The sequence below is a fragment of the Actinomycetospora sp. NBRC 106378 genome, from assembly GCF_030269685.1.
Lineage (GTDB): Bacteria > Actinomycetota > Actinomycetes > Mycobacteriales > Pseudonocardiaceae > Actinomycetospora.
Genome location: NZ_BSTT01000019.1, coordinates 1 through 57671, shown reverse-complemented (window position 1 = coordinate 57671; position 57671 = coordinate 1). Strand labels below are relative to the sequence as shown.

General features: G+C 73.8%; 50 protein-coding genes (1 of these 50 running past the window's edge). 29 read left to right on the top strand and 21 right to left on the bottom strand.

Translation table 11 applies throughout. The annotated features are described in order from the left end of the window. Window positions 1-830 carry the 5' portion of an FAD-dependent oxidoreductase gene (locus QSK00_RS27605; RefSeq protein ID WP_285596213.1) on the bottom strand. 469 nt of this gene lie to the left of the window's left edge, so only the first 830 of its 1299 coding nucleotides appear in the window; the start codon lies at window positions 828-830; its stop codon lies off the left edge, out of view. A 47-nt stretch (window positions 831-877) separates the two neighbouring features. Between QSK00_RS27605 and QSK00_RS27600 the strand changes: the two genes are divergently transcribed. After that, a complete protein-coding gene (locus tag QSK00_RS27600) occupies window positions 878-1303 on the top strand; it encodes a MarR family winged helix-turn-helix transcriptional regulator (RefSeq protein WP_285596211.1) in 426 nt (141 codons plus the stop codon). Window positions 1304-1308: 5 nt separating this feature from the next. Here the strand turns inward: QSK00_RS27600 and QSK00_RS27595 are convergent, their stop codons facing one another. Further along, on the bottom strand, window positions 1309-2022 hold the full coding sequence (locus QSK00_RS27595; RefSeq protein ID WP_285596209.1) for an acyltransferase: 714 nt from the start codon (window positions 2020-2022) through the stop codon (window positions 1309-1311). A gap of 29 nt (window positions 2023-2051) precedes the next feature. Between QSK00_RS27595 and QSK00_RS27590 the strand changes: the two genes are divergently transcribed. Then, the gene (locus tag QSK00_RS27590) at window positions 2052-2930 is read left to right on the top strand and encodes a ribokinase (protein WP_285596207.1); all 879 of its coding nucleotides are present in this window, start codon (window positions 2052-2054) and stop codon (window positions 2928-2930) included. Then, window positions 2927-3874, top strand: a complete 948-nt coding sequence (locus QSK00_RS27585; protein ID WP_285596205.1) for a nucleoside hydrolase — start codon at window positions 2927-2929, stop codon at window positions 3872-3874. Before QSK00_RS27590 ends, QSK00_RS27585 begins: the two co-directional genes overlap by 4 nt. A gap of 13 nt (window positions 3875-3887) precedes the next feature. Here the strand turns inward: QSK00_RS27585 and QSK00_RS27580 are convergent, their stop codons facing one another. The 5 genes from QSK00_RS27580 to QSK00_RS27560 form a co-directional block, all read right to left on the bottom strand. Beyond that, window positions 3888-5531: an MFS transporter gene (locus tag QSK00_RS27580; RefSeq protein ID WP_285596203.1), complete on the bottom strand. Its 1644-nt coding sequence runs from the start codon at window positions 5529-5531 to the stop codon at window positions 3888-3890. 105 nt (window positions 5532-5636) lie between these two features. Beyond that, window positions 5637-6821 carry a THUMP-like domain-containing protein gene (locus QSK00_RS27575; RefSeq protein ID WP_285596202.1) on the bottom strand — a complete coding sequence of 395 codons (1185 nt, stop codon included), beginning with the start codon at window positions 6819-6821 and terminating at the stop codon, window positions 5637-5639. Beyond that, on the bottom strand, window positions 6822-7775 hold the full coding sequence (locus QSK00_RS27570) for a class I SAM-dependent methyltransferase (protein ID WP_502872088.1): 954 nt from the start codon (window positions 7773-7775) through the stop codon (window positions 6822-6824). A gap of 29 nt (window positions 7776-7804) precedes the next feature. Continuing rightward, the gene (locus tag QSK00_RS27565; protein WP_285596198.1) at window positions 7805-8584 is read right to left on the bottom strand and encodes an enoyl-CoA hydratase/isomerase family protein; all 780 of its coding nucleotides are present in this window, start codon (window positions 8582-8584) and stop codon (window positions 7805-7807) included. A 32-nt stretch (window positions 8585-8616) separates the two neighbouring features. After that, complete coding sequence (locus QSK00_RS27560) at window positions 8617-9450, bottom strand: ABC transporter ATP-binding protein (RefSeq protein WP_285596196.1); 834 nt, start codon at window positions 9448-9450, stop codon at window positions 8617-8619. Between the two features lie 64 nt (window positions 9451-9514). Here QSK00_RS27560 and glgX point away from each other — a divergent pair, with 64 nt between their 5' ends. Together glgX and QSK00_RS27550 are read left to right on the top strand one after the other, a co-directional pair. Then, entirely contained in the window at window positions 9515-11572 is a 2058-nt protein-coding gene (gene glgX, locus QSK00_RS27555) for a glycogen debranching protein GlgX (RefSeq protein ID WP_285596194.1), read from the top strand. A 169-nt stretch (window positions 11573-11741) separates the two neighbouring features. Further along, window positions 11742-12662 (top strand): type IV toxin-antitoxin system AbiEi family antitoxin domain-containing protein, encoded by a 921-nt coding sequence (locus QSK00_RS27550; RefSeq protein ID WP_285596192.1) that lies wholly within the window; start codon window positions 11742-11744, stop codon window positions 12660-12662. Between the two features lie 106 nt (window positions 12663-12768). Here the strand turns inward: QSK00_RS27550 and glgP are convergent, their stop codons facing one another. Further along, entirely contained in the window at window positions 12769-15300 is a 2532-nt protein-coding gene (gene glgP / locus QSK00_RS27545; RefSeq protein ID WP_285596190.1) for an alpha-glucan family phosphorylase, read from the bottom strand. Window positions 15301-16913: 1613 nt separating this feature from the next. On the opposite strand from glgP, the gene QSK00_RS27540 reads away from it, so the two are divergent. The 10 genes from QSK00_RS27540 (at window position 16914) to QSK00_RS27495 (ending at window position 30082) form a co-directional block, all read left to right on the top strand. Continuing rightward, the gene (locus QSK00_RS27540) at window positions 16914-18989 is read left to right on the top strand and encodes an alpha-1,4-glucan--maltose-1-phosphate maltosyltransferase (RefSeq protein ID WP_285596294.1); all 2076 of its coding nucleotides are present in this window, start codon (window positions 16914-16916) and stop codon (window positions 18987-18989) included. A gap of 126 nt (window positions 18990-19115) precedes the next feature. Further along, the gene (locus QSK00_RS27535) at window positions 19116-19619 is read left to right on the top strand and encodes an FxsA family protein (protein ID WP_285596188.1); all 504 of its coding nucleotides are present in this window, start codon (window positions 19116-19118) and stop codon (window positions 19617-19619) included. 78 nt (window positions 19620-19697) lie between these two features. Beyond that, the gene (treS, locus tag QSK00_RS27530) at window positions 19698-21470 is read left to right on the top strand and encodes a maltose alpha-D-glucosyltransferase (protein ID WP_285596187.1); all 1773 of its coding nucleotides are present in this window, start codon (window positions 19698-19700) and stop codon (window positions 21468-21470) included. Then, complete coding sequence (locus tag QSK00_RS27525; RefSeq protein ID WP_285596185.1) at window positions 21470-22897, top strand: maltokinase N-terminal cap-like domain-containing protein; 1428 nt, start codon at window positions 21470-21472, stop codon at window positions 22895-22897. The genes treS and QSK00_RS27525 overlap by 1 nt, the downstream gene beginning before the upstream one ends. A 69-nt stretch (window positions 22898-22966) precedes the next feature. Continuing rightward, a complete protein-coding gene (glgB, locus tag QSK00_RS27520) occupies window positions 22967-25231 on the top strand; it encodes a 1,4-alpha-glucan branching protein GlgB (RefSeq protein WP_285596183.1) in 2265 nt (754 codons plus the stop codon). A gap of 133 nt (window positions 25232-25364) precedes the next feature. Continuing rightward, entirely contained in the window at window positions 25365-26717 is a 1353-nt protein-coding gene (locus QSK00_RS27515) for a neutral zinc metallopeptidase (RefSeq protein WP_285596181.1), read from the top strand. Between the two features lie 7 nt (window positions 26718-26724). Next, window positions 26725-27405 carry a YoaK family protein gene (locus tag QSK00_RS27510; protein WP_285596180.1) on the top strand — a complete coding sequence of 227 codons (681 nt, stop codon included), beginning with the start codon at window positions 26725-26727 and terminating at the stop codon, window positions 27403-27405. A gap of 58 nt (window positions 27406-27463) precedes the next feature. Further along, window positions 27464-27955 carry a hypothetical protein gene (locus tag QSK00_RS27505; RefSeq protein WP_285596179.1) on the top strand — a complete coding sequence of 164 codons (492 nt, stop codon included), beginning with the start codon at window positions 27464-27466 and terminating at the stop codon, window positions 27953-27955. 61 nt (window positions 27956-28016) lie between these two features. After that, window positions 28017-28880 carry a DUF4097 family beta strand repeat-containing protein gene (locus QSK00_RS27500; RefSeq protein WP_285596178.1) on the top strand — a complete coding sequence of 288 codons (864 nt, stop codon included), beginning with the start codon at window positions 28017-28019 and terminating at the stop codon, window positions 28878-28880. Continuing rightward, window positions 28877-30082 (top strand): cytochrome P450, encoded by a 1206-nt coding sequence (locus QSK00_RS27495; RefSeq protein ID WP_285596176.1) that lies wholly within the window; start codon window positions 28877-28879, stop codon window positions 30080-30082. The genes QSK00_RS27500 and QSK00_RS27495 overlap by 4 nt, the downstream gene beginning before the upstream one ends. 27 nt (window positions 30083-30109) lie before the next feature. Here the strand turns inward: QSK00_RS27495 and QSK00_RS27490 are convergent, their stop codons facing one another. Both QSK00_RS27490 and QSK00_RS27485 read right to left on the bottom strand, forming a co-directional pair. Then, window positions 30110-31066 carry a tetratricopeptide repeat protein gene (locus QSK00_RS27490; RefSeq protein WP_285596291.1) on the bottom strand — a complete coding sequence of 319 codons (957 nt, stop codon included), beginning with the start codon at window positions 31064-31066 and terminating at the stop codon, window positions 30110-30112. A gap of 58 nt (window positions 31067-31124) precedes the next feature. Continuing rightward, window positions 31125-31430, bottom strand: a complete 306-nt coding sequence (locus tag QSK00_RS27485; protein WP_285596174.1) for an MTH1187 family thiamine-binding protein — start codon at window positions 31428-31430, stop codon at window positions 31125-31127. 29 nt (window positions 31431-31459) lie between these two features. Here QSK00_RS27485 and QSK00_RS27480 point away from each other — a divergent pair, with 29 nt between their 5' ends. Continuing rightward, on the top strand, window positions 31460-31963 hold the full coding sequence (locus QSK00_RS27480; protein ID WP_285596172.1) for a MarR family winged helix-turn-helix transcriptional regulator: 504 nt from the start codon (window positions 31460-31462) through the stop codon (window positions 31961-31963). 252 nt (window positions 31964-32215) lie between these two features. On the opposite strand, the gene cydC is transcribed toward QSK00_RS27480, so the two are convergent. Genes cydC through QSK00_RS27465 form a run of 3 tightly spaced genes read right to left on the bottom strand, consistent with a single transcriptional unit; the run spans window position 32216 to window position 37901 of the window. After that, on the bottom strand, window positions 32216-35506 hold the full coding sequence (gene cydC / locus QSK00_RS27475; protein WP_285596170.1) for a thiol reductant ABC exporter subunit CydC: 3291 nt from the start codon (window positions 35504-35506) through the stop codon (window positions 32216-32218). Continuing rightward, complete coding sequence (gene cydB / locus QSK00_RS27470) at window positions 35503-36492, bottom strand: cytochrome d ubiquinol oxidase subunit II (protein WP_285596168.1); 990 nt, start codon at window positions 36490-36492, stop codon at window positions 35503-35505. Before cydB ends, cydC begins: the two co-directional genes overlap by 4 nt. After that, window positions 36492-37901 (bottom strand): cytochrome ubiquinol oxidase subunit I, encoded by a 1410-nt coding sequence (locus QSK00_RS27465; RefSeq protein WP_285596167.1) that lies wholly within the window; start codon window positions 37899-37901, stop codon window positions 36492-36494. The genes cydB and QSK00_RS27465 overlap by 1 nt, the downstream gene beginning before the upstream one ends. Window positions 37902-38002: 101 nt before the next feature. On the opposite strand from QSK00_RS27465, the gene QSK00_RS27460 reads away from it, so the two are divergent. Next, the gene (locus QSK00_RS27460; protein ID WP_285596165.1) at window positions 38003-38389 is read left to right on the top strand and encodes a BlaI/MecI/CopY family transcriptional regulator; all 387 of its coding nucleotides are present in this window, start codon (window positions 38003-38005) and stop codon (window positions 38387-38389) included. 32 nt (window positions 38390-38421) lie between these two features. Then, complete coding sequence (locus QSK00_RS27455) at window positions 38422-39345, top strand: M56 family metallopeptidase (protein WP_285596163.1); 924 nt, start codon at window positions 38422-38424, stop codon at window positions 39343-39345. Window positions 39346-39580: 235 nt separating this feature from the next. On the opposite strand, the gene meaB is transcribed toward QSK00_RS27455, so the two are convergent. Next, window positions 39581-40543 (bottom strand): methylmalonyl Co-A mutase-associated GTPase MeaB, encoded by a 963-nt coding sequence (gene meaB, locus QSK00_RS27450; RefSeq protein WP_502872086.1) that lies wholly within the window; start codon window positions 40541-40543, stop codon window positions 39581-39583. A gap of 110 nt (window positions 40544-40653) precedes the next feature. On the opposite strand from meaB, the gene mce reads away from it, so the two are divergent. The 9 genes from mce to QSK00_RS27405 all read left to right on the top strand — a co-directional run bounded on the left by mce (window position 40654) and on the right by QSK00_RS27405 (window position 50091). Then, a complete protein-coding gene (gene mce / locus QSK00_RS27445; protein ID WP_285596162.1) occupies window positions 40654-41103 on the top strand; it encodes a methylmalonyl-CoA epimerase in 450 nt (149 codons plus the stop codon). Window positions 41104-41231: 128 nt separating this feature from the next. Beyond that, a complete protein-coding gene (ccrA, locus tag QSK00_RS27440) occupies window positions 41232-42509 on the top strand; it encodes a crotonyl-CoA carboxylase/reductase (RefSeq protein WP_285596288.1) in 1278 nt (425 codons plus the stop codon). 208 nt (window positions 42510-42717) lie between these two features. Then, window positions 42718-43749 carry a DivIVA domain-containing protein gene (locus tag QSK00_RS27435; RefSeq protein ID WP_285596160.1) on the top strand — a complete coding sequence of 344 codons (1032 nt, stop codon included), beginning with the start codon at window positions 42718-42720 and terminating at the stop codon, window positions 43747-43749. Between the two features lie 273 nt (window positions 43750-44022). After that, window positions 44023-45363 (top strand): type III glutamate--ammonia ligase, encoded by a 1341-nt coding sequence (gene glnT / locus QSK00_RS27430; protein WP_285596158.1) that lies wholly within the window; start codon window positions 44023-44025, stop codon window positions 45361-45363. A gap of 8 nt (window positions 45364-45371) precedes the next feature. Then, on the top strand, window positions 45372-46241 hold the full coding sequence (locus QSK00_RS27425; protein ID WP_285596157.1) for a class II glutamine amidotransferase domain-containing protein: 870 nt from the start codon (window positions 45372-45374) through the stop codon (window positions 46239-46241). Next, a complete protein-coding gene (locus QSK00_RS27420; RefSeq protein WP_285596156.1) occupies window positions 46229-46903 on the top strand; it encodes a glutamate synthase in 675 nt (224 codons plus the stop codon). Before QSK00_RS27425 ends, QSK00_RS27420 begins: the two co-directional genes overlap by 13 nt. Further along, window positions 46903-48249, top strand: coding sequence for an FMN-binding glutamate synthase family protein (locus tag QSK00_RS27415; RefSeq protein WP_285596154.1), 1347 nt, complete (start codon window positions 46903-46905; stop codon window positions 48247-48249). The genes QSK00_RS27420 and QSK00_RS27415 overlap by 1 nt, the downstream gene beginning before the upstream one ends. Next, entirely contained in the window at window positions 48242-49426 is a 1185-nt protein-coding gene (locus QSK00_RS27410) for an NAD(P)/FAD-dependent oxidoreductase (protein WP_285596152.1), read from the top strand. Before QSK00_RS27415 ends, QSK00_RS27410 begins: the two co-directional genes overlap by 8 nt. Further along, complete coding sequence (locus QSK00_RS27405; RefSeq protein ID WP_285596150.1) at window positions 49423-50091, top strand: helix-turn-helix domain-containing protein; 669 nt, start codon at window positions 49423-49425, stop codon at window positions 50089-50091. The genes QSK00_RS27410 and QSK00_RS27405 overlap by 4 nt, the downstream gene beginning before the upstream one ends. On the opposite strand, the gene QSK00_RS27400 is transcribed toward QSK00_RS27405, so the two are convergent. From QSK00_RS27400 to nucS, 6 genes are all read right to left on the bottom strand, one after another. Continuing rightward, entirely contained in the window at window positions 50067-50492 is a 426-nt protein-coding gene (locus QSK00_RS27400; RefSeq protein ID WP_285596148.1) for a DoxX family protein, read from the bottom strand. The two genes, QSK00_RS27405 and QSK00_RS27400, sit on opposite strands and share 25 nt — an antisense overlap. After that, a complete protein-coding gene (locus QSK00_RS27395; RefSeq protein WP_285596146.1) occupies window positions 50485-50745 on the bottom strand; it encodes an Rv1322 family protein in 261 nt (86 codons plus the stop codon). Before QSK00_RS27395 ends, QSK00_RS27400 begins: the two co-directional genes overlap by 8 nt. Before the next feature lie 59 nt (window positions 50746-50804). Then, window positions 50805-52583: a 3-hydroxyacyl-CoA dehydrogenase family protein gene (locus QSK00_RS27390; protein ID WP_285596144.1), complete on the bottom strand. Its 1779-nt coding sequence runs from the start codon at window positions 52581-52583 to the stop codon at window positions 50805-50807. A 105-nt stretch (window positions 52584-52688) separates the two neighbouring features. Next, window positions 52689-54215 (bottom strand): aldehyde dehydrogenase family protein, encoded by a 1527-nt coding sequence (locus QSK00_RS27385; RefSeq protein WP_285596142.1) that lies wholly within the window; start codon window positions 54213-54215, stop codon window positions 52689-52691. A gap of 209 nt (window positions 54216-54424) precedes the next feature. Beyond that, window positions 54425-54907, bottom strand: coding sequence for an HIT family protein (locus QSK00_RS27380; protein WP_285596140.1), 483 nt, complete (start codon window positions 54905-54907; stop codon window positions 54425-54427). Window positions 54908-54911: 4 nt separating this feature from the next. Next, window positions 54912-55571 carry an endonuclease NucS gene (gene nucS, locus QSK00_RS27375; RefSeq protein WP_285596138.1) on the bottom strand — a complete coding sequence of 220 codons (660 nt, stop codon included), beginning with the start codon at window positions 55569-55571 and terminating at the stop codon, window positions 54912-54914. Between the two features lie 43 nt (window positions 55572-55614). On the opposite strand from nucS, the gene QSK00_RS27370 reads away from it, so the two are divergent. Together QSK00_RS27370 and QSK00_RS27365 are read left to right on the top strand one after the other, a co-directional pair. Beyond that, window positions 55615-56142: an NUDIX domain-containing protein gene (locus QSK00_RS27370; protein WP_285596137.1), complete on the top strand. Its 528-nt coding sequence runs from the start codon at window positions 55615-55617 to the stop codon at window positions 56140-56142. Between the two features lie 115 nt (window positions 56143-56257). Beyond that, a complete protein-coding gene (locus QSK00_RS27365; RefSeq protein ID WP_285596135.1) occupies window positions 56258-57325 on the top strand; it encodes a methyl-accepting chemotaxis protein in 1068 nt (355 codons plus the stop codon). Between the two features lie 160 nt (window positions 57326-57485). Here QSK00_RS27365 and QSK00_RS27360 read toward each other — a convergent pair. After that, window positions 57486-57671 (bottom strand): hypothetical protein (locus tag QSK00_RS27360; RefSeq protein WP_285596134.1); only part of this gene is annotated, 186 nt, incomplete at its 5' end.

Genomic DNA, 57671 nt, shown 5'->3' with positions numbered 1-57671 from the left:
GACCAGCCCCGCAGGACGTGCCGCGCGTGCGCGACCAGCGCGCCCGCCGCGAGTGCCGTCCCGCCCGGTCGCAGTACCGCCTCCGGCCCGATGAGCCCCCAGACGAGCGCGGGCGCCTCGGTGATCGCGGCGACCTCCCGACAGGTGGCGGGGTCGACGGTGGCCCCGGCCGCGGGATCGTGCGCGGTGAGGAACAGGCCGAGGCCACCGGGCCCCTGCGCGAGGCCGGGGCCGTCCGCGAGCATCGCGGGCAGCCGTCGGCGGACCTCCGCCGTCAGCGGGATGCGCGCGGCGATGCACCCGTAGTCGCACGGGGTGGAGGTGGGACGGCCCGCCAGGGTCGCGGCGACCCGCGACCGGACCCCGTCGGCGCCGACGAGCACGTCGGAGACCTCCGTGGTCCCGTCGTCGAAGTGCGTCACGACCCGGCCGTCGGAGCGCACCTCGTGGTCGCGGTAGGTGCTCGCGAAGCGCACCCGGTCCCCGAGGCCCTCGGCGAGGAGGGTACGGAGCGGGACCCGGCCGATGAACAACGCCTCGTCGGCGGGGTCGAAGGTCTGCTCGGCCAGGGGGCGGAGCCGGTGGTCGGCGAGGGTGAGGGTCCGCGAGGCCGACGGCGGCGCCGAACTGCCCAGCAGTGCCTGGTAGTGCGCGGGCCCGAGGTGGCGCCGCAACATCTCGCACGCCGGCCGGTCGAGGGCCAGCCGGTAACCGCCGGTCGCGCCCACGTGGGCGTCCCGGTCGTGCACCACGACGTCGATGTCGGCCCGGTGCAGGGCCTGCGCGAGGGCGAGGCCCCCGATCCCGGCGCCGATGACAGTGACACGCATCGTCGTCCTCCCTGCCGTCGATATCAGTCAACTGATACCGTACACACGTGTCGGACGATGCGCTGCCGGTCTGGAACCTCATGCGGACCGCTCACGTGGTCGGTCTGCGCTTCGCCCAGGTGTTCGCCACGACGGACCTGACACCGACCCAGTTCGGGGTCCTGCACGCCCTCGCCGAGCGCGAGCTCACCCAGGCCAAGCTCGCCCGGGTGGTCCTGGTGCGGCCGCAGAGCATCGGCGTGCTGGTCGCCGACATGGTCGACCGTGGTCTCGTCGAGCGTCACGGTCCGGGCGGCCGGGGTCGGCGGGCCACCCTCGGGCTCACGACGGACGGCCGGGAGACCCTCGACCGCGCCTGGCCGGCGGTCCGCGAGTTCAATGCGCCGTCAGCCCTCGGCCTCACTGCGGCCCAGGCCGCCATGCTCGAGGAGATCCTCGACCGCGTTCGCGAGACGTTGACGTCAGGTGACTGATGTGATCAGTCCCGAGCGGCCTCCGCGGCGGCCTTCGCCGTCTTGCGGGCGATGTCGGCGAGCGCGGCACGCTCGGCGGCGGCCGCCTCGTAGTCGGCGACCCGGTCCCGGACGATCCGCGCGGGTGCCCCGACCGCCACCGAGTAGTCGGGCACGATCCCCTTCACCACGGCGTGCGCGCCGAGCACGCACCCACGGCCGACCGTGGTGCCGCGCAGGATCGTCACCTTCGTGCCGACCCAGGTCTCCGGGCCGACGCGGACCGGGGTCTTGACGATGCCCTGGTCCTTGATCGGGCGATGGATGTCCTCGTAGCGGTGGTCGAAGTCGCAGACGTAGATCCAGTCGGCGAGCAGCGTGGCGTCGCCGAACTCGACGTCGAGGTAGGCGTTGATCGTGTTGTCCGCCCCGAACACGGCCTTGTCGCCGATGCGCAGCGAGCCCTCGTGGCACCGGACCTTGGTGCGGTCGCCGATGTGCGTGAACCGCCCGATCTCCAGGCGACCGAGCCCCGGCCGGCACTCCAGCGACACGTCCTTGCCGAGGAACACCATGCCCTTGAGCACGATGTGCGGCTGCTTCCGGCGGACCTTCAGGATCCGCCAGTAGCGCACGAGGTACCACGGCGTCCACGCCCGGTGTCGCACGATCCAGCGCAGCGACGCCAGTGACACGAGCCGCGCCTGGTCCGGATCCTTCCGGGTCGCCCAACTGCTCACCCGCGAGAGGGTACGGCGAGGATGGGCCGGTGACCTCGGGGACCGGGAGACGAAGCGCAGCGGAGCTCGACGTGGTGGTCGTCGGCAGCGTGAACCTCGACCTGGTCGCGCGACTGGAACGCCTGCCCTCCCCCGGCGAGACCCTGACCAGCCGCGGCGTCACCCGTCACCCCGGCGGCAAGGGCGCCAACCAGGCGCTCGCGTGCGCGCGGCTCGGCGCGACGGTGCGGCTGGTCGGCGCCGTGGGCTCCGACCCGCTCGCCGACGAGGCCCTGGCGCTGCTGCGCTCCGAAGGCGTGGACCTCGCAGCGGTGACGAGCGTGGAGGACGCCCCGACCGGCACCGCGATGATCCAGGTCGACGACCACGGCGACACCACGATCGTCATCGACACCGGCGCGAACGGGTTCGTGACGACGGACGACCTCGCTGCCGACCTCGTCCTCACCGTCCTCGAGGTCCCCGACGAGGCCGTCGCCGCGGCGATGGCCGCGCCTGGCTTCACCGTCCTCAACGCCGCCCCCGCTCGCGCCGTCGACGAGGCCGTGCTGCGCACCGTGGACCTGCTGAGTGTCAACGACGACGAGCACGCGATCCTCGGCCGCACCGCGGACCTCGACGCGCTCGCCGCCGTCGTCGTGACCCACGGGGCATCGGGGGCCACGCTGTACCGGCGCGGCCGGGAGGTGGCCTCCGCCGAACCCCCGGTCGTCGACGCGGTCGACGGCACCGCTGCCGGCGACGCCTTCACCGCGGCCCTCGCGTTGTCCCTCGTCGAGGGGCTTCCCGACGACGAGGCGCTGACGCGGGCCTGCGCGGTCGGCGCCCTGACCGCCACCCGTGCGGGCGCCCAGCCCGCGCTCCCCACGCTCGACGAGCTCCACGCCTTCCTGGAGGCCCACGCATGACCCCGCTGATCATCGACACCGACCCCGGCGTCGACGACGCGTTCGCTCTCGCCGTCGCCTGCCTCGCCCCCGAGGTCGACCTGCTCGCCGTGACCACCGTGCACGGCAACGTGCCCGTCGAGCAGACCACCGAGAACGCCCGCCGCCTGCTCGGCACGTTCGGGCGCCCGGACGTGCCCGTGGGCCGCGGCGCGGACCGGCCGCTGGTGCACCTGCTCGACCGCCGCTCCGACGACGTCCACGGCGACGACGGGCTCGGCGGCCGGTCCGGGGACTTCGGCCCGCCGGTCGACGAGTCCCCGCTGCGGGCGGTGGCGCTCATGGCGTCGGTGCTCGAGCAGGCGACCGAGCCCGTGACGATCGCCGCGATCGGGCCGTACACGAACGTCGCGACGCTGCTCTCCGCCCGCCCGGACCTGGAGGAGCGGATCGGCCGGTTCGTGCTCATGGGCGGATCGATCGCGTTCGGCGGCAACGTCACGGCGGCCGCGGAGTTCAACGTGTGGGGCGACCCGGAGGCGGCGCGGCGGGTGCTGGCCGGCTCGGTGGTCCCGACGACGCTCGTCCCGCTCGACCTCACGATGCGGATCACACTCTCCGACGCCTGGCTCGACGACCTCGCGCAGGCCTCCCCCATCGGCGCCGCCCTGTCCTCGACCCGCGAGGCGTACCTGGCCGCCTACTCCGCCCGCTTCGGCACGCCCGCGATCCCGGTGCACGACGCCGTGGCGGTGCTCGAGGCGATCGCGCCCGGGTCGGTGCGGACGATGTCGATGCCGGTCGACGTCGACACCTCGTCCGGTCCCGGACGGGGCGCGACGATCGGGGACATGCGCGGTGCCGAGGCGGTCGTCCTCGGGCGCCCCGTCGACGTGGCCCTGGACGCGGACGCGACGTTCGTGCGGGCGGAGCTGCGGCGCCGGTTGGGCGCTCCGCGCGGGTGAGCAGAAAGGGTCGCTAGAGCGACCTCTTCTGCTCACCGGCCGGAGGCACCTCCTCGTCGGTGATGTTGGGGCGCTGCGACGTCCCGCCGAGCGCCACCGCGGCGAGGACGGCGGCGACCAGCGCTGCGACCCCGCACACCACGTACCCGATCGCGTAGGCCTCGCCGAGGGCGTCGAAGGCGAGGGTGTGCAGGGGCCCCGGCACGCTGACCTGGCCGAGCGGACCCGACTCGATCGCCCCGGCGATCGCGGGCGGTGCCTGCGCGGTGTACCGCTCGACCTCGGCCTCCAGGGCCGGGTCCGCCTGCCGGCCGGCCGCGATCACCGAGGCCGCCCGGGAGAGCGCGATCGCCCCGATGATGGCGGGGCCGAGGGTGAACCCGAAGTCGCGCAGCTGGCTCGTCGTGCCGGAGGCCATCCCGCCGAGGTGGGTCGGCACCGTGTTGACCGCCACCGCCGTCACCCCGGAGAGCGCGAACGCGAACCCGATCCCGCACAGGGCGAGCGGGGCGACGACCGGGAGCAGGGACAGGTCGGAGACCGGCAGGAGCGACATCCAGACGTCCCCGACCCCGATCAGCGCGAACCCGCCGCCGAGCGCCAGCCGCGGGTCGAACCGGTCGATCATCCGCGCCGTCAGGGGCATGAGGACGAGCGCGAAGCCCTGCAGCAGGACGAACGCCACGGCGGTCTGGAGCGGGCTGAGGTCCTGCACCGCGGACAGCCGGATGCTCGTCGCGTAGGCGGTGCCGAGGAAGGCGAACATCCCGAGCACGGTCACCACGGAGTTCACCGAGAACGCCCGGGTGGTGAACAGGTCGAGGCGCAGCAGCGGAGCGGGCGACCGGCGTTCGGCGAGCACGAACAGCACGAGGAACACCGCGGCGACCACGAAGCCGCCGACGATCGTGGGGTCGGAGAAACCCGTGGTCGACCCCTGGATGACGGCGAAGAGCAGCGCGAACAGGGCGATCGCGATCGTCGCCTGGCCGCCCCAGTCCAGTGAACGACCCGCGGGCGAGGAGGAGTTCTGCGCGGCCGTGCCGATCACCGCGCTGGCCACGGCGAGGACCCCGACGGCGACGAAGGCCCACCGCCAGGACGCCTCGGGGGACGCCCCCCACGGGAGCCTGGTCACCAGCCCGCCGAGCAGCGGGGAGACGAACCCGCCCGAGGACAGGCCCGCCGCCCAGATCGCGATGCCCTTCGCGCGGCTGCGGACGTCGTGGGTGCCCGCGGCGACCATCGCGAGCGTCGTCGGGAACAGCACCGCGGCCCCGATGCCGGCGAGGGCCTGACCGGTCCACAGGGTGGCGATGGCCGCGGTGCCGCCCTCGGGCGTCAGCACGCTCAGGAACTCGCCGAGCGCCAGCAGCACGCTGCCGCCGACGAGCAGCCGCTTGCGACCGAACAGGTCGCCGAGCACCCCGAAGGTCAGCTCGAGCAGGGTCACCGGCACGAGGAAGGCGTCGGAGATCCAGGTCAGTTGCGACGAGGTGGTGTGCAGGTCCTGCTGGAAGAGCCCGTTGAGCACGGCCGGGATCGCGAGCCCGACCTGCGCGACGAGCACCGCGACGGTGGTCGCCACGCGGGTGCCGGTGGTGAGGTGCGGCGTGTGGACGGCGGCCCGGGTCGGCGCGTCGGCGGAGACGGTCATCGGCGGTCCCTGCGCTCGGGATGGATGGTGACGTGAGTCTCACCAGCGCCGCCCGGAGCTCGACCAGCCCCTTCCCATCCAATGGAAGGAAACCTGACGGTCGCCTCACGCCGGATCGGGCACCGCGGGGCGGACCGGACGCGGAGCCCCGGTGACCGCCTCGCACACGTACGCCCGCGCCCCACGCCCGACGCGCGCGAGCACCACCGTCGCCGCCTCCGGTCCGGCGAGCTTCAGCCGGGGTCGGAGGCGGTCCGGCTCGACGTCGAGGCCGCGCACGAGGATCTCCACCCGGCCCACCGCGCGGCGGCGCAGCGTCTGCCGCAGCGCCTTCTCGCTGAACGGCCCCTCCTCCAGCACGCGAAAGGCCCGCCCCGACGGAGGGTGGGGGCCGGTCAGGTAGGCCAGGTGCGGGTCGAGCTGGGCGAGGCCGTGCCGGGCGGCGTACTGGCGGACCAGGCCCGCCCGCACCACGGCGCCGTCGGGGTCGACGAGCCACTCGTCCACCGGCGTCACCGGGCAGGTGTCGTCGTCGAGGTCGGTCACCTCGAAGCCGGAGCCGGAGGAGCGCAGCACCGTGGCCCGGCGACGCGGCCCGTCGTCGGGAACGAGGCCCGCGGACCACAGCGCCGCCTCCCGGACGCGGCCGTCCAACGACACGAGCTCCACCTCGCGTGCCCACGGGACGAGCCCGAAGTCCAGGCCGGGCGCGGTGGACACGACGAGGTCGGGGCCGGGGAGCGACCCCAACGGCGGAGACATCTCGTCGGGCCGGCGCACGCGGCGGCCGCTCGCCGTGCGGCGTGCCGGGTCCGCGACCACGACCGACCCCCGGGTCACGGGCACGGTGGCGTCGGCGCGCACGAGCCACGCGTCCGGCACGTTCGCGCGGGCCATCGCCAGGCGCACCGGGTCGAGGTCCGACCCGACGACGCGGTCCAGCACGGCCGACAGGGTGGCGACCTCGACGCCCACCGAGCAGGTCACGTCGTGCACGACCCGGTCCGCCGCCACGGCCGCCAGACGGCGCGCCCGGTGCTCCGCGACCGGGACGGCGGTGGCCTGCTCGAGCGCGTCGGCCGTCCACAACCAGGCGTCGGGGAACCGGCCCACGGCCCGCGCGCGCAGCAACGCCGTCTCCAGCAGCGCCGCCGCGTGCTCCTCCCCCACGAGCCGCCGGGCCGCGGCGACGTCGCGCAGCGGGTCCCCGCCCGGGACGAACGCGGCGAGGGCCGCGCGCCCGGCACCCGACGTCAGGAACCCGACGTCGGGAACCGAGAAGGCGAACACCTACAGCTCGACCGGACCCGCCGGCTTCACCCCGGTGACCAGCGCGTTGTAGAACAGCCCGCGCGGGACGACCCGCGAGAGGACGTGCTCGTCGAGCCACGAGAGCCGCTGCCAGGACCGGTAGGCGAACATCGCCCACGGGAACCCGAGCTTCTCCGGCGGCACGGCGGCCTCGAAGGTCCGCACCGGCCAGCCGAACAGCGCGGCCGCGAACTCCTCGGTCACGCACCGCACGTCGACCGCCCCGGCGCCGAGCGCGAACCGCTCCAGCCGCTCCGGGTCGAACACGTGCTGGTCGACGACGGCCTCCAGCGCCGCCGCGCGCGACGACTCGTCGAGCTCCGCCTGCGGCCGCCGCCAGCCCCGCAGCGGGCCGAGCTTCGTCAGGTTCGTCGTCGCCCACCACGTGGCCTGGCCGAGCTTGCGGGCGTAGAGGTCGCCGATCCGCGTCGGCTCCCCCGCGAACACGAACCGCCCGCCCGGCTTGAGGACGCGGAGGATCTCGCGGATCGCCCGGTCGAGGTCGGGGATGTGGTGCAGCACCGCGTGCCCGACGACGAGGTCGACCGACGCGTCCGGCATCGGGATCGTCTCGGCGTCGGCGACCTTGCCGTCCACGTCGAGCCCGAGACCCTCGGCGTTGCGCACGGCCACCTCGACCATGCCCGGGGACAGGTCGGTGACCGTCCCCTTCTTCGCGACGCCGCCCTGCATGAGGTTGAGCAGGAAGAACCCGGTGCCCGACCCGATCTCGAGGGCGTGCTCGAAGGGCCCGACGTCCCCGGCGACGGCCCGGAAGCGCCCGAGGGCGAACGAGATGCAGCGCTCGTCGTACGAGATCGACCACTTCTCGTCGTACGTCCCCGCCTCCCAGTCGTGGTAGAGGACGTTGGCGAGCTTGGGGTCGTCGAAGGCCGCGTCGACCTCCGCCTGGGTGGGGGACACGGAGCGCAGCGGAGCTGGACCGTTCGAGGCAGCCACGCTCACCGGCCCAGGAACTGGGCCTTGCCGGGCCCGTTCTCGACGAAGCTGCGCATGCCGATGACCTGGTCCTCGGTGCCGAACAGCGCGGCGAACACCTCGGACTCGAAGTCCAGGCCGTCGCGCAGGTCCATGCCGAGGCCGCGGTCGATCGCGTTCTTGGCGGCGGCGAGCGCGCGGGTCGGGCCGTTGGCGAACTGCTCGGCCCAGGCGCGGGCCCGGGTGTAGACCTCGTCCGGCGCGACGACCTCGTCGACGATCCCCAGCTCCAGCGCCTCGGGCATCTTGACGAAGCGGCCGGAGAAGATCAGGTCCTTGGCCTTGGCCGGCCCGATCAGGCGGGCGAGGCGCTGCGTGCCACCGCCGCCCGGGATGATGCCGAGCAGGATCTCGGGGAGGCCGACCGTCGCGTTGTCGCCGGCGATCCGGCGGTCGCAGGACAGGGCGATCTCGAACCCGCCGCCGAGCGCGTAGCCGGTCAGCGCGCACACCGTCGGCTTCGGGATCTCCGAGACCGCACCGAAGCCGTGCGAGAGCTCGCGGGACCGCGCAGCCATCTGGGCGTAGGTGAGGTCGGCCATCTCCTTGACGTCGGCCCCGGCCGCGAGGGTCTTCTCCCCGCCGTAGACGACGACCGCGCGTACGTCGTCGCGGTCGGCCGCCTCCTTGGCCGTGGTGGCCAGCTCGATGTTGACCTGACGGTTCACCGCGTTCATCGGCGGACGGTCCAGGCGGATGGTGCCGATGCCGCCCTCGACCTCGAGGCGCACGAACTCCGTCACAGCTGCTCCTTTGAGGGTTGGTCGCGGCGACCCTAGCGCCGGTACGCGGTGAAGCGGCCGCGACGGCTCAGCAGCTCGAGCGGCTGGTCGAAGGCGGCCGACAGGTTCTCCGAGGTCATCACGTCGTCGAGCAGGCCCTGCGCGACGATCCCACCCTCGCGCAGCAGCATCCCGTGCGTGAAGCCCGGCGGGATCTCCTCCACGTGGTGGGTGACCATCACCATCGTCGGGCCGTCCGGGTCGGCGGCGAGCGCGGTGAGGCCCGCGACCAGGTCCTCCCGGCCGCCGAGGTCGAGCCCGGAGGCGGGCTCGTCGAGCAGCAGCAGCTCCGGGTCGGTCATGAGTGCCCGCGCGAGCAGGGTCCGCTGGCGCTCCCCCGAGGACAGGGTGCCGAACGCGCGGTCGGACAGCGGCAGCGCGCCGAGCACCTCGAGCATCGCCTCCGCGCGCCCGTCGTCGACCGCGTCGTAGGACTCCCGCCACGTGCCGAGCACGCCGTAGCCGGCCGAGCGCACCACGTCGAGCACCCGCTCGTCGCCGGGCACCCGACCGCCGAGGGCCGCGGACGCGAGCCCGATCCGCTCCCGCAGCTCGAAGACATTGACCCGGCCCATGCGCTCCCCGAGCAGGTCGACCCGACCCGTCGTCGGGTGCAGCTCGGCCGCGGCCAGGCGCAGCAGCGTGGTCTTCCCGGCGCCGTTCGGGCCGATCACGACCCACCGCTCGTCGAGCTCCACGGTCCAGTCGATGCCGCCGACCAGCGTGTTGCCGCCTCGGCGCACCGTGACCTCGCGCATGCGCACGATCTCGTCGGCGTGCGGACGGTCGTCGACCGACAGACTGGGGTCAGCGCTCACAGTGGCCATCCTCTCCGATCCGATCGCGACGATCGTGGGAGGGGACGGGTCGGATCCGGCACGATGACCCGTCATGCGCACCACCAGCCACACCGGCACCGCACTCCGGGGCGTCCGGCTCGGCGAGGACGGCGCCCTGTCGGTCGCCGTGCCCGCCACCACGACGGCGGAGGCGGTCGAGGTGTGCCTGTTGGAGGGCAGCTGGTCCTCCGGACGGCGGGTGGAGCTCGTTCCCGACGGCGAGGGCTGGTGGCGCGGGCAGGTCCCCGACGTCGCGCCCGGCACCGGGTACGGCCTGCGGGTGCACGGCCCCTGGTCGCCGGGCACCGGGGTGCGGACCAACCCCGCGAAGCTGCTGGTGGACCCGTGGGCCCGCCGGGTGGACGGGTCCTTCACCTCGCTGGCGGCCGCGCTCGCGCACGTCGACGACGACCCCTTCGACGGCGTCTCCGCCGTCGACTCGGCCGGCCACGTGCCCTACGCGCTGGTCCCGGAGGCCGCGTCCGTCGTCGGGAAGGAGCGGCCGCGGATCCCGTGGCGGGACACGGTGATCTACGAGACCCACGTCCGCGACCTCACGATGCGGCACCCGGAGGTGCCCGAGGAGCTGCGCGGGACGTTCGCCGGGGTGGCGCACCCCGCGGTGATCGAGCACCTGACGCGGCTCGGAGTGACGACGGTGGAGCTGCTGCCGGTGTTCGCGAACGCCCCGGAGCCGTCGCTGATGGTCCGCGGCGCCCGCAACCACTGGGGCTACTCGACGCTGGCCTACCTCGCCCCGGAGCCGCGCTACGCCGCCGTGCGGGGCCAGGAGGTCGCCGAGTTCCGGGCGATGGTCGACGCGCTGCACGCGGCCGGCCTCGAACTCGTCCTCGACGTGGTGTTCAACCACTCCTGCGAGGGCGGAGTGGGCGGCCCGTCGCTGTCGTGGCGCGGGCTGGACGCGCCGTCGTGGTACCAGATCGGGCCGGACGGGCGGGACATCGACTTCACCGGCTGCGGCAACACGTTCGACGCCGGGTCCCCGCTGGTCGAGGCGCTGGTGCTGGACTGCCTGCGGTACTGGGTGACCGAGATGGGCGTGGACGGATTCCGGTTCGACCTGGCGTCGACGCTCGGCCGACCGGGGGGCTCGGGCTTCTCGCGAGACGCGCCGCTGTTGGAGGCGCTGGCCGCCGACCCCGTGTTGTCGCAGGTGAAGCTGATCGCCGAGCCCTGGGACGCGACGGGCGAGGGCTACCAGGTCGGCGGGTTCGGCGCGGTCTGGGCGGAGTGGAACGGCCGCTACCGCGACGGCGTGCGCGACTTCTGGCGCCGCCACGGTGCGGTGTCGGAGATCGTCACGCGCCTCGCCGGCTCGTCGGACATCTACTGGCCGCGGCGGGGCCCGTGGGCCTCGGTCAACTTCGTGACCGCCCACGACGGGTTCACCCTGCGCGACCTCGTCTCCTACGACCACAAGCACAACGAGGCCAACGGCGAGGACAACCGCGACGGCACCGACGACAACCGCTCCTGGAACGGCGGGGTGGAGGGTCCGTCCGACGACCCCGCGGTGGTGGCGCTGCGGGACCGGCAGACCCGGAACCTGCTGGCCACCCTCGGCCTCTCGGCCGGCACCCCGATGCTGCTCGGCGGTGACGAGCTCGGCCACACCCAGCACGGCAACAACAACGCCTACTGCCTGGACGACGAGACGTCGTGGCGGTCGTGGTCGGACGCCGACCCCGCGCTGGCGGCCTTCGTCGGCCGGGTGCTCGCGCTGCGCCGGTCGGTGCCGGAGCTGCGCCGCGACGACTTCTTCTACGGCCACTCCGACCTGCCGTCCGGGGAGGTGCCGGACATCGTCTGGCTCTCCGAGACCGCCCGCGAGCTCGGCGCCGAGGACTGGGGCCACCACAAGGAGACGCTCGTCGTCCGCGTCCGCTCGTCGTCCTCGGTGCTGCTCGTGCTGCACTCCGGGGCCGGCGACGTCGACGTGGAGCTGCCGGCATGGCTGGGCGACACGTCGTTCGTGCCCGCGCTGACCTCCGGCACGCCGGACGGGGTGCCGACCTCGGTGGAACCGGTCCCTGCCGGTTCGTCCGTGACCGTCCCGCCGCACTCGTTCCTGGTGTTCCGGTCGGTCTGAGCCGGCGCCCCGCGTCCACCAGGCCTTCTCATTCGGTCCCCTCTCTTCGGAAGCGGGGTCGACTCGATTTCAGTGGCGAAGCGGCGCGTCTGCCTCACCGCGTGCCACTGAAGTTCGAGCCCGCGCGGAAAGTGGGAGCCGATGCGCTTCCCGGTGCGTCCGAGCGGGTGTGAAGGCGAAGCAGATCGACGCCGCCGGGCTCCACGCGCAGATGCGGAAGCAGGACGGCGTGGCCACGGTGGTGCAGGCGAAGGAGGCCGGCTACTCGAAGGCGGTGATCGCCGCGAAGGTCCGATCCGGGGAGTGGGAGCGACCGGCGCACGGCGTGCTCCGGTCGACCGACCAACCGGTGACGGCCCGCTCCCGCATCCGGGTCGCCATGCTCTCGATCGGCGCCGACGCGACGCTCGTCGGCGGATCGGCCGCCTTCTGGTGGCAGATGACCGACCTCGCTCCCGCCGAGGTGGAGATCGCGGTGCCGCAGCGGAGCCAGCCACGTCCGCGGCCGGGAGTGACAGTGACGCGGCGGACGGTGCCCGCGCGCGACCGCGTCGTCGTCGACGGGCTCCCCGTCACCAAGAAGGCCGCGACCGTGCTCGCCGCGGTCGCCGCGCTCGGCCTGATCGCGGGGGCGAAGCTCATGGACCGGGTGTTGCAGAAGGGGACGGTCGCCCTGGACGCGCTGACCGAGACCCACCGCCGGTCCCGCGGGCGGTACGGCGCCGTGCTCGGCGCGACGCTCCTCGCCCTCGCTGCCGGTGGAGCACGCTCGGAGGCCGAACGGATCGCGCACCGGGTCCTGCGTGGCGCCGGGATCGTGGGGTGGGAGGCCGACGTCAGGGTGGTCCTCCCCCGCCACGGCCCCGCGCTGCTCGATCTCGCCTTCGTGCAGCAGCGGGTCCTCGTCGAGATCGACGGCTGGGCCTATCACCGGGATCTCCGCGCGTTCCTGCACGACAGCGCCCGACAGAACGCCCTCGTGCTGGCCGGCTGGGTGGTGATCCGCACGAACTGGCACGAGCTCAAGGAGCACCCCGACGAGTTCGCCCGCACGGTGCGCGAGGCACTCGCGGAGCGGGCACACCGATGAACTTCAGTGGCATCGGGTCGACCTGACGCACCCGCGTGCCACTGAAGTCGACGTCCTGTCCCGACGACGGGCCCCGGCGGGCCGGGACCCGTCGTCGGGAAGGGCCCTACACCGGGAGGACGACCTTGCCCAGCTCCACGGGCGAGGCGAGCAGCTCGTTGGCCGGGAGGACGCGGACCGTGTAGCCGAGGACGCCCGCGTGCGGGAGGGGCACGGTCGCCTCGAAGGTCTGCGTGCCGTCACCCGCGCCGACCGGGACCATCGGCTCGACGACCGACGCCGACAGCTCGTCGTGGTCGTCGGCGCGCCCGACGACGGCCTGCACGAGCACGTCGGAGGTCGACAGCCCGCCGAGCTCCACGGAGGCGCGCACCGTCATGGGCGCGCCGAGCACCGGGGTGTCGGCCGCGCCCGAGGCGTCGACCTCGGCGACCCGCACCGACGGCCAGGCGGCGTCGAGACGGGCCCGGAAGTCGGCGAGCTCCTTGGCGCCCGCGTACCCGGAGGCGTTGACGCGACGGGCCGCGCGCGCGGCCGGCGCGTACCAGTCGGTCACGTAGTCGGTGACCATCCGGGTGGCCTGCACCTTCGGCGAGAGGGTGGCGAGCGTGTGGCGCACCAGCGCGGTCCAGCGGTCGGGCACCCCGTCGGCGCCGCGGTCGTAGAACAGCGGCGCGACCTGGGTGGACATGAGGTCGTAGAGGGCGGTGGCCTCGATGTCGTCGCGGCGGTCGGGGTCGTCGACGCCGTCGGCGGTGGGGATCGACCAGCCGTTGCGGCCGTCGTAGAGCTCGTCCCACCAGCCGTCGCGGACCGACAGGTTGAGCCCGCCGTTGAGGGCCGACTTCATGCCGGACGTGCCGCACGCCTCGAGCGGGCGCAGCGGGTTGTTCAGCCAGACGTCGCAGCCCCAGTAGAGGTAGCGGGCCATCGACATGTCGTAGTCCGGGAGGAACACGATGCGGTGGCGGACGGCCGGGTCGTCGGCGAACCGGACCATCTGCTGGATGAGCGCCTTGCCGGACTCGTCGGCGGGGTGCGACTTGCCGGCGATGACCAGCTGCACCGGCCGCTCGGGGTCGAGCAGCATCGAGCGCAGCCGCTCGGCGTCGCGGAGCATGAGGGTGAGCCGCTTGTAGGTCGGCACGCGGCGGGCGAAGCCGATGGTGAGCACGTTCGGGTCGAAGACCCGCTCGGTCCAGCCCAGCTCCGGCTCGGAGGCGCCGCGGTCGAGCCAGGACGCCTTCACCCGGCGGCGGACCTCCTGCACCAGGCGCGCCCGCAGCTGCCCGCGGACCTCCCAGAGCAGGGAGTCGGACACGCCGAACAGCTCGGGGCCGGCCCCGGCCGCCGCGGCGCCCGCCGTCAGGCCGACCATCTCGCGGGCGGTCCAGGTGGGGCCGTGCACGCCGTTGGTCACGGAGCCGATCGGCACCTCCGGGGCGTCGAACCCGCCCCACAGCGACGAGAACATCCCGCGCGAGACCTCGCCGTGCAGCTGCGAGACGCCGTTGGAGCGCTGGGCCAGACGCAGGCCCATGTGCGCCATGTTGAACATGTCGGAGTCGGGCTCACGGCCCAGCGCGAGCACCCGGTCGACCCCGATGCCCGGCAGCAGGTCGGCGGAGAAGTAGTGCTCCACCAGCCCGATCGGGAAGCGGTCGATGCCGGCGGGCACGGGGGTGTGCGTGGTGAACACGGTGCCCGCCCGGACCGCGGCGAGGGCCTGGTCGATGTCGAGACCCGCCGTCGTGACCAGTTCGCGCATGCGCTCGAGCCCGAGGAAGCCGGCGTGGCCCTCGTTGGTGTGGAACACCTCGGGGGCCGGGTGGCCGGTCACGCCGCAGTAGGCGCGGACCGCCCGGACGCCGCCGACCCCGACGAGGATCTCCTGGCGGATGCGGTGCTCGGCGTCGCCGCCGTAGAGCCGGTCGGTGATCTGGCGCAGGTCGGCGTCGTTGTCCTCGATGTCGGCGTCGAGCAGCAGCAGCGGCACGCGGCCGACGGAGGCGACCCAGACGCGGGCGCGCAGCACCCGGCCCTCGGGCATCGCGACGTGCACCAGCAGCGGCGCCCCGTCCGCTCCGGCGAGCAGGTGCAGCGGCAGGCCCTGCGGGTCGAGCGCCGGGTACTGCTCCTGCTGCCAGCCGTCCAGCGAGAGCGACTGCCGGAAGTACCCCGAGCGGTAGAGCAGGCCCACCGCGATCAGCGGCACGCCGAGGTCCGAGGCCGCCTTCAGGTGGTCGCCCGCGAGGATGCCGAGGCCGCCCGAGTAGTTCGGCAGCACCTCGGAGACGCCGAACTCCATCGAGAAGTAGCCGATCCCGGCCGGGAGGTCCTGGCGCCCCTGGTACCAGCGCGGCTCGGAGAGGTAGGAGCGCAGGTCGTCGGCGATCTCCCGGACCCGGGCGACGAACGCGTCGTCCTCGGCGAGCGCGGCGAGCCGACCGGGGCTGACCTCGCCGAGCAGCCGGACGGGGTCACCCCCGCCGCGGCGCCAGGCCGTCTCGTCGACCGCGGCGAACAGGTCCTGCGTCGGACCGTGCCAGGTCCAGCGCAGGTTCGTCGCGAGGTCCTGCAGCGGCGCGAGCGCCGCCGGCAGCTGGGCGCGGACGGAGAAACGACGCAGTGCTCTCACGGGGTCGAAGCCTAGGCAAACCCTTCCGACGCGCCGTCATCGCCCGTCGCGGCTGGATCGATTCGCTGGCTACCCTGCGTGGCGTGAGCGTGCTGGGGAGATGGTGGCCGTCCGGACGACGGTCCGAGGGCGAGTACGACGACAGCGGGACCGGAGGGTTCGAGCAGGTCGGGCTGTCCGCCGAGGAGGACGCGCCACCGCGGCGCAGCGAGCCGTGGAGCGGTCGCTTCAGGGCGATCGTCACCGGTCGACGGCCCGACCCCGAGGGTCCCGACGACGGGTCGGCGCCGGGTGGGTCGGAGGCTCCCGACGCCGGCTCGGGTCACTACGGCTCGGACGGCGCGGCCGCCGCGGAGGACCTACCGCCGCGGTACGACCCGCGCGAGCGGCCCTCACCGACCCGTCGCCCGTGGGGTTCCTCCGGCGACGTCGAGCTCGGCCCGCCCCCACCCCCGGACGCGCCCGTGAACCCCGGTCTGCCGTCCGGGCCGATCCCGATCCCGGGGCGGCACGCGTCCGCGCCCGTCGAGCGGGGTCGCGGTCACGACGGCGGGTCCCTCGACGACGCGCTCGCCACCGGCGCGACGGTGCCCTCGGCGCCGATCCCGCAGGTCGACCGGTCGCGGCCCCTGCCCGCCGGTCCCCCGGCGGCGCCCGCCTGGTCTCGCTCGACGAACACCGGCGGCTTCCGGGCCGTCGTGCCGCCGTGGCGCCGCCCCGTCGTGCCGCAGGCCACCGACCCCGCCGAGGCGCCCACCGCGCTCACCCCCCGCCCGGACGCACCGAGCGCATCGAAACCGGCCGGTTCGGGTAGGGCGACCGACATGAGTTCGTCGTCCGCCGATCGGCCGACCACCGAGCACGGTGCGTCCGCGCCCACCGCCGCGACCCCGCCCACCCGGCCTGCTCCGGGCGGGCGGTCGGACGACCCGATCGCCACGCCCGGCCGCCACGCCCGCCACGACGGCGCCTTGAACGGCTCCGACGACCCGGCCGCCTCCCCGGCCTCCTCCCTGGCCTCCGACGGGTCCGGGCGCCCCGCCCGCGACGTCACGAGCCCGGCCGACGACCTCGACCTGCAGCGCCGCGGCCCCGCCGACGAACCGCTCGACGAGCCCGTCACCTCCCTCGTCACCGACGGGTCGGGCCTCGCGTCCGGCGCCGTCGGCACCGATCGTGACGAGCCGGTCACCGACGCCGAGTGGACGCCGGCGGAACCCGAGGCGCACACCACGCAGGTACCGAGCACCTCCGGCCTGCCCGACGTGACCCTCGCCGACGCCGCCGCGCCCGAGCCCACCGCGCCCCACGCCGAGGCGCACACCACGCAGGTTCCGAGCGCCTCCGACCTGCCTGACGCCACCGTCGCGAACGGCGCCGCACCCGCCGTCGGGAACGCCGCCGACGACCGGGAGGACACCCCCGCAGCCGAGGATCCCGAGGTCGCCGCGCCGACCGCGGCCGAGACCTCCGCCGCGGGACCGGTCGAGGCGCCGGAGCGCACCGTCGCCGAGGCCGTCGCGCAGGTCGAGCCCGACCCGGCGCCCACCCCCGCCCGCACCACCGGCACCGCCGACCTCGCCGCCGAGCGCGCCCGCCTCGCGCAGGGCCGGCTGGGGATCGACGAGGTCACCCCCGAGGTGTCGGGCGGACGGTTCCCGTCGAAGGCGGTCGTCGGGGAGGTCGTCCCCGTGACCGCGACGGTCTGGCGCGAGGGGCACGACGCCATCGCCGCCACCCTGGTCTGGCAGCGCTGCGCGGACGTCGACCACGCCGACGCGGAGGCGGTCGCGACCGCGCCCGTCGTCGGGCACGAGCGCAGCGTGCGGATGGTCAGCCTGGGCAAGGACACCGACCGGGCGGCGGCGAGCCTCGTCGCCGACGCGGAGGGGCTCTGGCGCTTCCGGGTCGACGCGTGGAGCGACCCGTGGGCCACGTGGCGGCACGCCGTCGAGGTGAAGGTCGCCGCCGGTCAGGGGCCGGGCGAGCTCGCCAACGACCTCGAGAGCGGGGCCCGGCTGCTCGAGCGCGGCGCCGCGCAGATCGAGGACCGCTCCTCGGCCGACGAGGTCGCCCACCAGCCCGCGGGCGAGGCGACGACGCCGCTGGAGATGCCGCCGTCGTTCACGTTCGCGACCCGGCTGCGGGAGGCCGCGGCGTCCCTGCGCGACACCGACAAGCCGCTCGTGGAGCGGCTGGCACGGGCGCTCTCCGAGCCCGTCGCGCAGACGATGACCGAGCGCCCCGTGCGGGAGCTGATCACGCGCGGCGCCGACCACCACGTGCTCGTCGAGCGCCCGCGGGCCCTCGACGGCACCTGGTACGAGTTCTTCCCGCGCTCCACCGGCGGCTGGGACGCCGACGGCAGGCCGGTGCACGGCACGTTCCACACCGCGCAGCGCGAGCTCGAGCGGGCCGCCGCGATGGGCTTCGACGTGGTCTACCTGCCGCCGATCCACCCGATCGGCACGGTGAACCGCAAGGGCCCGAACAACACGCTGACCCCGGGTCCGGAGGACGTCGGGTCGCCGTGGGCGATCGGGTCGGCCGACGGCGGGCACGACGCCGTGCACCCGCAGCTCGGGACGATCGACGACTTCGACGCGTTCGTGGCGCGGGCGAAGGAGCTCGACCTGGAGGTCGCGCTCGACTTCGCGCTGCAGTGCGCGCCCGACCACCCCTGGGCCGCGACGCACCCGGAGTGGTTCACGGTGCGCCCCGACGGGACCATCGCCTACGCCGAGAACCCGCCGAAGAAGTACCAGGACATCTACCCGGTCAACTTCGACACCGACCCGGCCGGCATCTACGCCGAGTCGCTGCGGGTGGTCCTGTACTGGCTCTCCCACGGCGTGCGCGTGTTCCGCGTGGACAACCCGCACACGAAGCCGGCTGACTTCTGGTCCTGGCTGATCGCCAAGGTCCACGAGGTCGACCCGGGCGTGGTGTTCCTCGCCGAGGCGTTCACGCGCCCCGCGCGCCTGTTCGGGCTCGCGAAGGCCGGGTTCAGCCAGTCCTACACGTACTTCACGTGGCGGACCGGCCGCGACGAGCTGCGCGAGTTCTTCGAGATGCACCGCGACCGCATCGACGAGGCCCGCCCGAACTGCTTCGTCAACACCCCGGACATCCTCCACGAGTCGCTGCAGACCGGCGGGCCCGGCATGTTCGCGATCCGGGCGACGCTGGCCGCGATGCTGGCGCCGTCGTGGGGCGTGTACGCGGGCTTCGAGCTGTTCGAGTGGCAGCCGGTGCGCTCCGGCAGCGAGGAGTACCTGGACTCGGAGAAGTACCAGCTCCGGCCCCGGGACTTCGACCGCGCGCTCGCCGAGGGCCGCAGCCTGCAGCCCTGGATCACCCGCCTCAACGAGATCCGCCGCGCCCACCCGGCCGTGCGCCAGCTCCGGACGCTGCGGTTCCACGACACCGACAACGAGGCGCTGCTCGCCTGGTCGAAGACCGACCCGATCACCGGCGACACCGTGCTCGGCGTGGTGAACCTCAACCCCTTCGGCGCCGAGGAGGGCACGGTGCACCTCGACATGGCGGCGCTGGGCCTGGACCCGTTCGCCCGCTTCGGGGCGTTCGACGAGGTCAGCGGGCAGGTGTTCGACTGGGGCCAGGCGAACTTCGTCCGCCTCGAGCCGTGGCGCGACGTGGCGCACCTCGTGTCGGTGCAGAAGCGGTAGCCGGTCCGAGCTGAACGAACGGCACTCTCGCGCACATCGATGCTGCGAGAGTGCCGTTCGTGCGTTCGGGGGGCCTTCCCGACGCCGGGTCCGGGCACTTTCCGGGCGCCCCGCGCGTTGGACCGGGTGAGTTCGACCCTGGAGGTTGCCGTGCCGCTCCTGCTCGCGTTCCTGGCCTACGTGGCCCTGGAGATCTGGGTCCTGGTCCTGGTGGGCCAGGCGATCGGGTTCCTCGGGCTCCTGGGACTGCTGATCCTGTCGGCCGTGGTCGGCGCCTGGGCCCTGAAGCGCGAGGGCCGGCGCTCGGTCACCGCGCTCGGACGCGCGGTGCAGAACCGTCGTCCGGCCGAGGCCGAGGTGGCCGACGGGATGTACGTCGCGCTCGCGGGTGTCCTGCTGGTGATCCCGGGCATGCTGTCGACCGTTGCGGCGCTGGTGCTGCTGGTCCCGCCGGTGCGCCGCGCCCTCGCCCGCCGGGCCGCGGCCCGCGCGGTCCGGGCCGGGAGCGCCCGGATGGCCCCGTCCGTCGTCGTGATCGGGGGCGGTGCACCCACCGGTCGACCGAACCCGGAGCAGGGCGCGCCGATGATCATCGAGGGCGCGCCGGCCGACACGGACCGTGACCGCTGAGCGGCGAACCCGACACCGCGGACACGAACGGCCTCCGGTGCGGCGGGCGGGCGGGTCCGACCACTACCGTGGCGCGCGATGAACGACGGGACCCCCACCGCGCCCACCAGCACCCACGTCGCCGAACCGGGACACGAGGTCGTCGAACCGAGTGCGGAGGACTTCCGTCGCGCCCGCCAGCTCCCGGTCGAGGACGACTGGTACAAGCGGGCCGTCTTCTACGAGGTCCTGGTCCGGGCGTTCGCCGACTCGAACCGTGACGGCTTCGGCGACCTGCGGGGGCTGACCGACAAGCTGGACTACCTCGCGTGGCTCGGCGTCGACTGCCTGTGGCTGCCGCCGTTCTACGACTCCCCGCTGCGCGACGGCGGGTACGACATCCGGGACTACCGGAAGGTGCTGCCGGAGTTCGGCACCGTCGAGGACTTCGTCGAGTTCGTCGACCAGGCCCACGCCCGCGGCATCCGGGTCATCACCGACCTGGTCATGAACCACACCTCCGACCAGCACGTGTGGTTCCAGGAGTCGCGCCGCGACCCCGAGGGCCCGTTCGGCGACTTCTACGTCTGGTCCGACGACGACACCCGCTACCCCGACGCGCGGATCATCTTCGTCGACACCGAGGCCTCGAACTGGACCTACGACTACGTGCGCGGCCAGTTCTTCTGGCACCGCTTCTTCTCCCACCAGCCGGACCTGAACTTCGACAACCCGGCCGTGTGCGAGGCGATGATCGACGCGCTGCGGTTCTGGCTCGACCTCGGCATCGACGGGTTCCGGCTCGACGCCGTGCCGTACCTCTTCGAGCGCGACGGCACGAACGGCGAGAACCTCCCGGAGACCCACCAGTTCCTCAAGCGGTGCCGCAAGGTCATCGACGACGAGTACCCGGGCCGCATCCTGCTCGCCGAGGCCAACCAGTGGCCCGCCGACGTCGTGGAGTACTTCGGCGACCCGGAGGCCGGCGGCGACGAGTGCCACATGGCGTTCCACTTCCCGCTGATGCCGCGCATCTTCATGGCGGTCCGGCGCGAGTCGCGGTTCCCGATCTCGGAGATCCTCGCCCAGACCCCGGAGATTCCGCACAACGCGCAGTGGGGCATCTTCCTGCGCAACCACGACGAGCTGACCCTCGAGATGGTCACCGACGACGAGCGCGACTACATGTACGCGGAGTACGCCAAGGACCCGCGGATGAAGGCCAACATCGGTATCCGCCGCCGGCTGGCCCCGCTGCTCGACAACGACCGCAACCAGCTCGAGCTGTTCACCGCGTTGCTGCTCTCCCTCCCGGGTAGCCCCGTCATCTACTACGGCGACGAGATCGGGATGGGCGACAACATCTGGCTGGGTGACCGCGACGGCGTGCGCAGCCCCATGCAGTGGACGCCGGACCGCAACGCGGGCTTCTCGGCGTGCGATCCGGGCCGGCTCAACCTGCCGATCGTCATGGACCCCGTCTACGGCTACCAGGCCGTCAACGTCGAGGCCCAGTCGAACTCCAGCGCGAGCCTGCTGCACTGGAACCGGCGCATGATCGAGATCCGCCGCCAGCACCCGGCGTTCGGGCTCGGGGACTTCCACGAGCTCGGCGGCTCGAACTCCTCGGTCCTGAGCTACGTCCGGCAGACCGTCGACGCCGACGGACACCGCGACGTCGTGCTCTGCGTCAACAACATGTCCCGATTCCCGCAACCCGTGGAGCTCGACTTGATCGCCTGGAAGGACTGGACGCTCACCGAGCTGACCGGAGGCGTCCCCTTCCCGGCGATCGGCGAGTTGCCCTATCTGCTGACGTTGCCGGGCCACGGCTTCTACTGGTTCTCGATCCAGCCCGGGCAGGAGCGGTGATGAGTGCTCCGACCCTCGACGCCCTGCTCCCCGCCCTCATCGAGTGGCTGCCCGGCCAGCGCTGGTTCGCCGCCAAGGACCGCACGGTGTCCGAGGTGCGCCTGATCGGCCAGCAGGAGATCACGCCCGCCGACGCCGTCCCGGCCGTCGCGCACGCGGTCATCGCCGTGTCGTTCACCGACGACGGCCCCGACGACCGTTTCCAGCTGCTGCTCGGCTCGCGTCCCGAGGTGTCCGGCGACCTCGAGCACGCCGTGATCGGCCGGGTCGCCGACCGGGTGGTCTACGACGGCCTCGCCGACGGCGAGATCAGCCGCCTGCTGCTCTCGCTCATCGTGTCCGACACGACGGTCGGATCGCTGCGCTTCGTGCCCGAGCCCGCCACCGAGGCCCCCATCGTCGGCCCTGGCCGACCGCTGCTCGGCGAGCAGTCGAACTCGTCGGTGATCTACGGCGAGCGCGCCATCATGAAGCTCTTCCGGCGCGCGACGCCGGGCCTCAACCCCGACCTGGAGCTGCACCGGGCGCTGCGCCGGGAGAACTCCGGCGAGGTCGCGCCGCTGCTCGGGGCGATCGAGGGGGAGATTCCCGGTGACGATCCGGACGGCGGCGTCCGACCCATGACCGTCGCCATGCTCCAGGACTACGCGGCGAACTCCGCGGACGGCTGGTCGATGGCGCTGACCAGCGTGCGGGACCTGCTCGCCGAGGGCGACCTGCGCCCCGACGAGGTCGGCGGCGACTTCGCGGGTGAGGCGCACCGGCTCGGCAGGACCATCGCGAGCGTGCACATCGAGCTCGCGCGGGCGCTGGGCAGCGAGCGGCTCGGCGCCGACGGCGTGGCCGCGATCGCCGACTGGATGCTCGAGCGCCTCGACCTGGCCGCGGGCGCCGTCGACGCGGTGGCGGCCCGGCGCGAGGACATCGCCCGCGTGCTGACCGGGGTGCGGGCCGCCGACGACGGCCTCCTGGTCCAGCGGGTCCACGGGGACCTGCACCTGGGGCAGACGCTGCGCACGCCGCGCGGCTGGCTCGCGATCGACTTCGAGGGCGAGCCGTCGCGTCCCCTGGACGACCGCGTCCGCCCCGACTCCCCGCTGCGCGACGTCGCCGCGATGCTCCGCTCGTTCGACTACGCGGCGTTCCACCAGCTCGCCGAGTGGGAGACCGGCAACGAGGCGCCCGCCTACCTGCAGCGCCGCGCCCAGGAGTGGGCCGACCGCAACCGGTCCGCGTTCTGCGACGGCTACGCCGCGATCGCCGGCACCGACCCGCGCGACCAGATGGCCGTGCTGCGGGCCTACGAGCTCGACAAGGCCGTCTACGAGGTGCTCTACGAGACCCGGAACCGGCCGAACTGGCTGACGATCCCGCTGCGCTCGATGGTCCGGCTGATCGACGACCCGGACGATGCACGGGACGCCTGACCCGGTTCCCGCGTCCGCCGTCCGGGTAGGAGACCCGGACCCGACCCGATCCCGGAGTGCGCACCACCGATGACCCGCCCCACCCCGACGTCCGGGCCGATGCCCGTCGCCCCCGGTGAGCTCGACCTGCACCTGCTCGTCGAGGGCTCCCACCGCGACCCGCACAGCGTGCTCGGCCCGCACCGTCGTCCGCAGAACCCCGGCACCGTCGTCGTGCGCACGCTGGCGCCGGGCGCCGACGAGGTCGACGTCGTCGTCGAGCAGGGCCCGACCGCGGGCCGCTACCGGCTGGCGCCCGTCGACTCGTCCGGGCTGTTCGCGGGCGCCGTCCCCGGGCCGCTGCCGCAGTACCGGCTCGCGGTGCGGACCACGGACGAGTCCGGCGGCGACGCGCACGGTGACGCCGTCGAGCGCATCGTCGACGACCCGTACCGCTTCTCCCCCGTGCTCGGCCCGGTCGACCTGCACCTGATCGGCGAGGGCCGCCACGAGCGGCTCTGGGAGGCCCTCGGGGCGCACTTCCGCCGCTGGCCGACGCCCGCCGGGCCGGTCGAGGGCACGTCGTTCACGGTGTGGGCGCCCAACGCCCGCGGGGTGCGCGTCGTCGGCGACTGGGACCCCGAGCACGGCAGCTGGGACGGCGTGGCCACCCCGATGCGCGCGCTCGGCTCCGGCGTGTGGGAGCTCTTCCTGCCCGGCGTCGGCCTCGGCACCCGCTACGGCTTCCGCATCCTCACCCAGCAGAACGTCTGGCTGGACAAGGCCGACCCGATGGCGTTCGCGGCCGACCTGCCGCCGACGCCGGCGTCGGTGGTCACCGCCTCGACCCACCGATGGGACGACGAGGCCTGGATGACCCGTCGTCGGGAAGCGTCCCCGCACGCCGAGCCGATGAGCGTCTACGAGCTCCACGCCGGCTCGTGGAAGCAGGGCCTGACCTACGCCGAGCTGGCCGACGAGCTGGTCGACTACCTCACCGGGCGGGGCTTCACCCACGTCGAGCTGCTGCCCGTGGCCGAGCACCCGTTCGGCGGGTCGTGGGGCTACCAGGTCTCGTCGTACTACGCGCCGTCGAGCCGCTTCGGCACGCCCGACGACTTCCGGGCCTTCGTCGACACGATGCACCGCGCCGGCATCGGCGTGATCGTCGACTGGGTGCCCGCGCACTTCCCGCGCGACGAGTGGGCGCTGGCCCGCTTCGACGGCACGCCCTGCTACGAGCACGGCGACCCGCGCCGCGGCGAGCAGCTCGACTGGGGCACGCTGGTCTTCGACTTCGGGCGCTCCCAGGTCCGCAACTTCCTCGTCGCGAACGCCCTCTACTGGCTCGAGGAGTTCCACGTCGACGGCCTGCGCGTGGACGCGGTCGCCTCGATGCTCTACCTGGACTACTCGCGCTCCGAGTGGGTGCCCAACAAGTACGGCGGCCGCGAGAACCTCGAGGCGGTGTCGTTCCTCCAGGAGTTCAACGCGACCGTCTACAAGCACCACCCCGGCGTCGTGACGATCGCCGAGGAGTCCACCGCCTGGCCCGGCGTCACCCGCCCGACCCACCTCGGCGGCCTCGGGTTCGGCATGAAGTGGAACATGGGCTGGATGCACGACACGCTCGACTACGTCATGCGTGACCCGGTGCACCGCGGCTACCACCACAACCAGATGACGTTCTCGCTGACCTACGCCTGGTCGGAGAACTACGTGCTGCCGTTCAGCCACGACGAGGTGGTGCACGGCAAGGGCTCGCTGTGGACCCGCATGCCCGACATGGGCCGCGGCGACCACGGCAAGGCCGCCGGACTGCGCGCCCTGCTGGCGTACATGTGGGCCCACCCCGGCAAGCAGCTGCTGTTCATGGGCCAGGAGTTCGGGCAGGTCCGGGAGTGGTCCGAGGAACGCTCGCTGGACTGGGAGCTGTTCGACGACCCGCTGCACGCCGGGGTCGCGCGTCTGGTCTCCGACCTCAACGCCGCCTACCGGGCCCACTCTGCACTGTTCGTGGCCGACACCGACCCGCGCGGCTTCTCGTGGATCGACGCCAACGACGCGGGCGGCAACGTCTTCTCCTTCGTCCGTCACGACCCGACGGGCGGCCCGGACGTGGTGTGCGTGGCGAACTTCTCGGGGATCGTGCACGACCGCTACCGGATCGGGATGCCGCAGGCGGGCCGCTGGCGCGAGGTGATCAACACCGACGCGGACCTCTACGGCGGCGACGGGGCCGGGAACTTCGGCACGGTGTTCGCGGCCTCGGTGCCGCAGCACGGCCGCCCCGCGTCGGCCGAGATGACGCTGCCCGCCTCCGGGATGTTGTGGTTGGTGCACGAGGGTTCGTAGGCCCCCGTCGTGGCAGGAACGCGTCGTTGCTGTCGTCCGGTGGCAGCAACGACGCTTTCCTGCCCCCGGCCCGGGGACGCGAATCGCCCGGATCCGCCCCCACGCACGGCCCGGCTGCCGCACACTGATCGTCGTGCGGATCCGGGTCGTGCTCGCGGTGGCGGCGCTGGTCGCGGTGCTGGTCACGGCCGGGTGCGCCTCGGCGGTCGACGGTCGGCCGTTCGCCGGCCCGCAGGTCACCGCGGGGCTCGACCCGCAGTTCGTCCGGGACAACGACGGCTCGGACGACGACCGGCTGGCCGCCGCCACCCTGCGCGACCTCGAGGGCTGGTGGGGCTCTCAGTTCCCCCGCCTGGCGGACGGGCAGCCGTTCGTGCCGCCGAAGGGCTACTTCTCGGTCGACTCGTCCCGTCCCGGCCCCGCGCCGCCGTGCACCGAGTCCACCGACGAGGTCGAGGGCAACGCCTTCTACTGCCCGCGCGCCGACGTGATCGCCTACGACCGGGCGGCCCTGATCCCGGTGCTGCGCGAGGAGTTCGGCGACTCGGCGGTCGTCGTCGTCCTCGCCCACGAGTTCGGCCATGCGATCCAGGAACGGCTCGCCGACGTGGTTCCGAGCAGCGCCAGCCTCGGCTCCGGCGCGCCGACGATCCTGTCCGAGGGGCAGGCCGACTGCTACGCGGGCTCCTTCCTGCGCGCGGTCCACGACGGCGAGACCCCCGACCTGCGGACCGGCGACGCCGGCATCGACGCCGCGATGAGCGCGCTGATCACCTTCCGCGACCCGGTCGGGACCGACGCCCGGGACGACCGGGCGCACGGCAACGCGTTCGACCGCGTGTCGTCGTTCCAGGACGGCTACGCCGGCGGCGTGGGGTCCTGTGCGCAGATGACCCTGCAGAACCGCGCGTTCACCCAGCAGGCCTTCGCCACGCTCTCCGACGCGCAGAGCGGCGGGAACCTGCCGCTGCCCGACCTGCTGCGCGCGATGGGCACCGACCTCGACCGCTTCTTCGGCGGGCTGGTGCGAGCACAGGGCGGACAGTGGACGACCCCGACGATCCGCGAGGGCCGCGACGGGTGCGGGCAGGGCGCGGTCGGGCTGTGTGACCGTGGGGTCATCCAGACCGACGCCGACCTCGAGGGCATCCACGACGATCTCGGCGACTACGCCAGCGGCACCCTGCTCGCCTCGCGCTACGCCCTCGCCGCGCTCGCCGCCCTGGACCGCCCGACGGCGGGCCCTGCCGCCGGGCGGGCCGCGCTCTGCCTGGCCGGGGCGTACACCGCCGACGTGGGCGCGCCGGGCTCGGACTTCAGCCTCTCCCCCGGCGACCTCGACGAGGCCGTCACCGTGCTGCGCCGCAGCGACGACGCCGCGACCGCCACCGACGGCGCGGTCGCCGACGCCACCGCCTACGCGCGCATCGCCGACTTCCGGGCGGGGGTCGACGGCGGCGCGGACCGCTGCCTCGCCCTACGCTGACCCGCCGATGGCCACGATCCGCCACCACCCCGAGGCGGTCGGGGTGGGCTTCCTGCTCAGCGCGGTCGGCGGCTACCTCGACGCGTACACCTACGTCGGGTACGGCGGGGTGTTCGCGAACGCGCAGACCGGCAACGTCGTGCTGCTCGCGATCGGGCTGGTCCGGGGCGAGTTCGCCGAGGCGCTGCGCCACGTGCCGCCGCTGCTGTCGTTCCTGGTCGGGCTCGCCGTCGCCGAGTCGCTGGCCCGCCCGTGGGCGCGCCGGACCCTGCGGCGGCCGGCCCGGGTGGTGCTCGGCGCCGAGGCGCTCGTGCTGACGGTCGTCGCGGCGATCGCGCTGCCCGGCACCGTCGTCACGGTGGCGGTCGCCTTCGTCGCGGCCCTGCAGGTGTCCACCTTCAAGAAGGTCGGCGACGTCCCCTACAACGCCACCGTGACCACCGGCAACCTGCGCAGCCTCGTCGCCGAGCTCGCCAACTGGTGGGCCGACCGCGCCCCCGGGGCCCGCCGCCGCTTCGGCGTCCTCGGCGGCATCGTGGGCTCGTTCGCCGCCGGGGCCGCGGTCGGCGCCGCGTTCACCCTGACGACGGGTCGCCTGGCCGGGTTCCTCCCGGCGGTCGCGGCGCTGGTGGCGCTGGCCGCGATCGCCGTGGAGACCCGTCGTCGGGAAGCGTCCACCGACACCTGAGCGCCAGAATGGCGCCACAGCCCTTGTCAGTGGCGCCATCGCGCGCCATAGTTGGCACATGGAGTTGGACGGGTACGTCGAGCGGCTTCGCGCCGAGTTCGCGGCCATCAGCGAGGTGGCCGGGCCCGAGGTGCGCGAGGTCGCGGAGCGGTTGATCGCGCCGCTCGACGCGGCGGTCCGCCTCGTGCTGCTGGAGGCCCTGGCGGCCGCCGCCGAGGAGATCACCCTCGACCTCGCCCCGGGCTCGGTGCACCTGCGGCTGCGCGAGCCCTCGCCTGACTTCGTGGTCACCCCGGCACCCGCCGCGGAACCCGCGACGGGGCCGGCGGCCGCGTCGCCCCACCCCGCACCGCCCGCCGACGTCGAGGGCGGACCCGTCGCGCGGATCAACTTTCGCCCGCCCGAAGCCCTCAAGAACCGCATCGAGGAGGCCGCCGACCGCCAGGGCCTCAGCGTCAACACCTGGCTGACCCGGACGGCGACCGCCGCCCTCGACGCACCCGGCACCACCCGCAACCCGACCTCGGGCCGCGTCGGCTGGTTCGGCTGACCGGACTCCTCACCCGTCCCACCCCCACTCACGGCACCCCGTGCCGAGGAGGCGATGTCCCATGCCCACGTTCGACACCCCCGGACCCGTCGCGGCCACCGTGACCCTGCCGATCGGCGAGCTGCGCGTCGTGGCGAGCGACCGCACCGACACCACGGTCGAGGTCCGCAGTACCGAGGCCGACCGCGCGCAGGCCGACGCGGTCCGCGTCGACCTCGTCGACCGGGACCTGCGCGTCACCGGCCGCCCGCTGGGGCTCCTGGCGAAACTGACGCCGGGGACCCCGGGCCGCTCGATCGAGGTGGTGATCGGCCTGCCGTCCGGATCGGCCCTCACCGCGACGACGCACTACGGCGCCGTCACCGCCTCCGGACGGCTCGGCACCTGTGCGGTCACGGCCCGGTATGGCGACGTGCTGCTCGAGGACACCGCGGACACCACGGTCACGGTCGGGTACGGCCAGGCCCGCGTGGCCGCCGTCGACGGCGACGCGGCGATGACCACCGACTACGGCGCGGTGCAGGTCGGGCGGATCGCCGGCACGGCCAGTCTGCGCAGTCGGCACGGCAGCATCCGGGTCGACGAGATCGTCGGGGACGCGGATCTGACCGGCACCTACGAGCCGATCGACGTCGACACCGCGCAGGGCGACGTCCGGGTGCGCACCACCCACGGGGCCGTCCGACTCGGCAGCGTGGCCCGGGGCGAGGTGACGCTGTCGAGCACCCACGGGCGCCTCGAGGTCGGCATCGCCGCGGACAGCGCGGCATGGCTCGACGTCGACACAGCCGGACGCATCAGCAACGATCTCACGCCGCGTGACGACCCCGACGGCTTCGCCGAGACCGTCTCCGTCCACGCCCGGTCCCAGGACGGCGCCATCGTCCTGCGTCGGGTCGGACCTTCCCAGGGGAGCACCTCATGACCTCGACCGTCCTCCACGGCCTGCCCACGGCCCGCGACGCCGGGCCGTTCGACCCGCCGCAAGCGATCACCCGAGCGCGCGAGACCGCTCCGGTGGCCCCGGTCCGCTGTCCCGACGGCCACACGAGCTGGCTCGTCACCGGCTACGACGAGGTCCGCCGGGTCCTCGCCGACGTCCGCTTCAGCTCCCGGCTGGACCTGGGCGTGCTCCACGTCCCGTACGAGACGCCGGGCATGCCCGCTCCCACCGAACCGTCCCCGACCGTCCCGGGCCTGTTCATCGCCATGGACCCACCGGAGCAGTCCCGCCTGCGCCGGAAGCTCGCGGGCGCCTTCACCGTGCGTCGGATGGCTCAGCTCGAGGACGCCGTCGCCGCCGTGGTGGAGCACCAGCTCGACGAGATGGAGCGCCGCACGCCACCGGTGGACCTGGTGGAGACGTTCGCCGTGCCCGTGCCCACCCTGGTGATCTGCGACCTGCTCGGCGTGCCCGCCGCCGACCGGGACGACTTCCGGGCACACGCCGCCCGGTTCCTGCTCCGCGACATCACGCTCGAGGACAAGGCCGCCGCGTTCGGCGCCATGACCACCTACCTCGGGCAGCTGGTCACGAGCAAGCGCGCGGATCCGGGCGACGACGTCCTGTCCGACCTCGCACGACACGACGACCTCACGCTCGAGGAACTGACCGGGTGCGCCTTCCTGCTCCTGCTCGCGGGCCACGAGACCAGCGCCAACCTGCTGGCCCTCGGCACCTTCGCCCTCCTCGAGCACCCCGACCAGGCCGACGCGCTCCGCGCCGACCCGGGCCTCGTCCCGAACGCGGTGGACGACCTGCTGCGCCACCTCTCCGTGGTCGACATCCTCTACCGCTACGCCACCGAGGACCTCGAGCTCGGCGGGGAGACCATCCCGGCCGGATCGACCGTGGTGCTCTCCCTCCTCGCGGCCAACCGCGACCCGCGGCACGTCGACGACCCCGACGTGCTCGACCTGCACCGCACCACCCGCGGATCGCTGTCCTTCGGCCACGGGGTGCACCAGTGCCTGGGGCACCAGCTGGCCCGCATCGAGCTCCAGGCCGGGTTCGCAGGGCTGCTCCGACGGTTTCCGACGCTCCGGCTCGCGGTCGACGCCGCCGAGGTACCCCTGCGCACCGACATGCAGATCTACGGCGTTCACGAGCTGCCGGTCGCCTGGTAGGCGACCGACCCGTCGTCGGGAAGCGAGCTAGTAGAGCGCGCGGGCGAGGGCGCGGCGGGCGGTGGTGACCCGCGGGTCGTCCGGCGCGAACAGCTCGAACAGCGACACGAGGTGCTCGCGGGCCGCGTCGCGGTCCTCGGCGGCCGTGCGCTGCACGGTCTTCACGAGCCGGTCGAACGCGGCCTCGACCTGACCGCCCGCGAGCTCGGCGTCGGCGGCGGCCTTCTGCGCGGCGACGTCGTCGGGGCTGGCGTCGGCGGCCGCGATCGCGGACGGGTCGGCGGACTCGGCGCGCGCCATGAACCGCACCTGCGACAGCGCGGCCTGCGCCTCGGCGTTCGCGGGCTCGACGGCGAGGATCTGCTCGTAGGCGGCGATGGCCGCGTCGTAGTCGCCCTGCTCCAGGGCGTCCTCGGCGGCCGTGAAGCGCGGGTCCTCCGGCTCGGGCACGGGCTCGGCGGAGCCCTGCGCCGGGCCCCGGGCCTCGGCCTCCGCGATCGCGGGCATGCGGTCGCGCAGCGCGTCGAGGATCTGGGCGATCCACCCGCGCAGCTGGTCCTCCGGCTGCACCCCGGAGAACGACGTGACCGGCTGCTGGGCGACCACGACGTACACCGTCGGGATCGACTGCACCTGGAACATCTGCGCGATGCGCGGGTTCGCGTCGACGTCGACCTTGGCGAGGATCCAGGAGCCGTTGCCCTCGGCGGCGAGCTTCTCCAGCGTCGGGGAGAGCTGCTTGCAGGGCTGGCACCACTCGGCCCAGAGGTCCACGACGACGGGGATCGTCAGCGAGCGCTCGAGGACCTCGGTCTGGAAGGTGTCCTCGGTGACGTCGATGACGAAGGAGCCGGCGTCCGGGGCGGGCGCCGCACCGCTCGCGTCGTCGCCCGGGGGCTGCGCGGGCGCGGCCGGGCGGGCCTGCTGCGTCGAGCGCTGCTCGGCGCGGGCCTTCAGCCCGGACAGGTCGACGGCCCCGGCCATGGCCGAGGACAGGGCTGCCGCCTGCGCGGCCTGACGGGGATCGGGGCGTGCCACGACGTCAATCCTGCCAGCTCGACAGATGCTCCTCGACCCGCGCCACCTTCGCGTCCATCTGGCCGGTCCAGCCGGGCCGGATGTCGGCCTTGAGCACGAGCGAGACGCGGCTGCCGTAGCGGCCGGCGGCCTCGGTCGCCCGCTTGACCACGTCCATCACCTCGTCCCACTCGCCCTCGATCGAGGTGAACATCGACGAGGTCTCGTGCGGCAGGCCGGACTCGCGCACCACCCGCACGGCCGCCGCCACGGCCTCGCTCACCGAATCGGACTCCCCGCCGCTCGGGGCCACGCTGAAAGCAACGATCACGGCTCCATCATGCTGCTAGATTCCCGCCGATGTCCGCGTCCGACCCGTTGCCGTTCGACCCCATCGAGCGGGCCGCCGGGATCTGGTCGGCGAAGATCGGCGACGCCACCACGATGGCCGCCACCACGAGCGTCTTCCGCGTGCAGCAGATCCTGCAGCAGGCCGTGGACGCCGCGCTGCGCGCGCACGAGCTGACGTTCGCCCGCTACGAGGCGCTCGTGCTGCTGACCTTCTCCCGGCACGGCGCGCTCCCGATGAACCTCATGGGCCAGCGGCTGCAGCTGCACCCCACGTCGGTCACGAACATCGTCGACCGGCTCGAGGGCGCCGCGCTGGTGCGGCGCACCCCGCACCCGACCGACAAGCGCACCACCCTGGTCGAGATCACCGACGCCGGTCGCCGCCGCTGCGAGGAGGCGACGGCGGCCGTGACCGCGGTCGACTTCGGGCTGGTCGGCCTGGCCCCGGAGGAGGCCCGCACGCTGTTCGGGCTCCTCGCGCAGGTCCGGCACGCCGCCGGCGACTTCGCCTGAGGCCCTTCCCGACGACGGGTCGCCCGGCCTGCACCTCCCGCCCCGCCTCGGCGTGGGCCCCCGCCGCCTCGCCCGGCCTCGCCGCCGCCTTGTCGTGGGCTCCCACCGCCTCCCCACTGCCTTGCCCGGCCTCGCCCCGCCTTGTCGTGGGCTCCCGCCGCCGCCCGGCCTCGCCCCGCCTTGTCGTGGGCTCCCACCGCCGCCCCACTGCCTTGTCGTTCTGATTCACAACGACAAGGCAGTGGGTGGCCGTCAACGGGCCGCGACAAGAGCTCCCCTGCGGGGCCGGAGCCGCCCGTCGGCCAGCTCCAGCACCGTGGCCATCCGGTCCAGCCCCTCCGGGCGGTGCGTCAGCAGCAGGACCGTGTGGTCGCCGTCGAGCAGGTCGGCCATCAGCGCCTGCGCGGTCCCGACGTCGAGGCCCTCGGTCGGCTCGTCGAGGACCCACACCCCGGGGTCGGCCAGCACGAGCCGCGCCGCCGCGAGCCGGCGCCGCTCCCCGCCCGAGATGCTGCCGGGGCCGATCACGGTGTCCAGGCCGTCCCCGAGGGTCGCCACCCACCCGTCGAGGTGCACCCGGCGCAGCGCCGCGTGCAGGCGCGCGTCGTCGGCCGCCGGGGCGGCGAGCAGCAGATTCGCCCGGACCGACGCGGTGAAGACGTGGTCGTGGTCGCCCAGCAGCCCGATCCGCCGCCGGACCTCGTCGCCCGGCAGGTCACGCACGTCGACCCCGTCGATCGTCACGTGTCCCGACGCCGGGTCGAGGAACTTCAGCAGCACCGCCGCCAGGGTCGACTTGCCCGAGCCCGACGCCCCGGTCACCGCGACCCGGGCCCCGGGCGGGAGGTCCAGGTCGACCCCGCGGAGGGCCTCGTGGTCACCCCACCCGGCGGTCAGGTCGCGCACCCGGATCGACCATGGCGCGCTGCACGCATCCACCGGGAGCAGCTCGCCATCGTCGCCGGTCGACCGCGGCGACCTGCTGACGTCCGACGTCAGCGGTGGCACACGGCTGACGTCCGGCTCCGTCGCCGGCGGCGGCACCGTCGCGAGCGAAGCGGTCCGCGCCCGGGCCTGCGCACCGCGGGCCAGGGCTCGCGCGGCCGCCGGGAGGGCGAGCACGGTGCCGGCGAGGGCGGTCGGGAACAGGACGACGATGCCCACGAGCTCCGGCGACGCGTCCAGCGAGACGGCCGCCAGCGCTGCCCCGACGGTCGCGACGCCCAGCGCCAGGTGCGCGGCTCCGTCGAGCAGCCCCTCGTGCGCCGCGGCCCGCCGACGGGCCCGGTCCAGCTCCGCGACCCGGGCCCGCGGTACGGCGAGCACCTCGTCACGATCGCGCACGGCGAGCTCCTCCCGGGCGGCGAGCGTCTCGACGACCGCGGCCCGGAGCCGGTCACCGGCGCGGTCGAGCGCGGGACCGTCCCGGCGTGCAGCCAGCGCGGCGAGCACCGGGACGACCACGCCCGCCACCCCGAGGCCCACCACCAGCGCCGGCAGCGTCGTCGGGACCGCCACCCACGCGACGAGGAGCACGACCGGGAGCACCACGGCCGCGACCAGCACCGGCTGGCGGCCCCGGACCAGCCCGTCGAGCCGCACGTCGACGTCGCCGACCGCGCGGGCCAGCAGGTCACCCCGGCGGCCCGCCACGGCCCCCGGCACCCGGTCGACGAGCACGGCGACGAGCGCCCGCCGCCAGCCGGCGACCCGGGCGAGGGCGTCGTCGTGCGTCACGAGCCGCTCGAGGTAGCGCAGGAGCGGGCGGAGCACGGCCGTGGCGCGCACGATCACGACCGCGATCGACAGCGTCAGCACCGGCGGCCGCGCCTCGGCCCGCACGATCAGCCAGGTCGAGGCCGCCGTCAGGACGAGCCCGGCCAGCACGGACCCGACGCCCAGCGCGACCCCACCCGCCGTCGGGAACCCGCGGCGGGAACCGGCCGGCACCGAGCGGAGGGCCCCCTCGCTCGATCCATCCGACCGAAGGTGCCCTTCGCTCGAGCCAGGAGGAGCCGCCCCCGGCCGCACCAGCGTCACGACCCGGTCCGCCGCCGCGAGCGCGGCCGGACGGTGTGCGACCAGCAGTACCGCGGCGCCCCGTGTCGCGGCCGCGCGGAGCAGCTCGAGCACCCGCGCCTCGGCGGCCGCGTCGAGGTGGGCGGTCGGTTCGTCGAGCAGGACCGTCTGGTGGGGGTCCGACTCGAGCGCCACGAGCACCCGGGCGAGCGCGAGCCGCTCCCGCTGGCCCGCCGACACCGAGCCGCCCTCCTCCGCGAGCGGGTCCTCCGGCGACAGCGGCAGCCCGAGCGCGTCCAGCACACCCCGGTCCGACGTGCCCAGCGCCTCCCCGACGGTGCGCGCGTGCGGCAGGGTCGGCCGCTGCGGCAGGTACTGCACGGGCCCGCCGACCTCGACCGTGCCCTCGTCCGCACGAATCGCCCCGGCGAGCACACGGAGCAGGGTCGTCTTCCCGGCGCCCGATTCCCCGGCCAGCGCGACCACCTCGCCCGGCGCCACCGACACGGTGACCGGTGCCAGCGCGTCCGTCCGCCGCTGTGGGTAGCGGACGCGGACCCGAGAGGTGGCCACGCCTCGTGAGCAGACATCCGTGTCCTGGCGCGAGACAGTGCTCACGAGCCCGGAGGGCACCTGCGCGTCGTGGAACCGCGCCCCGACCTCCCGGATCGGCCGGTACGCCTCGGGCGCGAGCAGGATCGCGACGAGGGCCGGCGCGAGGCCGAGCGAACCGTCGACCACGCGCAGCCCGGCCGACACCGCGACGAGACCGACCGACACCGTGGCCACGAGGTCGAGCGCCGTCGACGACAGGAACGCCACCCGCAGCACCGAGGCGGTCGCCCGCCGGTGCGTCTCACCGGTCCGCGCCACCTCGTCGACCTGTCGGCGGGCCCGCCCGAACAGGCGCAGCGTCGCGAGCCCGGCGACGACGTCGAGCACGTGGCCGGACAGCCGCTCCCCCGCCGCCCACCGGGCCGCCGCCCGCTTCTCGGTGGCCCACCCGATCAGCGCCGCGAACACCGGCAGCAGGGGCAGCGTCGCGAGCACGATCAGCGCCGAGGTGCGGTCGGCGAGGAACAGCCCCACCAGCACGAGCGGCGGCAGCACCGCGGCCAGCACGAGCGCGGGCAGGTAGGACGTGAACCAGGCGCGGAGATCGTCGATGCCCCCGGCGGCGAGTTCCCGACGACGGGTCCCGCCCGGGTCGCGCCGCTCGGCGTCCGGATCACGGGCGTCGAGCAGCCGCTCCCGCTGCGGCTCGACCACCCGGGTCGCGGTGCCGGCCGCGACCCGCGGCGCCAGGGCGGCCACGACGGCCCGCACCAGCACCGCGCCGACCAGCCACGCGATCTCCGTGGTCGGGCGCGACCCGCCGACCAGCGACGCCACCAGCAGCCCGGCGGCGACGAGCGCCACCGCGTCCGCCACCGCCCCGGCCACCCCCAGCGCGACCTGCCCCGCCACCCCGGGCAGGGCCGGCCGCGCCAGACGCAGCAGCCGCGGGTCGACCGGCCCGCTCACGCCGCCACCCGTTCACTGGCCACCCGCCGGCGGAACACCCAGTACGAGAACGCCTGGTAGGCCACGACGCCCGGCAGGATCAGCACCGCGCCGACCGTGATCACCGTGAGGGCGTACGGCGACGCGGCCGCGCCGGTGATGGTCAACGACGACGCCGGGTCCAGCGTCGAGGGCAGGACCACCGGCACGTGCGCGGTGAAGGCCGCGACGACCGCCCCGACCACCCCGAGGGTCGCCGCGGCGAACGCCGTGCCCTCGTGGCGCCACCCGGCGGCGACGGCCGTGGCGACCCCGAGCAGGGCCACCACCCCGGCGAACAGCGCCGCGAGCCCCCCGACGGCCACGCCGACCCCGGCGGCGACGACCGCGCCCACCACGGCCGAGGCCACGGCCACCCGCCGCGCCCGCGCCCGCACCGGACCGGTCGTCCGCAGGCCCAGGAACGTCGCGCCCTGCACGAGGGCCGCGAGGACCCCGAGCACCGCACCGACGAGCGCGGGCCACGACAGGAGCGGGCCGAGCGTGCGCCCGAGCCCGCTCCCGACGACGGCGCCCGTCGGGTCGAGCGCGAGCCCCGTCGTCGCGACGGCGACGACGGCACCGAACAGACCTGCCGTCACGAAGGAGGAGACGGCGAGGGTGACCTCGCAGCGCCGGCGCCACGCCGGGGTGTCGACCTTGCCGCGGAACTCGATCGCGACGCCGCGTGCGGCGAGCGCGAGCAGCACCAGCACCATCGGCAGGTAGAGCCCGGAGAGCAGGGCGGCGTACCAGTCGGGGAAGGCCGCGAAGGTCACGCCGATCGCGGCGACCAGCCACACCTCGTTGCCGTCCCAGACGGGTCCGACGGTGCGGATCGCCGCCCCGCGCTCGTGGTCGTCGCGGCCGAGGGCCGGGGCGAGCATGCCGACGCCGAAGTCGAAGCCCTCGAGGGCGAAGAACAGCACCCAGCAGAGGACCGCGAGCGCGAACCAGAGGATCTCCATCAGTAGCTCATCTCCAGCACGGGCTCGGGGCGGCTCTCCTCCGCCGTCGGGTGCAACGGCGTCGGTTCCTGGCGCGAGACGTGCAGCACGAGACGGACCCAGACCACCGCGAGGACGCCGTAGACCAGGGCGAACCCGGCGAGCGAGGCCACCAGTTCGACGGGGGTGAGGGTGGGCGAGACGCCGTCGCGGGTCTGGAACAGCCCGAACACGAGCCAGGGCTGCCGGGCGGTCTCGGTGAACAGCCAGCCGAAGGTCGCGGCCGCCGTGGGCAGGACCGGCAGCACCCAGAGGAAGCGGAGCAGCCAGCGGTCGGCGAACCAGGCGGGCGTGAGGTCCCGGCCGCGACGGGTGCGCCAGAGGACGTAGGCGGCGGCCGCGGTCGCGGCGACGCCGAGCCCGATCATCAGCCGGAACGTCCAGTAGGCGACCGGGATCCAGGGCGTGTAGTTCCCGGGACCGAACTGCAGCTCGTACTGGCGCTGGAGGTCGTCGATGCCCTGCACGGTGGCGGTCGGGTCGCCGGTGGCAAGGAAGCTCAGCAGCCACGGAACGTCGATCGACCACGGCTGCTCCATGCCGGGCAGCTGGATCGCGAACAGGCTGAACGGGGCGTGCGAGGTGGTCTCGTAGAGCGCCTCGGCCGAGGCCATCTTCATGGGCTGGACCGCGGTCATCACCTTGCCCAGCACGTCGCCGGTGAGGCTCACCGCGGCGCCGCCGACGAGGGTCGTCCACGCTCCGACGCGGGCGAGGACGCGCCAGGTCGGGCCCTGCACGGCGTCGTCCCGGCGCCGCCACATCCCGATCGCCAGGAGCAGCGCTCCTCCGGCCATGAAGGCCCCCGCGATGGTGTGCGGGAAGGACGCGACGACGACGGGATTGGTCAGCAGGGCGCCGAAGCTGCCCAGCACCGCCCGCCCGGTCGCCGGGTCGATCGTGGCGCCGACCGGGTGCTGCATGAAGGCGTTGGCCGCGAGGATCACGTAGGCCGAGATGAGGGTGCCGACGGCGACCACCCAGATGGTCGCGAGGTGCAGCCCGGGCCGGAGCCGGTCGCGGCCGAACCACCACAGACCCAGGAACGTGGCCTCGAGGAAGAACGCGAGCATGCCCTCGATCGCCAGGGTGGGGCCGAAGACGTCGCCGTAGTACTGCGCGAACGCCGACCAGGAGAGCCCGAACTGGAACTCCTGGACCAGCCCGGTCACCACCCCCACGGCGAAGGTGGCCATCAGCAGTTTCCCGGCCAGCAGGGTGGCCCGCGAGTACCGCTCGTCCCTGGTGCGCCACCACGCCGTCTGCAGGCCCGCCGTCAACGCCGAGAGCGAGATCGACAGCGGGACGAACAGGTAGTGGTAGACGGTGACGACGGCGAACTGCAGGCGTGAGAGCTCCAGTGCGGTCACGACCCGACCTCCTGTCGACTACGACGCTTCGTAGTACCTACGACCGACGGTAGTACGACAGGGGTCGTTGGCACCCTGTGTCACTGGGTACACTCCTCGGCGTGGCCCTCGGAGAGCTCGAACGCGCGGTCATGGCGCAGCTGTGGTCGGCGGAGGAGCCGCTCACCGTGCGGGACGTCCACGATCGACTGGAGCGCGAGCTCGCCTACACCACCGTGATGACCGTCCTGGGCCGCCTGGCCAAGAAAGGGCTGGTCAGGCAGGAACGGGACGGCAAGGCCTACCGCTACGCCGCCGCCTCGAGCCGGGAGCAGATGGCCGCCGAGCTGATGCTCGACGCGCTCGGCGACGTCGGCGAGGACCGCACGGCCGCCCTGGTCGCCTTCGTCGACCGGGTCGGCCCGGAGGAGGCCGCGACCCTGCGTCGGGCCCTCGACACGCCGGCGCACGGCACGCCACGCCCGGCCGGCGGATCACCCGAGTCGTGAGAACCACCACGTACACGCCACACTGACTCGTCATGGCGTCGGTGTGGCTGACGGGGCTCGCCCTCGTGCTGGCCGGGCCCGTGCCCGCCCTGCTGGCGCGGGCGCGGTGGACCCGGTCCGTGCCCCGCGCGGCGATCGTGCTCTGGCAGTCGGTGGCGGTCGCCGCCGTCCTCGCGGCGGTGGGCAGCGCCCTCGCCGCCCCGGAGGCGCTCCTGCGCGTGTTCCTCCACCCCGAGGAGCGCACCGGTATCGCGCTGGCGATCGCGGTCGGCGCCGCCGCGGTGCTCGCGGGGCTGATCGTCGTGCGGCTCGTGGTGGTGCTCGTGCTGCTCGCCGTGCGGACCCGGGTCCGTCGGGCCCGGCACCGCGACATGATCGACCTGCTGGCCCGGGCCGAGGAGTTCGACGCGGGGGGCACGCTCCGGGCGGGCATCGTCCTGCGGGTGCTCGACGGCGCCGTGCCGTTCGCGTACTGCGTGCCCGGCCGCGTCGGGCGCGAGGGCCGCGTGGTGGTGACCGGCGCGGCCCTGGAGACGCTCTGCCCCCGGGAGCTGCGCGCCGTCATCGCCCACGAGCAGGCCCACCTCGCCGCCCGGCACGACCTCGTCCGCGAGGGCTTCACCGCCCTGCACCGCGCGTTCCCCGTGGTCGTGCGCAGCCGCGAGGCCCGCGACGCCGTGGCCCTGCTGCTCGAGATGCTCGCCGACGACGCCGGTCGGCGGCGGGTCGGCGACGACGCCATGGCGGGCGCCCTCGACGCGTTCGCCTCCAGCGGCCGGGCCGGCTACGGCTCCGACGTGGTCGAACGGCTCGACCGGATCCGCGCGTGCGTGCACGGCGGCCGGGCGCTCGCCGTCGGCACCTACCTCGCGGCGGTGGCCCTCGTCGTCGTCCCGACGGTCACCATCGTGATCCCGTGGCTCACCGACGCCCTGCCCACCGTCGGCGTGCGCTGACGCCTCGCCGCCCGGGGTGCCCGCCCGGCCACTCCCGCATCGCGCCCCGCCGGCCGCGGTGGGCGCCACGACCGCGCCGCCGCCGTCGCCACCGGCCCGCGTAGTCCGCCCCCTGCGCCAACGCCATCAGCGTGACCACCCACCAGCACGTCATCGCCGCCCCCTCCCGCCGCCCGACCCGGTCGAGCTCCGCCGCGCTGCGTCTCCCGTGGGCGGATCATGCACCCGACCCCCGTCAACCTCGGTCGTCGAGCGCGGCGGACCGCAGCCGCTCGGCGGCGGTGAACGGGTCGAGGTCCCCGCCCGCGACCTCCGCGGCGAGCGAGTCCAGCGCCGCCGACCCCGAGACCGCCCGCAGCTGCGCGCGCAGGTCGGCCAGGGCGATCGCCTCGATCTCGGCCCGGGCCCGGCGTCGACGGCCCTCGTCGGCCCGGCCGTGCTCCGCCATCCACGCGCGGTGGGCGTCGATCGCGGCGAGCAGGTCGTCGATGCCGCGCCCGGCCGAGGCCACGGTCCGTACGACCGGCGCCCGCCACTGCGGCCCGGTGCCGCGCCGTCCCATCGCCATGGCGTTCTCGATCTCGCGGATCGTGGTGTCCGCGCCCTCCCGGTCGGCCTTGTTCACGCAGAACACGTCGGCGATCTCGAGGATCCCCGCCTTCGTCGCCTGGATGCCGTCCCCCATCCCCGGCGCGAGGAGGACGACGGTGGTGTCCGCGAGGGCCACGACCTCCACCTCGGACTGACCGACGCCCACGGTCTCGACCAGCACCACGTCGCACCCGGCGGCGTCGAGCACCCGCAACGCCTGCGGGGCCGCCGCCGAGAGCCCGCCGAGGTGGCCGCGGGTGGCCATCGACCGGATGAACACGCCCGGGTCGGTGGCGTGCTCGCTCATCCGCACCCGGTCGCCGAGCAGCGCGCCGCCGGAGAACGGGGAGCTGGGGTCGACGGCGAGCACCCCCACCCGCCGTCCGGAACCCCGCAGCTGGGAGACCAGCGCCGAGGTGGTGGTCGACTTCCCCACCCCGGGCGAGCCGGTGAGGCCCACGACCAGCGCGTGACCCGCGTGCGGGGCCAGCGCCGCGGCGAGCTCCCGCACGGCCGGGCCACCGTCCTCCACCATCGACACGAGCTGCGCGACGGCGCGCGGGGAGCCCTCTCGGGCGCGGGAGACGAGGTCGGTCAGGTCGGGCACGTCGGCGATCGTGGCAGGACCCGGCCGTCGGGACAGGGTCACCCGTCCGAGGTCGGGGTGGTGGCCGTCACCTGCTTGGCGGCTCGATTCAGTCGCTTAGTGTCCCGAGCATGACTGCACAGCTGGACGCAGCGGTCGGCATCGTCGCCGTGGACCACGTCGGCATCGCCGTACCGGACCTCGACGAGGCCATCGCCTGGTACGCCCGCACGCTGGGTCTCGAGGCCACCCACACCGAGACCAACGAGGAGCAGGGCGTCCGCGAGGCCATGCTCCACGCCCCCGACGACCCCTCGGGCACGGCGATCCAGTTGCTCGCTCCGCTGAACGAGAACTCCACGATCGCGAAGTTCATCGGCCGCAACGGGCCCGGCCTGCAGCAGGTCGCGTACCGCGTGCGCGACGTCGAGGACACCGCCGCGAAGCTCCGCGAGAAGGGGGTCCGGCTGCTCTATTCCCAGGCCCGCCGCGGCACCGCCGACTCCCGCGTGAACTTCGTGCACCCGAAGGACGCCGGTGGCGTCCTCGTCGAGCTGGTGCAGCCCGCAGCCGGCCACTGACCGACGTCACCCTTCTCGTCGTACCTACTCGTCGGTAGCCTCACCGCACCCGACCCTCCCGGAGGCAAGTTCCAGTGCAGCAAATCCGCGACGCCATCCTCGCCGACGATCTGGCCGGCATCGGCTCCATGACCGTCCCCGAGTCCTACCGGGGCATCACGGTGCACGCCGACGAGGCCGACATGTTCGCCGGCATGTCCTCGAAGGAGAAGGACCCGCGCAAGTCGCTGCACCTCGACGAGGTGCCGACGCCCGAGGTCGCTCCCGGCGAGGCGCTCGTGGCCGTCATGGCCAGCGCCATCAACTACAACACCGTGTGGACCTCGATCTTCGAGCCGGTGTCCACCTTCGGCTTCCTCAAGCGCTACGGCCGGATCTCCGACCTCGCGAAGCGCCACGACCTGCCCTACCACGTGGTGGGCTCCGACCTCGCGGGCGTCGTGCTCAAGGTCGGTCCGGGCGTGCAGATGTGGAAGCCCGGCGACAAGGTCGTCGCGCACTGCCTCTCGGTGGAGCTGGAGAGCCCCGACGGCCACGACGACACGATGATGGACCCCGAGCAGCGCATCTGGGGCTTCGAGACCAACTTCGGCGGCCTCGCCGACATGGCGCTGGTGAAGACCAACCAGCTCATGCCGAAGCCGGACCACCTGACCTGGGAGGAGGCCGCCTCCCCCGGGCTGGTCAACTCCACCGCCTACCGGCAGCTGGTCAGCCACAACGGCGCAAACATGACCCAGGGCGACGTCGTCCTCATCTGGGGCGCCTCGGGCGGCCTGGGCTCGTACGCCACCCAGTTCGCGCTCAACGGCGGCGCCACCCCGGTGTGCGTCGTCTCCTCCCCGGAGAAGGCCGAGCTCTGCCGCCGGATGGGCGCCGAGCTGATCATCGACCGCTCGGCCGAGGGCTACAAGTTCTGGTCCGACCCCGAGACCCAGGACCCCCGGGAGTGGAAGCGCTTCGGCGCGAAGATCCGTGAGCTGACCGGCGGCGACGACCCCGACATCGTCTTCGAGCACCCGGGCCGCGAGACCTTCGGCGCGTCGGTCTACGTCGCCAAGCGCGGCGGCACGATCGTCACCTGTGCGTCGACCTCGGGCTTTATGCACCAGTACGACAACCGCTACCTGTGGATGAACCTCAAGCGGATCATCGGGTCGCACTTCGCGAACTACAAGGAGGCCTACCTGGCGAACCGCCTGGTGGCCCAGGGCAAGATCCACCCGACGGTCTCGAAGAGCTACGCGCTCGAGGAGACCGGCGAGGCGGCCAACGACGTCCACCACAACTCCCACCAGGGCAAGGTCGGCGTGCTCTGCCTCGCCCCGGAGGAGGGTCTGGGCGTCACGAACCCGGAGCTGCGCGAGCGGCACCTCGAGGGCATCAACCGCTTCCGCGGCCAGTAGTCCCCACCGGTTCGACGCGAACGGCACTTTCGCAGCTTCTCGGTGCGCGAAAGTGCCGTTCGTGCGTTTCTGGCGGCCTTTCCCGACGACGCGTCGGTGCAGGTGACGGGACTCACCCGACCGTGTGACCGGTACCGATCCGGGCGGGCGCGGCGTGTCCGTCACCCGACCGTGGCCGTGTCGCGCACAGCCCTAGTAACCTGGGCAGATGCCGTCGGGAGACCGTGATCTGCTGCCTCTGGGCACCGGCTTCGACGTCGTGCGTCGGGGCTACGACCGCGGCCAGGTGGAGGAACACCTGGACCGCGTGGAGGCCGACCTGCGCATCCTCACCGCGGACCGTGACGCCGCGGTGGCGCAGGCCTCCGAGCTCGCCCGCGCGTTGGACCGGACGCGGGCGCACGTCGAGGAGCTGCGCGCCCAGATCGACCGCCTGGCCGCGCCGCCGGACTCGATGGAGGGCCTGTCCGAGCGGCTGCAGCGGATGCTCCGCCTGGCGCAGGACGAGGCGCGCGAGATGCGCTCGTCCGCCGAGCAGGCCGCGCGCCGCACGCGCGAGGACGCCGAGCAGCGGGCCGAGCGGACGATCGCGGAGGCCGAGGAGCAGGCCACCCGCACGATCACCGACGCCGACGAGTACGCGCGGAACACCACCGACGAGGCCCGACGTCAGGCGCAGGAGACCCAGGAGGCCGCCGAGGCGGTCGCGGCCGAGACGCGCACCCGCCACGACGCCGGGCTCGCCGACAACGACCGGCGCCGCACGGAGATGGAGGACGAGCACCGCGCGCTCATGGACTCCGCCCGCGCCGACGCCGCCCGCATCCGTACCGAGGCCGAGAACGAGCGCCGCCGGCTCGACGAGGAGTCCCGGGCCCGCCGCGCGCAGGTCGAGGAGGACTTCGAGATCGCGATGGCCTCCCGGCGCACCGAGTCGATGCGCGTGCTCGCCCGCTCCGAGGCCGACGCCCGCTCCCGCGCGGAGAAGCAGCTGCGCGACGCCTCCGAGGAGGCCCGTCGCCGGCTGCGCGAGGCCGACGGCGAGGTGGCGGAGATCCGTCGCCTGCGCGCCCGCGTGACGAACCAGCTCGCCACCCTGCGCGAGGCCCTCGACGACCTGCCCAGCCTCGATGCGTTCCCGGACGAGACGCCGGACGACGCGACCACCCCGGTCCCGACGCCGGCCGTCGCCGCCGACAACCACACGGCCCGCCGGGACTACGAGACCACCTCGACGTAGGCCCCGCCCCTGCCCTGCGTGGCAGGAAAGCGTCGTTGCTGTCATCCAGTGGCAGGGACGCCGCATCGTCGGGCGGGCGCCGCGGCGCGCCGCGAGGTGCACACCAGGCAGGGCCGCGGCCGCCCGAACCTGCCCTACGTGACCCTCGCGAACGGCGGGCGCCGCGGCTCGCCGCGGCGACGGCGTGGGCTTTACATTCCGGCAACCACGATGGTCTCCTACTGAGAGACGCTGTTTCTCAGCGAGAGATCGTCGATCCGCCGAGGAGCCCCCATGACCGTCACCGAGCCCCGGACCGACGGGTCCCCCGCCGACCTGGGCGCCCCGGCGAGCCTCGCGGACCGGGCCCGGGCGGACCGCGTCCGGTTCCTCCTCGCCCTGTTCGTCGACCTCACCGGCAAGCCCTGCGCGAAGCTCGTCCCCGTCGAGAGCGCCGACGAGCTGGAGCACTCCGGCGTCGGGTTCGCCGGTTACGCGGTCGGCGCGATCGGGCAGCAGCCGTGCGATCCGGACCTCATCGCGATCCCCGACGTCGCCAGCTACACCCCGCTGCCCTGGATCCGCGAGGGCCTCGCCCTCGTCCACTGCGACCCGCACGTCGAGGGCCGCCCCTGGCCGTACGCCCCGCGGGTCCTGCTCAAGGCGATGCTCGCGAAGGCCGCCGGGCTCGAGCTGATGGCCGGCGCCGAGGTGGAGTACTTCCTGGTCACGCGCGACGAGCAGGGCACGCTCCGCCCCGCCGACACCCTCGACGACGGCATCCGCCCCTGCTATGACGCCCGCGGGCTGACCCGGATGTACGACCACCTCACGGCCGTCTCCACCGCGATGAACGCCCTCGGCTGGGGCAACTACGCGAACGACCACGAGGACGCGAACGGCCAGTTCGAGCAGAACTTCGCCTACGCCGACGCGCTCACCACGGCCGACCGCGTGATCACCGCCCGGTACCTGATCTCCATGCTCGCCGAACAGCGCGGGATGACGGCGACCTTCATGCCCAAGCCGTTCGCCGACCGCACCGGCTCCGGGATGCACCTGCACCTGAGCCTCTGGTCCGACGGGTCCTCCCGCTTCCCCGACGACGCCGACGGCCGGGGCCACGGCCTCTCCGACCTCGCCTACCGCTTCCTCGCCGGGCTGCTCGAGCACGCGCCCGGGATGCAGGCGGTCCTGGCGCCGACGGTGAACTCCTACAAGCGCACCGGCGCCACCTCGACCCGCTCCGGCGCCACCTGGTCGCCCCGCCGCGCGACCTGGGGCGGCAACGACCGCACCCACCTCGTCCGCGTCCCCGACGGCCACCGGGTCGAGCTGCGCGGCGGCGACGGCGCGGCCAACCCCTACCTCGCGCTCGCCGTCGCCCTGGCCGCCGGTCTCGACGGCATCGACCGGGGCCTCGAGCCCGACAGCGCCGAGGACCGGCCCGAGCTGCCCCCGACGCTGCTGCACGCGGTGGAGGCCCTCCAGGCCGACCCCGTCGTCGGGACGGCCCTCGACGCCGCCGGACCGGGCGTGGCGGACTACTTCGCCGACCTCAAGCGCGCGGAGTTCCTCGACTGGCACGGCACCGTCGGCTCCTGGGAGCACGACCGCTACCTCACGGCCTTCTAGGAGAATCCATGTGCGGGATCGTCGGGCTCCACCTGCGCGACCCGGGGCTGCACCCGCAGCTCGGGCGCCTGCTGGAGTCGATGTTGTGCGGGGTCGTCGAACGCGGCCCCGACTCGGCGGGCGTGGCGGTGTACGGCGACCGGCGCCGCGTCCCCGCGGGTCACGCCGCCGTGTCCGTCCTCCTGCCGCCCGGCGCGGACACGAGCGCCCTCGACGCGCACGTGAGCACCGCGGGCGACACCGCGATCGTCGCCGCGCCCGTCTCCCCCGAGGACCTCGTCGCCCGGGTGAAGGCCCTCTTCCCGACGGCGAGGGTGGTCGGGTCCGGCCACGACCTCACCGTCTACAAGGGCGTCGGCCACCCGCGGGACCTCGCCACGACCTACGGCCTGGCCGACGCGGTCGGCTGGCAGGGCCTCGCCCACACCCGGATGGCGACCGAGTCCGCGGTGACGCCGGAGGGCTGCCACCCGTTCTCGGTCGGTCCCGACCAGTGCCTGGTGCACAACGGCTCGTTCTCCAACCACGCCTCGATCCGCCGCGAGCTCGTCCGCCAGGGCGTCGTGTTCGACTCGGAGAACGACTCCGAGGTCGGCGCCCGGTTCGTCGCCTCCCGGCTCGCGCAGGGCGAGGACCTGGAGAAGGCCCTGCTGGCCCTGCGCGAGACCTTCGACGGCTTCTACACGCTGCTCGTGACCAGCGCGGACGGGTTCGCCGTGGTCCGCGACCCGATCGCCTGCAAGCCCGCGGTGATCGCCGAGACCGACGCGTGGGTGGCGATGGCGTCGGAGTTCCGCGCGCTCGCGCCGCTGCCCGGCATCGAGCACGCCCGCCTCTACGAGCCGGAGCCCGGGAGGGTCTACGCATGGAGTCGCTGAGCTTCGACCTGGCGAACACCACGGTCCGCGCCCTCAACGCCGAGCTCCACGACCCGAGCGTCAAGAGCTACGAGGTGCTCCACCCCGACGGCGCCCACGCGGTGGCCGCCGGGATCGACAGCGGGATCGCGGTCGAGGTCCGCGGGCACGTCGGCTACTACTGCGCCGGCATGAACGACGGCGGCACGGTCACCGTCCACGGCAACGCCGGGACCGGGCTGGCCGAGAACATGATGTCGGGGACGGTCCGGATCGCCGGGGACGCCTCCCAGTCGGCCGGGGCCACCGCGCACGGCGGGCTGCTCGTCATCGAGGGCTCCGCCTCCATGCGGTGCGGCATCTCGATGAAGGGCGTGGACATCGTCGTCGGCGGGTCCGTCGGCCCGATGAGCGCGTTCATGGCGCAGGCCGGGCGGATGGTCGTGTGCGGCGACGCGGGCGACGGGCTCGGCGACTCGATCTACGAGGCCCGGCTCTACGTCCGCGGCCGCGTCGGCGAGCTCGGCGCGGACTGCGTCGAGAAGGAGCTGCGCGACGAGCACCGCGCGGAGCTGGCCGAACTGCTGGCCGCCGCGGGGCTGGACCACGACGTCGCCGACTTCCGCCGTTACGGCTCCGCCCGGCAGCTCTACCACTTCCAGCCCGGGCAGGGCCGCTACTGATGCCCAGAGAATCCGCCACGTTCGGCCGCGACGTCATCGCCGAGATCCAGCGCGCCGCCGAGACCGGGGTGTACGACATCCGCGGCTGGGGCGCCAAGCGCGCCGTCCCGCACTTCGACGACCTGCTCTTCCTCGGCGCCTCCATGTCCCGCTACCCGCTCGAGGGCTACCGCGAGCGCTGCGACACCGACGTCGTCCTCGGCGACCGCAACGCGCGCTACCCGCTCCACCTGCAGACCCCGGTGACGATCGCCGGGATGAGCTTCGGCGCCCTGTCCGCGCAGGCCAAGGAGGCACTCGGGCGCGGCGCCTCGGAGGTCGGCACCAGCACGACGACGGGCGACGGCGGCATGACCCCCGAGGAGCGGGGCGAGTCCAAGCACCTCGTCTACCAGTACCTGCCGTCGCGCTACGGCATGAACCCCGCCGACCTGCGCAAGGCCGACGCCATCGAGGTCGTCCTCGGGCAGGGCGCGAAGCCCGGCGGCGGCGGGATGCTGCTCGGCCAGAAGATCTCCGACCGGGTCGCCGGGATGCGCACGCTGCCCGCCGGCATCGACCAGCGCAGCGCCTGTCGCCACCCGGACTGGACGGGGCCGGACGACCTCGCGATCAAGATCCTCGAACTGCGCGAGATCACCGACTGGGAGAAGCCGGTCTACGTCAAGGTCGGCGCCACCCGCACCTACTACGACGTCAAGCTCGCGGTCGCCGCCGGCGCGGACGTCGTCGTCGTGGACGGCATGCAGGGCGGCACCGCCGCCACGCAGGACGTGTTCATCGAGCACGTCGGCATCCCCACCCTCGCCGCGATCCCGCAGGCGGCGCGGGCCCTGCAGGAGCTGGGCCTGCACCGGCACGGCGTCCAGCTGATCGTGTCCGGCGGCATCCGCTCGGGCGCCGACGTCGCGAAGGCCATGGCCCTCGGTGCGGACGCGGTGGCGATCGGCACGGCCGCCCTCATCGCCCTCGGCGACAACTCCCCGCGCTACGCCGCGGAGTACGAGGCGCTGGGCTCCGCCGCCGGTTCCTACGACGACTTCCAGGACGGCCGCGACCCGGCCGGCATCACCACGCAGGACCCGGAGCTGGCGGCCCGCCTCGACCCGGTCGAGGGCGGGCGCCGCCTCGCCAACTACCTGCGGGTCCTGACGATGGAGGCGCAGACCATCGCCCGCGCCTGCGGCAAGGCGCACCTGCGCCACCTGGAGCCCGAGGACCTCGTCGCCCTGACCGTCGAGGCGGCGGCGATGGCCCGGGTACCCCTGGCGGGCACCGACTGGATTCCGGGAACGGGAGACGCAGCGCAGCGGAGCTCGACCCGAGGAAGTGGACACCATGCCTGAGGTCATCGTCGTCGGAGGCGGCCTGGAGGGCTGCGCCGCCGCGTACGCGCTCACCCGGCGCGGCATCACCGACGTCACGATCGTGGAGCGCGCCACCGTCGGCTCCGGCGGCACCGGGAAGTCCTCCGGCGTCGTCCGGTGCCACTACGGCGTCTCCTCGCTCGCCGCGATGGCGACACGGTCGCTGGAGACGTTCGAGCACGCCGAGGACGTGCTCGGCGCCGACGTCGGGTTCTTCGGCATCGGCTACGTGGTCGGCGTCGGCCCGCAGAACGTCGCCGCGCTGCACGCCTCGATGGCCGACCAGCGCGCCGTGGGCGTGCGCACCGAGGACATCGACCACTCCGAGGTCGCGAAGCTCTGGCCGGTCGCCGACCTGGAGCCGTTCGCGGCCTTCGCGTGGGAGGAGCGCGGGGGCTACGGCGACGCGTACCGCACCGCCCAGGGCTTCGCCGGTGCCGCCCGACGGGCGGGGGCGCACCTGCGCCAGGGCACCCTGGTGACCGGGCTCGTCGTCACGGACGGGCGGGTCACGGGCGTCCGCTGCTCCGACGGCGAGGTCCTCGAGGCCGACGCCGTGGTGCTCGCGGCCGGCCCGTGGTCGGTGCCGCTGCTCGCCGAACACGGGGTCGAGCTGCCGATCACGGTGCACCGCGAGGCGCTCGTGCTGGTCGACCCCGGGCAGGACCTCGGCGAGGTGCCCGTGTTCTCCGACCTCGTCTCGCTGCAGTACGTCCGCTACGAGGGGGTGTCGGCTGAGCTGCTGGTCGGCAACTCCGACCTCGCCACGCTCGAGCCCGCCGACCCCGACCGGTACTCGAACCAGGCGACCCCGGAGGCCCTCGACACCGCCGTCGAGAAGGTGGGGACGCGCTTCCCCGGGCTGGTCGACGCCTCGATCGCCTCCACCTACGCCGGGTGCTACGACGTGACGCCGGACTTCAACCCGGTCATCTCCCGCGTGGACGGCCTCGACGGGCTCGTCGTGGCCGCCGGGTTCTCCGGGCACGGGTTCAAGATCTCGCCGGAGGTCGGGCGGCTGGTGGCCGACCTCGTGGTCGACGGGGAGAGCTCCGTCGCCGCGACGCCCGCGTCGGACTTCCGGCTCTCCCGCTTCGCCGAGGGCGACCTGCTCACGAGCCCCCACCCCTACGTCGGCGCGGGGCAGATGCGGTGACGCTCGACGCGGGAGACGCAGCGCAGCGGAGCTCGACCATCGAGGAGGGCCCCGCAGCCCGCGAGGTCGACGTTCCCGACGACGGGGAGGGTCGCCTCGAGCGCGCCATCGGCACCCAGGTGCGGCGCATGCGGGCCGACGCCGGGTGGACGCTGTCGGAGCTGGCGGCGCGGACCGGGCTGTCGAAGGCGATGCTGTCGAAGATCGAGCACGCCCAGATCTCCTGCTCGCTCACGACGGTGGCCCGGCTGGCGACGGCCCTCGACGTGCCGGTGACCGCCCTGTTCCGCGACGCGGAGGGTCCGCGCGAGGCCGTGTTCACCCCGGCCGGCGGCGGCGCCCGGATCGTCGCGCGCGGCACGCGGGTCGGCCACGACTACACGCTCCTCGGCGCCCTGCGCGGCCCGCACAAGCGCATGGAGGCCCACCTCGTGACGCTCACCGAGCGCAGCGAGGAGTTCCCGCTCTTCCAGCACCCCGGCACCGAGCTGCTGTTCATGCTCGAGGGCGCGATGGTCTACGGGCACGGCGACGCCTCGTACTCGATGCACCCGGGTGACGCGCTGCAGCTCGACGGCGAGGGCGCGCACGGCCCCCGCGAGCTGGTCGAGCTCCCGATCCGCTTCCTGTCGGTCGTCGCCTACGGGGACGCGGCGACGGGCTGACGCGCCCGGACCGGCGGCCACACGCCCGTCGCCCACAGCGCCCAGAGGATCAGCAGGGGCTGGAAGAACAGGCGCGTGAGCCGGGCGCCGTCGTCGTCCAGTCCGAACGCGGGCACGCCGTCCAGGTACTGCCACAGGTTGCCGGGGAAGACCGCGACGAGGAAGAGCGCGACGACGACCCCCACCACCCGCCGTCGGGAACGCAGCAGGAGCACCGCGAGGCCGAGCACGATCTCGACGACCCCGGAGACCAGCACCACCAGGTCCGCGTCGACCGGGAACCACGACGGCACCTGCCCGCGGAACTCCACCCGCAGCGGGCCGAGGTGGGTGACCCCCGCGGCCGTCAGGAAGAGGCCCAGCAGCACGCGGCCGACGAGGCGGACCCGGGGCTCAGCCACGGGCCCAGCAGCCCGAGTGCCAGTGCCGGCGCTCGTCGCCGCCCCCGATCTCGTCGACCGGCCAGGTCACGACGTGCGCCGTACCCGGGAAGATCTCCTGGTTGCAGCCCGGGCAGCGGTAGACCTTCGTCGCCCCCGACCCGGCGACGCGGCGGACCGCCCAGCGCCGCCCGCCGCGCTCGACGTTGGAGAGGGCACCACCGAACAGCGGGCGGGGTTCCCCGCTCGCTGCCCGTCGGTTTCGTCTGGCCATGTGGCTTCGCCTCGTGAGCACTAATCCGTGCTCTGGCACGGATTAGTGCTCACCTGTGCTCACCGGTAGTCCCGGAACCCGTGCCCGGTCTTGCGTCCGAGCCGACCCGCCGTCACGAGGTGCTCCAGCAGCGGCGTCGGCGCGAAGCCGGGCACGCGGAACTCCTGGTAGAGCGACCGCTCGATGGCGAGCGAGACGTCCAGGCCCACGACGTCGAGCAGGGCGAACGGCCCCATCGGCAGGCCACAGCCGTTCTTCATGGCCGAGTCGATGTCGTCGACGGTCGCGTAGTGCGCGTCGAGCATCGCCACCGAGTCGTTCAGGTACGGGAAGAGCAGCGCGTTGACGATGAAGCCCGCGCGGTCCCCGCAGAGCACCGGCGCCTTCTTGATCCGCGCGCAGAGGTCGCGCACGGTCGCGGTGACGTCCGGCGCGGTGGTGATCGGCGAGACGATCTCCACCAGCTTCATGACGGCGGCCGGGTTGAAGAAGTGCATGCCGATGACGTCGGCCGGGCGCGAGGTCGCGGCGGCGCACTCGACGACCGGGAGCGACGACGTGGTGGTCGCGAGGATCGTCCCGGGCTTGCAGACCTCGTCGAGCGCGGAGAACGCCGCCTGCTTGACCTCGAGGTCCTCGGCGATCGCCTCGACGACGATGTCGCACTCGGCCAGGCCGGAGAAGTCGACCGTGGTGGAGATGCGCCCGAGCGTCTCGTCGCGCGCGTCCTCGGTCATCTTGCCCTTGACGACGGCCTTCTCCAGCGACTTGCGCACCGCCGCGATCGCGCCCTCGCCCTTGGACTCCGAGCGCCCGCGCACAACGACGTCGTAGCCGGCCTTCGCGAAGACCTCGGCGATGCCGGTCGCCATCGTGCCCGTGCCGACCACACCGACCCGCGAGATCGGGCGCAGCTCGGCGTCGTCGGCGCCGGGGGGCGGCGGGGTCAGGTGGTCGGGGACGACGGTGCCCGAGCCCGGCTCGGCGTAGGTGTAGAAGCCGCGGCCGGTCTTCCGGCCGAGCAGACCCGCCGTGATCATCTGCTTGAGGATCGGCGCCGGCGCGTGGCGCTGGTTGCGCGACTGCCGGTACATCTCCTCGAGGATCTCGTAGGCGGTGTCGAGGCCGATGAGGTCCATCAGCGCCAGCGGGCCCATCGGGTAGCCGCAGCCGAACTTCATCGCGGCGTCGAGGTCCTCGCGGCCCGCGTAGTGCGACTCGAACATGCCCACGGCCTGGTTGAGGTACGTGAACAGCAGCTGGTTGGCGATGAAGCCGGCGCGGTCACCGCAGACCACCGGCGACTTGCCGAGACGCTCGGCCAGCGCGCGGACGTCGTCGACGACGTCGGGCTCGGTCACGACCGTGCGCACCAGCTCCACCAGCGGCTGCACGGGCGCCGGGTTGAAGAAGTGCATCCCGACGACCTTGCTCGGCCGCTGGGTGCGCACCGACAGCTCGGTGATCGACAGCGAGGAGGTGTTCGAGGCGTAGATCGTGTCGGCCGCGCAGACCTTGTCCAGCGCGGCGAACACGTCGCTCTTGAGCTCCAGGCGCTCCGGCACGGCCTCGACGACGAGGGCGACGTCCGCGAGGTCGGCCATGTCGGTGGTGACCCGCACCCGCTCGAGCAGGGCGGCCCGGTCGTCCTCGGCGAGCTTCCCGCGGGAGACGGCACGCGCGGTGGAGGACTCGATGTTCTCCTTGCCGTGGGCGGCGGCGGCCTCGCTCACCTCGACCGCGACCACCTCGATGCCCGCTCGTGCGAACACCTCGACGATGCCGGCCCCCATCGTGCCGAGACCGACCACACCCACCCGGGCGAACTCGCGCGCCACTACTCGTCCCTTCGTCGGCGACAGTGCTGATTGCGGCGATCGTGGCACGTCAGCGGCCCGGGCCCTACTCCCCGACCAGGCACGTGACGCACCCCTCCGCGCGCTTTACCGGTTCCGTCGGTAGATGACGCCCGCCAGCACCGACAGCAGCTTGACCACCCAGCCGGGCCGCTCGAACGTCATGACGTTGATGCTCTTGAAGCGCCGCTCGGAGACCGCCAGGGCCCGCGTGAACTCCCGCAGCCCGTCGCGCCCGTGGATGCGCCCGAAGCCCGAGTCGCCCACGCCGCCGAAGGGCAGCGACGGCATCGCCGCGAACGCGATGACCCCGTTCACCGACACCATGCCGACCCGCAGCTTCCGGGCGATCTCGTAGCCGCGCTTCTTCGCGAACACCGACCCGCCCAGCCCGTACTTCGAGGCGTTGGCCCGCTCGACGGCCTCGTCGATGTCGCGGACCCGGTTGATCACGACGGTCGGGCCGAACGTCTCCTCGGTGACCGCCGTCGAGTCCTCCGGGACGTCGGCGAGCACCACCGGGTCGACGTAGGGCGCCCGGACCGATTCGCGGCCACCGAGGACGGCCCGGCCGCCCTTCGACAACGCGTCGTCGATCTGACCGGCGATGACGTCGAGCTGGCTCGGCATCGTGATCGGCCCGTAGACCGACCGCGCGTCGCCGCCCGGGTGCAGCTTGGCGGCGCGCTGGGCCACCTTGTCGAGGAACGCCTCGGCGACCTCCTCGACCACGTAGACGCGCTCGACGCCGATGCAGGTCTGCCCGGCGTTCGACATCGCGCCCCACACCGCGGCGGCCGCGGCGTCGTCGAGGTCGGCGTCGTGGTCGACGAGCAGCGCGTCCTTGCCGCCGCACTCGACGAGGATCGGCGTGAGCGTCTCCGCGCAGGTCGCCATGACCTTCTTCGCCGTCGCCGTCGACCCGGTGAACGCCACCTTGTCGACGCCGGCGCGACACAGCGCCGCGCCCGTCTCGCCCTCGCCGGTGACCAGCGAGAAGAGGCCCTCGCCGTAGCCGTCGGTGCGGTGCAGCACCTCGGCGAACGAGTCGACCAGCCACTTCCCCACGGTCGGGGTCAGCTCGCTGGGCTTGAAGACGACGGCGTTGCCGGCCGCGAGCGCGTAACCGATCGACCCCATGGGGGTGAAGACCGGGTAGTTCCACGGCCCGAGCACCCCGATGACGCCCAGCGGGCGGTACTCGATGGTCGCCCGGTGGTTCACCATCAGCGCGCCGGCCTCGAAGCGCTTGCGGCCCAGCGCGGCCTTGGCGTGCTTGCCGGCCCAGTGCAGGTGGTCGATGACGAGGACGACCTCGAGCCGGGAGTCGTCGAGCGGCTTGCCGGTCTCCCGGCTCACGAGCTCCGCGAGCTCGTCGGTGCGCTCGATCAGCAGCTTGCGCCACGCGCCGAGCCGCTCCCGGCGGCCGTCGAAGCCGAGGTCGGCCCACCACTGCGCCGCGCGTCGGGCGCGGTCGACGACGGCCCTGACCTCGTCGGGACCCTGGACCGGGTGGGTCGCGATCACGGATCCGTCCCGCGGGTCCAGGGAGTCGAAGGTCTTCTCCGACGACGGGTCGGTGATCGCTTCGGGCCGCGCTGCCGTGCTCGTCATGAGCCGGACGTTACTCGGCGGTACACCTGTTCGGCGAGTGCGTCACGGAGCCGGGTCGGGACGGAGGGCGCACGGACCGGTCGGGCCGCGCCGTCCGGTCCGTCGGGGCGCAGGCCACGGGCCTCGGCCTGGCCGGCGGGCCCGAGCACTCGGCAAGAACTTCTTCCGCCGCGCGACGTGCTCGCTGAGCGAGCACGTCGCTCCGCCCGTCAGGATCTTGCGTGGCCGAGGGCGTCCCGCAGACGGGCGGCCGTGACATCCAGCGCCGACCGCTCGGCCGGGCGCGCGGCGTCGAGGCGCAGGACGCTGCCCGGCGTGCGGGGCAGCACGTGCAGGTGGACGTGCCACACCTCCTGGCCGGCTGTCGCACCGTCGGCGAGGAAGAGGTTGACGCCGTCGGCGAGCCCGGCCGTCCGGACGGCCGCGGCGACGTGGCGGCCGAGCTCCCACATTGCCGCGCCCTCCTCGGGCGTCAGCCCCGCGAGGTCGACCACGTGCCGGCGCGGGACGACGAGCGTGTGGCCCTCGACCGCGGGCTGCAGGTCGAGGAACGCGACCGGCCCCGCCCCGTCGTCATGAAGGGGGCTGCTCTCCGCGCGCCCGGCGACGATCGCGCAGAAGACGCACTCCCCGCCCACCTCGGCGGGCAGGACCTGCCGCTTGGGCGTGCGGCGGATCGGAGGGAGGCGCACGAGGTCAGAAGAGGCGGAACTCGTCGGACTCGATGCCGCGCAGGGCGTCGTAGTCCAGCGTGACGCAGCGGATGCCGCGGTCGGTCGCGAGCACGCGTGCCTGGGGCTTGATCTGCTGGGCGGCGAAGATGCCCTGCACCGGGGCGAGCAGCGGGTCGCGGTTGAGCAGCTCGAGGTAGCGGGTGAGCTGCTCGACGCCGTCGATCTCGCCGCGCCGCTTGATCTCCACCGCCACCGACCCGCCGTCGTGATCGCGGCAGAGGAGGTCGACCGGGCCGATCGCGGTCGGGAACTCGCGGCGGACGAGGCTCCACCCGTCGCCGAGGGTGTGGACGTGCTCGGCCAGCAACTCCTGCAGGTGGGCCTCGACGCCGTCCTTGACCAGGCCGGGGTCGACCCCGAGCTCATGGGTCGAGTCGTGCTGGATCTCCTCGAGGGTGATCGTCAGCGTCTCGTCCGCCTTGTTCCGGACGATCCACGTGCCCGGTTCCTCGGTGAGCCAGCAGGGCGGACTCATCCAGTTCAGCGGCTTGTAGGCGCGGTCGTCGGCGTGGACGCTGACCGAACCGTCGGCCTTGACGAGCAGGAGCCGGGTCGCGCTGGGCAGGTGCGCGGTGAGCCGACCCGCGTAGTCGACCGTGCAGCGGGCGATGACGAGACGCACGGCCCCGAGGGTTCCAGACGCGCTTCGTGGATCATCGCGGGGTGTGGAGACCACCAGTTCCCGCGAGATCTACGCCAACCCCTGGATGACGATCCGGGAGGACACCTTCGTCCGTCCCGACGGCGGCCGGGGCATCTACGGCGTCGTCGACAAGCCGCACTACGCGCTGGTGATCGCGCTCGAGGGCGACTCGATGATGCTGGTCGAGCAGTTCCGCTACCCGATCGGCCTGCGCCGCTGGGAGTTCCCGCAGGGCACCGCACCCGACCGCGCGACGATGGACCCGGCCGAGCTCGCCGCCCGGGAGCTGCGGGAGGAGACGGGGCTGACCGCCCGCTCCTGGCACCCGCTCGGCCTCCTCGACGTGGCGCCCGGGCTCTCCTCGCAGCGCGGCCGTGCGTTCCTCGCGACCGATCTCGACGCCGGCGAGCCCGACCGGGAGGACACCGAGGCCGACATGCGCGCCGCCTGGGTGCGCCGCACCGAGTTCGAGGACATGGTGCGCGCCGGCGAGATCACCGACGCGCAGTCGATCGCGGCGTACGCGCTGCTGTTGCTGTCGGGCCGCTGACCCCCGCTCGTGGCAGGAAAGCGTCGTTGCCGGCGTCCAGTGGCAGGAACGCCCCTTCGTGGTGTCCCCGGAATCGGTACCGCTGGTCCCTGATCGCACGGGGAACACTGAGGTCATGCCGCTCGTGCGTCTCGGTCCGCTGGCCGTGCCCACCCCGTCCGAGGCGCTCTCCTTCACCGCGGAGGTCGCCGCCGTGGGGGCGCGGTTGCCCGAGCAGGTCGGGGAGCTGCTCACCGAGGTGACCCGGCTCGTGGGGCGCCTGGACGGGATCGCCACCCGCGTCGACGGCCTGCTCGACCGGGCCGACGGCATCGTGGGGGAGATCGAGAACGTCATCGGCGAGGCCCGGACGATCACCACCGGCGCGAACGAGGTGGTCGGCTCGGCGCGGGAGATCACCGCCGGCGCCAACGAGGTCGTCGGCTCGGCGCGCGAGATCACCACCGGCGCGAACGAGGTCGTCGACCAGGCCCGCACCATCACGACCGGCGCCAACGAGGTCGTCGACCAGGCCCGCACCATCACGAGCGGGGCGAACGAGGTGGTCGACCAGGCCCGCACCATCACGACCGGCGCCAACGAGGTCGTCGACCAGGCCCGCACCATCACGACCGGCGCCAACGAGGTCGTCGACCAGGCCCGCACCATCACGAGCGGGGCGAACGAGGTGGTCGACCAGGCCCGCGAGATCACCACCGGGGCGAACGAGGTCGTCAGCTCGGCGCGAGACATCACGTCGGGCGCCAACGAGGTCGTCGACCAGGCCCGGACCATCACCACCGGCGCCAACGAGGTCGTCGACCAGGCCCGCACCATCACCAGCGGCGCCGACGAGGTGATGGCGTCGGCCGGGGACACCAGCCGCCACGCCCGGGAGCTGCTCGACCTCTACCGCCCGATGCTCGAGAAGGCCGCGCCGCTCTCGCAGCGCTTCGTCGACGACCTCGCACCCGAGGAGATCGACGCGGCCATCAAGCTCGTCGACGAGCTCCCGGCCCTCGCGCACCACATGTCCACCGACATCCTGCCGATCCTGGAGACCCTCGACCGCGTCGGACCGGACCTCAACGAGCTGCTGGAGGTCACGAAGGATCTCCGCAACGCCATCGACGGCATCCCCGGCTTCTCGTTCCTCAAGCGGCGCGGCGAGAACAAGGACGACGACTCCGAGCGCAGCGGCTGACCGGCCGAGGGAGCGTGCTGACGCGCGGGCGCGCGCATCACGACTCCCGGAGTGCGCGTCGTGCTGACGAGGCGTCGCCCATCAGGCTCCGCCCACCCCCTCCGGACCTGTCAATACCCGGGACATGGTGGACAGGTTGTGCCGGGGACATGGTGGACAGTCAGCGGGTGGGGTGGGGGTGGTGGACGCCGAGCTGGAAGGTCGCCAGGCGGCTGGAGCCGTAGTAGACGTGCAGGCGGGTGCGGTCTCGGACCAGGCCGACACTGAGGCCGGCGAAGCGGCTGTCGAGTCGCAGGAGCACTCCGCCGTAGCTGAAGCGGGCGGCGCTGTTGAGCTTGCGGGTCAG

Coding starts and splice junctions, on each gene's coding strand:
- QSK00_RS27585 (WP_285596205.1), top strand. CDS start 2,927: ATGACCCCGCTGATCATCGACACCGACCCCGGCGTCGACGACGCGTTC.
- QSK00_RS27580 (WP_285596203.1), bottom strand. CDS start 5,531: ATGACCGTCTCCGCCGACGCGCCGACCCGGGCCGCCGTCCACACGCCG.
- QSK00_RS27560 (WP_285596196.1), bottom strand. CDS start 9,450: ATGGCCACTGTGAGCGCTGACCCCAGTCTGTCGGTCGACGACCGTCCG.
- glgX (WP_285596194.1), top strand. CDS start 9,515: ATGCGCACCACCAGCCACACCGGCACCGCACTCCGGGGCGTCCGGCTC.
- treS (WP_285596187.1), top strand. CDS start 19,698: ATGAACGACGGGACCCCCACCGCGCCCACCAGCACCCACGTCGCCGAA.
- QSK00_RS27525 (WP_285596185.1), top strand. CDS start 21,470: ATGAGTGCTCCGACCCTCGACGCCCTGCTCCCCGCCCTCATCGAGTGG.
- glgB (WP_285596183.1), top strand. CDS start 22,967: ATGACCCGCCCCACCCCGACGTCCGGGCCGATGCCCGTCGCCCCCGGT.
- QSK00_RS27510 (WP_285596180.1), top strand. CDS start 26,725: ATGGCCACGATCCGCCACCACCCCGAGGCGGTCGGGGTGGGCTTCCTG.
- QSK00_RS27505 (WP_285596179.1), top strand. CDS start 27,464: ATGGAGTTGGACGGGTACGTCGAGCGGCTTCGCGCCGAGTTCGCGGCC.
- QSK00_RS27500 (WP_285596178.1), top strand. CDS start 28,017: ATGCCCACGTTCGACACCCCCGGACCCGTCGCGGCCACCGTGACCCTG.
- QSK00_RS27495 (WP_285596176.1), top strand. CDS start 28,877: ATGACCTCGACCGTCCTCCACGGCCTGCCCACGGCCCGCGACGCCGGG.
- QSK00_RS27490 (WP_285596291.1), bottom strand. CDS start 31,066: ATGGCCGGGGCCGTCGACCTGTCCGGGCTGAAGGCCCGCGCCGAGCAG.
- QSK00_RS27480 (WP_285596172.1), top strand. CDS start 31,460: ATGTCCGCGTCCGACCCGTTGCCGTTCGACCCCATCGAGCGGGCCGCC.
- cydB (WP_285596168.1), bottom strand. CDS start 36,492: ATGGAGATCCTCTGGTTCGCGCTCGCGGTCCTCTGCTGGGTGCTGTTC.
- QSK00_RS27455 (WP_285596163.1), top strand. CDS start 38,422: ATGGCGTCGGTGTGGCTGACGGGGCTCGCCCTCGTGCTGGCCGGGCCC.
- mce (WP_285596162.1), top strand. CDS start 40,654: ATGACTGCACAGCTGGACGCAGCGGTCGGCATCGTCGCCGTGGACCAC.
- ccrA (WP_285596288.1), top strand. CDS start 41,232: ATGACCGTCCCCGAGTCCTACCGGGGCATCACGGTGCACGCCGACGAG.
- QSK00_RS27435 (WP_285596160.1), top strand. CDS start 42,718: ATGCCGTCGGGAGACCGTGATCTGCTGCCTCTGGGCACCGGCTTCGAC.
- glnT (WP_285596158.1), top strand. CDS start 44,023: ATGACCGTCACCGAGCCCCGGACCGACGGGTCCCCCGCCGACCTGGGC.
- QSK00_RS27425 (WP_285596157.1), top strand. CDS start 45,372: ATGTGCGGGATCGTCGGGCTCCACCTGCGCGACCCGGGGCTGCACCCG.
- QSK00_RS27420 (WP_285596156.1), top strand. CDS start 46,229: ATGGAGTCGCTGAGCTTCGACCTGGCGAACACCACGGTCCGCGCCCTC.
- QSK00_RS27415 (WP_285596154.1), top strand. CDS start 46,903: ATGCCCAGAGAATCCGCCACGTTCGGCCGCGACGTCATCGCCGAGATC.
- QSK00_RS27410 (WP_285596152.1), top strand. CDS start 48,242: ATGCCTGAGGTCATCGTCGTCGGAGGCGGCCTGGAGGGCTGCGCCGCC.
- QSK00_RS27395 (WP_285596146.1), bottom strand. CDS start 50,745: ATGGCCAGACGAAACCGACGGGCAGCGAGCGGGGAACCCCGCCCGCTG.
- QSK00_RS27385 (WP_285596142.1), bottom strand. CDS start 54,215: ATGACGAGCACGGCAGCGCGGCCCGAAGCGATCACCGACCCGTCGTCG.
- QSK00_RS27365 (WP_285596135.1), top strand. CDS start 56,258: ATGCCGCTCGTGCGTCTCGGTCCGCTGGCCGTGCCCACCCCGTCCGAG.